51 protein-coding genes, 4 tRNA genes and 2 pseudogenes (2 of these 57 running past the window's edge) are annotated in these 56881 nt (G+C 63.0%); 18 read left to right on the forward strand and 39 right to left on the reverse strand.

Translation table 11 applies throughout. From position 1 onward, the window contains the following. Positions 1 to 922: the 3' portion of a Gfo/Idh/MocA family protein gene (locus LB572_RS12155; protein WP_224667862.1), read on the forward strand. Its footprint begins 8 nt before the window's first position; 922 of the gene's 930 nt are visible here — the last part of the coding sequence; its start codon lies off the left edge, out of view; its stop codon occupies positions 920 to 922. A gap of 35 nt (positions 923 to 957) precedes the next feature. Here LB572_RS12155 and LB572_RS12160 read toward each other — a convergent pair whose 3' ends face one another. The 16 genes and pseudogenes from LB572_RS12160 to tuf form a co-directional block, all read right to left on the reverse strand. Next, the gene (locus LB572_RS12160; RefSeq protein ID WP_140807972.1) at positions 958 to 1623 is read right to left on the reverse strand and encodes an O-methyltransferase; all 666 of its coding nucleotides are present in this window, start codon (positions 1621 to 1623) and stop codon (positions 958 to 960) included. A 79-nt stretch (positions 1624 to 1702) separates the two neighbouring features. Beyond that, positions 1703 to 5899, reverse strand: a complete 4197-nt coding sequence (gene rpoC, locus LB572_RS12165) for a DNA-directed RNA polymerase subunit beta' (RefSeq protein WP_224667863.1) — start codon at positions 5897 to 5899, stop codon at positions 1703 to 1705. Between the two features lie 134 nt (positions 5900 to 6033). Further along, entirely contained in the window at positions 6034 to 10170 is a 4137-nt protein-coding gene (rpoB, locus tag LB572_RS12170) for a DNA-directed RNA polymerase subunit beta (protein ID WP_224667864.1), read from the reverse strand. Between the two features lie 268 nt (positions 10171 to 10438). Continuing rightward, positions 10439 to 10819, reverse strand: a complete 381-nt coding sequence (gene rplL, locus LB572_RS12175) for a 50S ribosomal protein L7/L12 (protein ID WP_140678344.1) — start codon at positions 10817 to 10819, stop codon at positions 10439 to 10441. 54 nt (positions 10820 to 10873) lie between these two features. Next, the gene (gene rplJ, locus LB572_RS12180) at positions 10874 to 11392 is read right to left on the reverse strand and encodes a 50S ribosomal protein L10 (protein WP_140807966.1); all 519 of its coding nucleotides are present in this window, start codon (positions 11390 to 11392) and stop codon (positions 10874 to 10876) included. Positions 11393 to 11790: 398 nt separating this feature from the next. Then, the gene (gene rplA / locus LB572_RS12185; protein WP_095765523.1) at positions 11791 to 12489 is read right to left on the reverse strand and encodes a 50S ribosomal protein L1; all 699 of its coding nucleotides are present in this window, start codon (positions 12487 to 12489) and stop codon (positions 11791 to 11793) included. 4 nt (positions 12490 to 12493) lie between these two features. Continuing rightward, positions 12494 to 12922 (reverse strand): 50S ribosomal protein L11, encoded by a 429-nt coding sequence (rplK, locus tag LB572_RS12190; protein ID WP_042642146.1) that lies wholly within the window; start codon positions 12920 to 12922, stop codon positions 12494 to 12496. Between the two features lie 163 nt (positions 12923 to 13085). Beyond that, the gene (gene nusG, locus LB572_RS12195) at positions 13086 to 13613 is read right to left on the reverse strand and encodes a transcription termination/antitermination protein NusG (protein WP_224667865.1); all 528 of its coding nucleotides are present in this window, start codon (positions 13611 to 13613) and stop codon (positions 13086 to 13088) included. 26 nt (positions 13614 to 13639) lie between these two features. Beyond that, complete coding sequence (gene secE, locus LB572_RS12200) at positions 13640 to 13843, reverse strand: preprotein translocase subunit SecE (RefSeq protein WP_140807982.1); 204 nt, start codon at positions 13841 to 13843, stop codon at positions 13640 to 13642. 457 nt (positions 13844 to 14300) lie between these two features. Next, complete coding sequence (locus LB572_RS12205) at positions 14301 to 16634, reverse strand: autotransporter outer membrane beta-barrel domain-containing protein (protein ID WP_318014035.1); 2334 nt, start codon at positions 16632 to 16634, stop codon at positions 14301 to 14303. 3 nt (positions 16635 to 16637) lie between these two features. Beyond that, positions 16638 to 16712, reverse strand: a pseudogene (locus LB572_RS34705) (hypothetical protein); the annotation flags it as partial. 24 nt (positions 16713 to 16736) lie between these two features. After that, positions 16737 to 17150 (reverse strand): hypothetical protein, encoded by a 414-nt coding sequence (locus tag LB572_RS12215; protein ID WP_224667866.1) that lies wholly within the window; start codon positions 17148 to 17150, stop codon positions 16737 to 16739. A 597-nt stretch (positions 17151 to 17747) separates the two neighbouring features. Next, positions 17748 to 17823, reverse strand: a tRNA-Trp gene (locus LB572_RS12220). A 135-nt stretch (positions 17824 to 17958) separates the two neighbouring features. Beyond that, entirely contained in the window at positions 17959 to 18444 is a 486-nt protein-coding gene (locus LB572_RS12225) for a group II truncated hemoglobin (protein WP_140807960.1), read from the reverse strand. Between the two features lie 144 nt (positions 18445 to 18588). Beyond that, positions 18589 to 20181 carry a hypothetical protein gene (locus tag LB572_RS12230; RefSeq protein WP_224667867.1) on the reverse strand — a complete coding sequence of 531 codons (1593 nt, stop codon included), beginning with the start codon at positions 20179 to 20181 and terminating at the stop codon, positions 18589 to 18591. Positions 20182 to 20400: 219 nt separating this feature from the next. Next, a complete protein-coding gene (tuf, locus tag LB572_RS12235) occupies positions 20401 to 21576 on the reverse strand; it encodes an elongation factor Tu (protein WP_140646975.1) in 1176 nt (391 codons plus the stop codon). 227 nt (positions 21577 to 21803) lie between these two features. Here tuf and LB572_RS12240 point away from each other — a divergent pair, with 227 nt between their 5' ends. Next, positions 21804 to 22691, forward strand: coding sequence for a DMT family transporter (locus LB572_RS12240; protein ID WP_140802990.1), 888 nt, complete (start codon positions 21804 to 21806; stop codon positions 22689 to 22691). Between the two features lie 71 nt (positions 22692 to 22762). On the opposite strand, the gene LB572_RS12245 is transcribed toward LB572_RS12240, so the two are convergent. Next, a complete protein-coding gene (locus tag LB572_RS12245; RefSeq protein ID WP_140802989.1) occupies positions 22763 to 23020 on the reverse strand; it encodes a GlsB/YeaQ/YmgE family stress response membrane protein in 258 nt (85 codons plus the stop codon). 130 nt (positions 23021 to 23150) lie between these two features. Between LB572_RS12245 and LB572_RS12250 the strand changes: the two genes are divergently transcribed. Beyond that, a complete protein-coding gene (locus LB572_RS12250; protein ID WP_224667868.1) occupies positions 23151 to 23606 on the forward strand; it encodes a YidB family protein in 456 nt (151 codons plus the stop codon). Between the two features lie 74 nt (positions 23607 to 23680). Here the strand turns inward: LB572_RS12250 and LB572_RS12255 are convergent. Both LB572_RS12255 and LB572_RS12260 read right to left on the reverse strand, forming a co-directional pair. Next, positions 23681 to 23754, reverse strand: a tRNA-Gly gene (locus LB572_RS12255). 89 nt (positions 23755 to 23843) lie between these two features. Continuing rightward, positions 23844 to 23928, reverse strand: a tRNA-Tyr gene (locus tag LB572_RS12260). A 199-nt stretch (positions 23929 to 24127) separates the two neighbouring features. Here LB572_RS12260 and LB572_RS12265 point away from each other — a divergent pair. Beyond that, positions 24128 to 24988 carry a TrmH family RNA methyltransferase gene (locus tag LB572_RS12265; RefSeq protein ID WP_140802987.1) on the forward strand — a complete coding sequence of 287 codons (861 nt, stop codon included), beginning with the start codon at positions 24128 to 24130 and terminating at the stop codon, positions 24986 to 24988. A 117-nt stretch (positions 24989 to 25105) separates the two neighbouring features. On the opposite strand, the gene LB572_RS12270 is transcribed toward LB572_RS12265, so the two are convergent. From LB572_RS12270 to gcl, 3 genes are all read right to left on the reverse strand, one after another. After that, positions 25106 to 26023 carry a 2-hydroxy-3-oxopropionate reductase gene (locus LB572_RS12270; RefSeq protein ID WP_224667869.1) on the reverse strand — a complete coding sequence of 306 codons (918 nt, stop codon included), beginning with the start codon at positions 26021 to 26023 and terminating at the stop codon, positions 25106 to 25108. A gap of 106 nt (positions 26024 to 26129) precedes the next feature. Then, positions 26130 to 26927, reverse strand: coding sequence for a hydroxypyruvate isomerase (gene otnI, locus LB572_RS12275; protein WP_224667870.1), 798 nt, complete (start codon positions 26925 to 26927; stop codon positions 26130 to 26132). 24 nt (positions 26928 to 26951) lie between these two features. Next, on the reverse strand, positions 26952 to 28733 hold the full coding sequence (gene gcl, locus LB572_RS12280; RefSeq protein ID WP_224667871.1) for a glyoxylate carboligase: 1782 nt from the start codon (positions 28731 to 28733) through the stop codon (positions 26952 to 26954). Between the two features lie 203 nt (positions 28734 to 28936). Between gcl and bhcR the strand changes: the two are divergent. Further along, positions 28937 to 29772: pseudogene (gene bhcR / locus LB572_RS12285) on the forward strand (HTH-type transcriptional regulator BhcR). Here bhcR and LB572_RS12290 read toward each other — a convergent pair. Then, positions 29769 to 30128 carry a hypothetical protein gene (locus tag LB572_RS12290; protein WP_224667872.1) on the reverse strand — a complete coding sequence of 120 codons (360 nt, stop codon included), beginning with the start codon at positions 30126 to 30128 and terminating at the stop codon, positions 29769 to 29771. The pseudogene bhcR and the gene LB572_RS12290 overlap by 4 nt on opposite strands. Before the next feature lie 150 nt (positions 30129 to 30278). Here LB572_RS12290 and LB572_RS12295 point away from each other — a divergent pair, with 150 nt between their 5' ends. Next, positions 30279 to 30698, forward strand: coding sequence for a hypothetical protein (locus LB572_RS12295; RefSeq protein WP_224667873.1), 420 nt, complete (start codon positions 30279 to 30281; stop codon positions 30696 to 30698). Positions 30699 to 30807: 109 nt separating this feature from the next. Here the strand turns inward: LB572_RS12295 and LB572_RS12300 are convergent, their stop codons facing one another. The 3 genes from LB572_RS12300 to LB572_RS12310 all read right to left on the reverse strand — a co-directional run bounded on the left by LB572_RS12300 (position 30808) and on the right by LB572_RS12310 (position 31869). Then, positions 30808 to 31116 (reverse strand): BA14K family protein, encoded by a 309-nt coding sequence (locus LB572_RS12300; protein WP_224667874.1) that lies wholly within the window; start codon positions 31114 to 31116, stop codon positions 30808 to 30810. A gap of 191 nt (positions 31117 to 31307) precedes the next feature. Continuing rightward, positions 31308 to 31523, reverse strand: coding sequence for a hypothetical protein (locus tag LB572_RS12305; protein WP_224667875.1), 216 nt, complete (start codon positions 31521 to 31523; stop codon positions 31308 to 31310). A gap of 178 nt (positions 31524 to 31701) precedes the next feature. Continuing rightward, entirely contained in the window at positions 31702 to 31869 is a 168-nt protein-coding gene (locus tag LB572_RS12310) for a hypothetical protein (protein ID WP_140802978.1), read from the reverse strand. A gap of 279 nt (positions 31870 to 32148) precedes the next feature. On the opposite strand from LB572_RS12310, the gene LB572_RS12315 reads away from it, so the two are divergent. Continuing rightward, a tRNA-Thr gene (locus tag LB572_RS12315) sits at positions 32149 to 32224 on the forward strand. 85 nt (positions 32225 to 32309) lie between these two features. Here LB572_RS12315 and LB572_RS12320 read toward each other — a convergent pair. Further along, positions 32310 to 32489, reverse strand: coding sequence for a hypothetical protein (locus LB572_RS12320; protein ID WP_224667876.1), 180 nt, complete (start codon positions 32487 to 32489; stop codon positions 32310 to 32312). A 294-nt stretch (positions 32490 to 32783) separates the two neighbouring features. Between LB572_RS12320 and LB572_RS12325 the strand changes: the two genes are divergently transcribed. From LB572_RS12325 to LB572_RS12335, 3 genes are all read left to right on the forward strand, one after another. After that, positions 32784 to 33491, forward strand: a complete 708-nt coding sequence (locus tag LB572_RS12325) for a Crp/Fnr family transcriptional regulator (RefSeq protein ID WP_224667877.1) — start codon at positions 32784 to 32786, stop codon at positions 33489 to 33491. Between the two features lie 63 nt (positions 33492 to 33554). After that, positions 33555 to 33800: a hypothetical protein gene (locus LB572_RS12330; RefSeq protein ID WP_224667878.1), complete on the forward strand. Its 246-nt coding sequence runs from the start codon at positions 33555 to 33557 to the stop codon at positions 33798 to 33800. A gap of 9 nt (positions 33801 to 33809) precedes the next feature. Beyond that, positions 33810 to 34040: a hypothetical protein gene (locus LB572_RS12335; protein WP_140802975.1), complete on the forward strand. Its 231-nt coding sequence runs from the start codon at positions 33810 to 33812 to the stop codon at positions 34038 to 34040. Between the two features lie 270 nt (positions 34041 to 34310). Here LB572_RS12335 and LB572_RS12340 read toward each other — a convergent pair whose 3' ends face one another. After that, positions 34311 to 34925 carry a TetR/AcrR family transcriptional regulator gene (locus tag LB572_RS12340; RefSeq protein WP_224667879.1) on the reverse strand — a complete coding sequence of 205 codons (615 nt, stop codon included), beginning with the start codon at positions 34923 to 34925 and terminating at the stop codon, positions 34311 to 34313. A 93-nt stretch (positions 34926 to 35018) separates the two neighbouring features. Between LB572_RS12340 and LB572_RS12345 the strand changes: the two genes are divergently transcribed. The 7 genes from LB572_RS12345 to LB572_RS12375 all read left to right on the forward strand — a co-directional run bounded on the left by LB572_RS12345 (position 35019) and on the right by LB572_RS12375 (position 42673). After that, positions 35019 to 36101 (forward strand): spermidine/putrescine ABC transporter substrate-binding protein, encoded by a 1083-nt coding sequence (locus LB572_RS12345; protein ID WP_224667880.1) that lies wholly within the window; start codon positions 35019 to 35021, stop codon positions 36099 to 36101. A gap of 8 nt (positions 36102 to 36109) precedes the next feature. Then, a complete protein-coding gene (locus LB572_RS12350; RefSeq protein WP_140802972.1) occupies positions 36110 to 36955 on the forward strand; it encodes an ABC transporter permease in 846 nt (281 codons plus the stop codon). A gap of 2 nt (positions 36956 to 36957) precedes the next feature. Then, a complete protein-coding gene (locus tag LB572_RS12355) occupies positions 36958 to 37740 on the forward strand; it encodes an ABC transporter permease (RefSeq protein ID WP_224667881.1) in 783 nt (260 codons plus the stop codon). Beyond that, the gene (locus tag LB572_RS12360; protein WP_224667882.1) at positions 37737 to 38801 is read left to right on the forward strand and encodes an ABC transporter ATP-binding protein; all 1065 of its coding nucleotides are present in this window, start codon (positions 37737 to 37739) and stop codon (positions 38799 to 38801) included. The genes LB572_RS12355 and LB572_RS12360 overlap by 4 nt, the downstream gene beginning before the upstream one ends. Positions 38802 to 38804: 3 nt before the next feature. Beyond that, positions 38805 to 39563 carry an MBL fold metallo-hydrolase gene (locus tag LB572_RS12365; RefSeq protein ID WP_224667883.1) on the forward strand — a complete coding sequence of 253 codons (759 nt, stop codon included), beginning with the start codon at positions 38805 to 38807 and terminating at the stop codon, positions 39561 to 39563. A gap of 489 nt (positions 39564 to 40052) precedes the next feature. After that, on the forward strand, positions 40053 to 40826 hold the full coding sequence (locus LB572_RS12370) for an NAD kinase (protein ID WP_140808871.1): 774 nt from the start codon (positions 40053 to 40055) through the stop codon (positions 40824 to 40826). Between the two features lie 293 nt (positions 40827 to 41119). Next, positions 41120 to 42673 (forward strand): DEAD/DEAH box helicase, encoded by a 1554-nt coding sequence (locus LB572_RS12375; protein WP_224667884.1) that lies wholly within the window; start codon positions 41120 to 41122, stop codon positions 42671 to 42673. Positions 42674 to 42739: 66 nt separating this feature from the next. Here LB572_RS12375 and LB572_RS12380 read toward each other — a convergent pair whose 3' ends face one another. From LB572_RS12380 to LB572_RS12420, 9 genes are all read right to left on the reverse strand, one after another. Then, complete coding sequence (locus LB572_RS12380; protein WP_224667885.1) at positions 42740 to 43345, reverse strand: hypothetical protein; 606 nt, start codon at positions 43343 to 43345, stop codon at positions 42740 to 42742. A gap of 256 nt (positions 43346 to 43601) precedes the next feature. After that, the gene (locus LB572_RS12385) at positions 43602 to 44252 is read right to left on the reverse strand and encodes an OmpA family protein (protein WP_140808878.1); all 651 of its coding nucleotides are present in this window, start codon (positions 44250 to 44252) and stop codon (positions 43602 to 43604) included. A gap of 137 nt (positions 44253 to 44389) precedes the next feature. Further along, entirely contained in the window at positions 44390 to 44758 is a 369-nt protein-coding gene (locus tag LB572_RS12390) for a GFA family protein (RefSeq protein WP_140808894.1), read from the reverse strand. A 151-nt stretch (positions 44759 to 44909) separates the two neighbouring features. Continuing rightward, positions 44910 to 45287 (reverse strand): hypothetical protein, encoded by a 378-nt coding sequence (locus LB572_RS12395; protein ID WP_140808896.1) that lies wholly within the window; start codon positions 45285 to 45287, stop codon positions 44910 to 44912. Positions 45288 to 45581: 294 nt separating this feature from the next. After that, positions 45582 to 45986: a GFA family protein gene (locus tag LB572_RS12400; RefSeq protein ID WP_140808880.1), complete on the reverse strand. Its 405-nt coding sequence runs from the start codon at positions 45984 to 45986 to the stop codon at positions 45582 to 45584. 31 nt (positions 45987 to 46017) lie between these two features. Continuing rightward, positions 46018 to 47149, reverse strand: a protein-coding gene (gene prfB, locus LB572_RS12405) for a peptide chain release factor 2 (RefSeq protein WP_224667886.1) whose coding sequence is annotated in 2 segments (ribosomal slippage) — positions 46018 to 47082 and positions 47084 to 47149 — 1131 coding nt in all. Because the reading frame shifts where the segments join, the coding sequence is not laid out codon by codon here. Between the two features lie 183 nt (positions 47150 to 47332). Beyond that, complete coding sequence (locus LB572_RS12410) at positions 47333 to 49789, reverse strand: penicillin-binding protein 1A (RefSeq protein ID WP_224667887.1); 2457 nt, start codon at positions 49787 to 49789, stop codon at positions 47333 to 47335. Positions 49790 to 50019: 230 nt separating this feature from the next. Then, complete coding sequence (locus tag LB572_RS12415) at positions 50020 to 51276, reverse strand: N-acetylmuramoyl-L-alanine amidase (RefSeq protein WP_224667888.1); 1257 nt, start codon at positions 51274 to 51276, stop codon at positions 50020 to 50022. A 299-nt stretch (positions 51277 to 51575) separates the two neighbouring features. After that, positions 51576 to 51830 carry a hypothetical protein gene (locus LB572_RS12420; protein WP_140808890.1) on the reverse strand — a complete coding sequence of 85 codons (255 nt, stop codon included), beginning with the start codon at positions 51828 to 51830 and terminating at the stop codon, positions 51576 to 51578. 92 nt (positions 51831 to 51922) lie between these two features. Between LB572_RS12420 and LB572_RS12425 the strand changes: the two genes are divergently transcribed. Beyond that, complete coding sequence (locus LB572_RS12425) at positions 51923 to 54871, forward strand: ribonuclease E/G (protein ID WP_224667889.1); 2949 nt, start codon at positions 51923 to 51925, stop codon at positions 54869 to 54871. A gap of 86 nt (positions 54872 to 54957) precedes the next feature. On the opposite strand, the gene LB572_RS12430 is transcribed toward LB572_RS12425, so the two are convergent. Together LB572_RS12430 and LB572_RS12435 are read right to left on the reverse strand one after the other, a co-directional pair. Continuing rightward, positions 54958 to 55887, reverse strand: coding sequence for a glutaminase (locus LB572_RS12430; protein ID WP_224667890.1), 930 nt, complete (start codon positions 55885 to 55887; stop codon positions 54958 to 54960). A 5-nt stretch (positions 55888 to 55892) separates the two neighbouring features. Then, a protein-coding gene (locus LB572_RS12435; RefSeq protein WP_224667891.1) for a pyridoxal phosphate-dependent aminotransferase crosses the window boundary here: on the reverse strand, positions 55893 to 56881 show its 3' portion. It continues 160 nt past the right edge of the window; 989 of the gene's 1149 nt are visible here — the last part of the coding sequence; the start codon falls outside the window, past its right edge — the gene reads right to left on this strand; the stop codon is at positions 55893 to 55895.

Consider the following 56881-nt stretch of genomic DNA (forward strand, 5'->3'; position numbering starts at 1 on the left):
CAGTCCCATCAAGCTCGGCATCGTCGGTGTGGGAAAGATCGTCCGCGACCAGCACCTGCCGGCGGTCGCCAAGGACGGCAATTACCAGCTCGTCGCCGCGGCGAGCCGCCACGGCAAGGTTGACGGCATTGCGAACTACCCCACCATCGAAGCAATGCTTACGGCTGAACCCGGCCTCGAGGCGGTCTCGCTCTGCATGCCGCCGCAGTTCCGCTACGACGCCGCGCGCGCCGCGCTGGAAGCAAAGAAGCACGTGTTCCTCGAAAAGCCGCCGGGTGCGACGGTCAGCGAAGTCGAGCACCTCAAGAGGCTGGCCGACAAGAACGGCGTCTCGCTCTTTGCCAGCTGGCATTCGCGCTATGCGCCGGCGGTGGAAGCCGCGCGCAATTTCCTCGCTTCAGCCAAGCTGACCTCGGCCGCCATCAACTGGAAGGAGGACGTGCGCCGCTGGCACCCGAACCAGGAATGGATCTGGGAACCGGGCGGCTTCGGCGTGTTCGATCCAGGCATCAACGCGCTGTCGATCGCCACCCACATCCTGCCGCCGATGTTCATCACCTCGGCCGCGCTCGACTTTCCGGAGAATCGCGCGGCGCCCGTCGCGGCGCATGTCACCTTCCGCACGTCCAACGGCTTGCCCGTGACGATGGAGCTCGACTGGTTGCAGACGGGCCCTCAGAGCTGGGACATCCTGGCTGAAACCGACAAGGGCAAGATGGTGCTATCGGGCGGCGGCGCGAGGCTCGCCCTCGACGGCAAAGTCGTCCACGAGGAGCCGGAAGCCGAATATCCGATGCTTTACAAGCGCTTCGCCGAGATCGTTCGCGCCCGGGCTTCCGATGTCGACCTGGCTCCACTGCAGCATGTCGCCGACGCCTTCATGCTGGGCAAGCGCGACGTGGTCGAGGCGTTCTTCGACTGAGGCCAGCGGTAAAGCGTCGAGGCGAATAGGCACCCTCACTCGACGATCGCGATGGCAAATCCATCATAGCCCTTGGCGCCGACGGTCTGGATGGCAGTGCCGTCCAGCCGCTTCTCGCCGCCGATGAAGGAGAACGCGGCGCGAGCGCCTTCGACATTGGCGTCGCCGCTGTTCTTTTTCACGACCGCGCCGTCGCGAATGACGTTGTCGCAGACGATGACGGTGCCCGGGCGCGACAGCTTCATGGCCCAGGTCAGATAGTTCGGATTGTTCGGCTTGTCGGCGTCGATGAAGATCAGGTCGAACGTATGGGCATTCTCGTTCGCCAGCGCGGCGAGCGTCTGCAGCGCGGGACCGACCCGCAGGTCGATCTTATCGGAAACCCCTGCCCGCACGAAATTCGAGCGCGCGACCTTGGCGTGGTGCGGATCGAGCTCCAGCGTCACCACCTTGCCGTCCGCCGGCAACCCCCTTGCCATCCATATGGACGAGTAGCCGCCGAGCGTGCCGACCTCCAGCACGGTTTTCGCGCCGCGAATACGAACCAGCAGCGACAGCAGCTTGCCCTGCGCGGCCGACACGTCGATCGCCGGCAGCCCCTGGTCGCGGTTAGCCTTGAGCACCGCATCCAGCACGGGATCAGCTTCGAAAAGGGATGAGACGATATAGTCGTCGACAGCCGTCCAGGTCTTGCCGCTCATAGCTCTTCCTCGCTCATAAAGCCAAAATGCAAGAAGGGGCCGCGTAGGCCCCTTCTCTTCGTTTCTCATATCATGCCGCTTACTGCGCGGCGTTGACCATGTCGGTCAGCATCGGCTCGGCGACCTCGACACCCGAGGCCTTGCGACGCTCGTCGATGATGAGCTCGTCGCGTGAGGTGGCGATGCGCCGGATTTGGCTCATCGTGCCGCCGGTGCCGGCCGGGATCAGACGGCCGACGATGACGTTTTCCTTCAGGCCCTGCAGCATGTCGGTCTTGCCGGCAACCGCCGCTTCGGTCAGCACCCTGGTCGTCTCCTGGAAGGAGGCGGCCGAGATGAAGGACGGCGTCTGCAGCGAGGCCTTGGTGATGCCGAGCAGCACCGGCTGGCCTTCGGCCGGCTTCTTGCCGTCCTCGACCAAGCGCTCGTTGACCTCTTCCAGCTCGATCACGTCGACATGGTCGCCCGGGATGTAGGTCGAGTCGCCCTGAACGGTGATCTCGACCTTCTGCAGCATCTGGCGAACGATCACCTCGATGTGCTTGTCGTTGATCGACACGCCCTGCAGACGGTAGACCTCCTGGATTTCGTTGACGAGGTAGGAGGCGAGCGCCTCCACGCCCTTGATCGCCAGGATGTCGTGCGGCGCCGGATTGCCGTCGAGGATGTAGTCGCCCTTCTCGATGACGTCGCCGTCCTGGAGATGGAACGGCTTGCCCTTCGGGATCAGGTACTCCACCGGCTCGAGCGTCGAGTCATGCGGCTCGATGATGATGCGGCGCTTGTTCTTGTAGTCGCGGCCGAAGCGGATCGTGCCATCGATCTCGGCGATGATGGCGTGATCCTTCGGACGGCGAGCCTCGAACAGTTCCGCAACACGCGGCAGACCACCGGTGATGTCCTTGGTCTTGGCGCTTTCCATCGGGATACGCGCCAGCACGTCGCCAGGCTTCACATGGGCGCCCGGCTCGACCGAGAGGATGGCCTCGACCGAGAGCAGGAAGCGGGCATCGCCGCCCTTCGACAGCTTGCCGACCTTGCCCTTGGCGTCCTGGATGACGATCGCGGGCTTCAGGTCGCTGCCGCGCGGCGTCGAACGCCAGTCGATGACCTCACGCTTGGTGATGCCGGTCGACTCGTCGGCCGTCTCCTGAACGGAGATGCCGTCGACAAGATCCTCGAACGCCACCCTGCCCTCGATTTCGGTGAGGATCGGGCGGGTATAGGGATCCCACTCGGCGATACGCTGGCCGCGCTTCACCTTGTCGCCATCGTCCACGAAGATACGCGAACCATAGGCGACGCGGTGCGTGGCGCGCTCCTTGCCGGTCTCATCGAGGATGAGCACCGCCATGTTGCGGCCCATGACCATCTGCTGGCCTTCCGAGTTGCGCACCACGTTGCGGTTGCGGACCTGCACCTTGCCCTCATAGGAGGCTTCAAGGAACGAAGAGTCCACCACCTGCGCCGTGCCGCCCATGTGGAAGGTACGCATGGTGAGCTGGGTGCCCGGCTCGCCGATCGACTGCGCCGCGATGACGCCGACGGCCTCGCCCTGGTTGACGGGCGTACCGCGAGCCAGATCGCGTCCGTAGCAGACGGCGCATACGCCGATCCTGACCTCGCAGGTCAGCGCCGAGCGGATGCGGACCGACTGCACGCCGGCCTTTTCGATCTGCTCCACGTCGCGTTCGTCCATCAGCTTGCCGGCCTTGACCAGAAGGTCGCCCGACACTGGATGGTTGATGTCGTCGAGCGCGGTACGGCCCAGCACGCGCTGACCGACCGAAGCGACGACCTGACCGGCATCGACGATCGGCTGCATGGTGAGGCCCTTGTCGGTGCCGCAATCCACGGAGTTGACGATGCAGTCCTGCGCCACGTCGACGAGACGGCGGGTGAGGTAGCCCGAGTTCGCCGTCTTCAAGGCGGTATCGGCCAGACCCTTGCGGGCGCCGTGGGTCGAGTTGAAATACTCGAGCACGGTGAGACCTTCCTTGAAGTTCGAGATGATCGGCGTCTCGATGATTTCACCCGAGGGCTTCGCCATCAGGCCGCGCATGCCGGCAAGCTGACGCATCTGGGTGGGCGAACCGCGCGCACCCGAATGCGACATCATGTAGATCGAGTTCATCGGCTTCTGACGGCCGTTGTCCTCGAACTCCACCGCCTTGATGCGGGCCATCATCTCGTCGGCGACCTTTTCCGAGCACTTGGCCCAGGCGTCGACGACCTTGTTGTACTTCTCGCCCTGGGTGATGAGGCCGTCATTGTACTGCTGCTCGTACTCCTTGGCCAAAGCCTCGGTGTCGGACACCAGCTTGATCTTGGTGTCCGGGATCAGCATGTCGTCCTTGCCGAACGAAATGCCGGCACGGCAGGCATGGGCGAAGCCGAGCGCCATGATGCGATCGCAGAAGATGACCGTCTCTTTCTGACCGCAGTGGCGGTAGACGGTGTCGATCATCTTGGAGATGTTCTTCTTGGTCATCTCCTGGTTGGCGGTCTCATACGGCACGTTGACGTTCTTCGGCAGAAGCTCGCCGATGATCATGCGGCCAGGCGTGGTGTCGTAGATCTTCGACACGACGTTGCCTTCGGCGTCGACGGTGCGGAAGCGGCCCTTGATCTTGGCGTGCAGCGTCACGGCCTTGGTCTCCAGCGCATGCTGGAGCTCGCCCATGTCGGCAAACACCATGCCTTCGCCCGGCTCGTTCTGGTTGACGATCGAGAGATAGTAAAGACCGAGAACCATGTCCTGCGATGGGACGATGATCGGCGCGCCGGAGGCCGGGTGCAGGATGTTGTTGGTCGACATCATCAGCACGCGGGCTTCGAGCTGCGCTTCCAGCGACAGCGGCACGTGGACCGCCATCTGGTCGCCGTCGAAGTCGGCGTTGAAGGCGGTGCAGACCAGCGGATGCAGCTGGATCGCCTTGCCTTCGATCAGGATCGGCTCGAACGCCTGGATGCCGAGGCGGTGCAGCGTCGGCGCGCGGTTCAACAGCACCGGATGCTCGCGGATGACCTCGTCGAGGATATCCCAGACCTCCGGACGCTCCTTCTCGACCAGCTTCTTCGCCTGCTTGACGGTCGAGGAGAAACCCTTGGCGTCGAGGCGGGCGTAGATGAAGGGCTTGAAGAGCTCGAGCGCCATCTTCTTCGGCAGGCCGCACTGGTGCAGCTTCAGCTCCGGACCGGTCACGATGACCGAGCGGCCGGAATAGTCGACGCGCTTGCCGAGCAGGTTCTGGCGGAACCGGCCCTGCTTGCCCTTGAGCATGTCGGACAGCGACTTCAGCGGACGCTTGTTGGCGCCGGTGATGACGCGGCCGCGACGGCCGTTGTCGAACAGCGCGTCGACGGCTTCCTGCAGCATGCGCTTTTCGTTGCGCACGATGATGCCGGGTGCGCGCAACTCGATCAGCCGCTTCAGGCGGTTGTTGCGGTTGATGACGCGGCGATAGAGATCGTTGAGATCGGACGTGGCGAAGCGGCCGCCGTCCAGCGGGACCAGCGGACGCAGGTCCGGCGGGATCACCGGAACCACCTTCATGATCATCCACTCCGGACGGTTGCCGGATTCCATGAAGTTTTCGACGACCTTGAGCCGCTTCAGATACTTCTTCTGCTTCAGCTCGGAGGTGGTCGAAGCCAATTCCGAACGCAGGTCGCCGGCGATCTTCTCCAGATCCATGCCGGCAAGCAGGTCATGGATGGCCTCGGCGCCGATCATGGCGGTGAAGCTGTCCTCGCCATATTCGTCGACGGCAAGCATGTACTCTTCCTCGCTGAGAAGCTGGTTCTCCTTCAGCGCGGTGAGGCCCGGCTCGGTGACGATGTAGTTCTCGAAGTAGAGCACGCGCTCGATGTCCTTGAGCGTCATGTCGAGCAGCGTGCCGATGCGCGAGGGCAGCGACTTCAGGAACCAGATATGGGCGACGGGCGCGGCGAGCTCGATATGGCCCATGCGCTCGCGGCGAACGCGCGACAGCGTGACTTCGACGCCGCACTTTTCGCAGATGACACCCTTGTACTTCATGCGCTTGTACTTGCCGCACAGGCACTCATAGTCCTTGATCGGGCCAAAAATGCGCGCGCAGAACAGGCCGTCACGCTCCGGCTTGAAGGTGCGGTAGTTGATGGTCTCCGGCTTCTTGATCTCGCCGAACGACCAGGACAGAATCTTCTCTGGGCTGGCAAGCGAGATCCGGATGGAATCGAACACCTGCGCAGGCGCCTGCGGGTTGAAGAGATTCATGACCTCTTGGTTCATGCCGTTCTCCTTTTCGGGGTCCTCGATAACCCCTTGCATCGATCGCGGACGAAATGTCCGCAGAATGGCCGGTCGAACCGGCCGAAACGTTTGAAGGGCGCGCCGCGCCTAGAGCGCGGCGCGCACCATAGCCATTACTCGGCTGCGTCGGGCAGACGCGTCTGGGTCTCTTCGACCTGGGTGTTCTCCAGCTCGACATTGAGGCCGAGCGAGCGCATTTCCTTGACGAGAACGTTGAAGCTCTCCGGGATGCCCGCCTCGAACGTGTCGTCGCCGCGCACGATCGCCTCGTAGACCTTGGTGCGGCCGGCGACGTCATCCGACTTCACCGTCAGCATTTCCTGCAGCGTGTAGGCGGCGCCGTAGGCTTCGAGCGCCCAGACCTCCATTTCGCCGAAGCGCTGGCCGCCGAACTGCGCCTTGCCGCCCAGCGGCTGCTGGGTGACGAGCGAGTACGGACCGATCGAACGCGCGTGGATCTTGTCGTCCACCAGGTGATGCAGCTTGAGCATGTAGATATAGCCCATCGTCACCTTGCGATCGAACGGCTCGCCGGTGCGGCCGTCATAGAGCTGCGACTGACCGCTGGTGTGCAGGCCCGCCTGCTCCAGCATGGTATTGATGTCGGCCTCGTGCGCGCCGTCGAACACCGGTGTCGCGATGGAGACGCCGCGGCGCATCTGCTCGCTCAGGCGAACGATGCTCTCGTCGTCATACTCGCGGATCGGCTCGTTGCGGTCGTTGGCCGGCATGAAGCTTTCCAGCGTCTTGCGCAGCGGCTTGATGTCGCCGCCGCCCTTATACGCGTCGATCAGCTCGCCGATCTTCCGGCCCATGCCGGCGCAAGCCCAGCCCAGATGCGTTTCCAGGATCTGGCCGACATTCATGCGGCTCGGCACACCCAGCGGGTTGAGCACGATATCGGCATGCGTGCCGTCCTCGAGGAAAGGCATGTCCTCGACCGGAACGATGCGCGACACGACACCCTTGTTGCCGTGACGGCCGGCCATCTTGTCGCCCGGCTGCATCTTGCGCTTCACCGCCACGAAGACCTTGACCATCTTCATGACGCCCGGAGGCATTTCGTCGCCGCGCTGCACCTTCTCGACCTTGTCCATGAAGCGCTGCTCGAGCGCCTTTTTGGACTCGTCGTACTGGCCGCGCAGAGCCTCGAGCTCGCCCTGGAGCTTCTCGTTCTCGACGGCGAACTGCCACCACTGCGAACGCGGATACTCGTCGAGCGTGTCCTTCGACAGCTTCGAGCCCTTCTTGAAGCCCTTCGGTCCGGCAATCGCCTCCTTGGAGACCAGCATGTCGGAAAGACGCGCATAGACGTTGCGGTCGAGGATCGCCTGTTCGTCGTCGCGGTCCTTGGCCAGACGCTCGATCTCCTCGCGCTCGATCGCCATGGCGCGCTCGTCCTTCTCCACGCCGTGGCGGTTGAAGACGCGCACTTCGACGACCGTGCCGAAGGTGCCCGGAGGCATGCGCATGGAGGTGTCGCGGACGTCCGAGGCCTTTTCGCCGAAGATGGCGCGCAGAAGCTTCTCTTCCGGCGTCATCGGGCTTTCGCCCTTCGGCGTGATCTTACCGACCAGGATGTCGCCCGGCTGCACTTCCGCGCCGATATAGACGATACCGGCCTCGTCAAGGTTCTTCAGCGCCTCTTCCGAAACGTTCGGAATGTCGCGCGTGATTTCCTCCGGCCCGAGCTTGGTGTCGCGCGCCATGACCTCGAACTCCTCGATGTGGATCGAGGTGAAGACGTCGTCGGCCACGATGCGCTCGGAGAGCAGGATCGAGTCCTCGTAGTTGTAGCCGTTCCACGGCATGAACGCGACCAGCACGTTGCGGCCGAGCGCCAGATCGCCGAGCTCGGTCGACGGACCGTCGGCAATGATGTCGCCCTTGTTGACGCGGTCGCCCATGCGCACCAGCGGACGCTGGTTGATGCAGGTGTTCTGGTTCGAACGCTGGAACTTCATCAGCCGGTAGATGTCGACGCCCGACTTGCCGGGATCGAGATCTTCCGTGGCACGGATGACGATACGGGTCGCGTCGACCTGGTCGACCACGCCGCCGCGGCGGGCGCCGATGGCAGCGCCCGAGTCACGGGCGACGACCGGCTCCATGCCGGTGCCGACGAACGGCGCCTCGGCGCGCACCAGCGGCACGGCCTGACGCTGCATGTTCGAGCCCATCAGAGCGCGGTTGGCGTCGTCGTTCTCGAGGAACGGGATGAGCGCTGCCGCGACGGACACCATCTGCTTGGGCGAGACGTCCATCAGGTCGACGTTCTCGCGCGGCGCCATCATCACTTCGCCGGCGTTACGGCAAATGACGAACTCGTCGACGAAGCCGCCATTCTTGTCGAGCTCGGCGTTGGCCTGCGCGACATAGTGCTTGGCCTCTTCCATCGCCGACAGATAGACGACCTCGTTGGTCAGCTTGCCGCCCACGATCTTGCGATACGGGCTTTCGATGAAGCCGTACTTGTTGACGCGCGCGAAGGTGGCCAGCGAGTTGATCAGACCGATATTCGGGCCTTCCGGCGTCTCGATCGGGCAGATGCGGCCGTAATGCGTCGGGTGCACGTCGCGCACCTCGAAGCCGGCGCGCTCGCGGGTCAGACCGCCCGGTCCAAGCGCCGAGAGACGACGCTTGTGGGTGATCTCCGACAGCGGGTTGGTCTGATCCATGAACTGCGACAGCTGCGAGGAACCGAAGAACTCGCGCACGGCGGCGGCCGCCGGCTTGGCGTTGATCAGGTCCTGCGGCATGACCGTGTCGATCTCGATCGAGGACATGCGTTCCTTGATCGCGCGCTCCATGCGCAGCAGGCCGACGCGGTACTGGTTCTCCATGAGCTCGCCGACCGAACGCACGCGGCGGTTGCCGAGATTGTCGATGTCGTCGATCTCGCCCTTGCCGTCGCGCAGCTCGACCAGCGTCTTGACCACGGCCAGGATGTCTTCCTTGCGCAGCACGCGCACAGTGTCCTCGGCCTTGAGCTCGAGGCGCATGTTCATCTTGACGCGGCCGACGGCCGACAGGTCGTAGCGCTCGCTGTCGAAGAACAGCGAGTTGAACATGGCTTCGGCGGTCTCGAGCGTCGGCGGCTCGCCCGGGCGCATGACACGGTAGATGTCGAACAGTGCGTCCTGGCGGCTCTCGTTCTTGTCGACGTTGAGCGTGTTGCGGATATAGGCGCCGACATTGACGTGGTCGATGTCGAGGATCTGGATCTCGTTCTCGCCGGTGCCGAGCAGCACCTTCAGTGTCTTGTCGTCGATCTCGTCGCCGGCCTCGAGGAAGATCTCGCCGGTGGCGTAGTTGACGATGTCCTCGGCGAGATAGTTGCCGAGCAGATCCTCGTCGGTCGCCTTGATGGCCTTGAGACCCTTCTCGCCGAGCTGGCGGGCCTGGCGGGCGGTGATCTTCTTGCCTTGCTCGACGACGATTTCGCCGGTGTCGGCATCAACCAGGTCGCCGACGGCTTTCAGGCCGCGGAAGCGCTCGACGTTGAACGGAATGCGCCAGTGGTCGCCGGAGCGCTTGTAGGTGATCTTGTTGTAGAATGTCGACAGGATCTCTTCGCCGTCCATGCCGAGCGCCATCAACAGCGACGTCACCGGGATCTTGCGGCGACGGTCGATGCGGGCGTGCACTACGTCCTTGGAATCGAACTCGATGTCGAGCCACGAACCGCGATAGGGGATGACGCGCGCGGCAAACAGGAGCTTGCCCGACGAGTGCGACTTGCCCTTGTCATGGTCGAAGAAGACGCCCGGCGAGCGGTGCATCTGCGAGACGATGACGCGCTCGGTGCCGTTGACGATGAAGGTGCCGTTCGACGTCATGAGCGGCATGTCGCCCATATAGACGTCCTGCTCCTTGATGTCCTTGATCGACTTCGCGCCGGTATCCTCGTCGATATCGAACACGATGAGGCGCAGCGTCACCTTCAGCGGCGCGGCATAGGTCAGGTCGCGCTGACGGCACTCGTCAACGTCGAATTTCGGTGCCTCGAACTCATACTTCACGAACTCCAGCATCGAGGAGCCGGAAAAGTCGGAAATCGGGAAGACCGACTTGAAAACGGCCTGCAGCCCTTCGTCCGGACGACCGCCCTTGGGCTCGTCCACCATCAGGAACTGGTCATAAGATGCCTTCTGAACCTCGATGAGGTTCGGCATCTCCGCAACTTCCGGGATCTTTCCGAAGAACTTGCGTACGCGTCTGCGGCCATTGAAAGTCTGGGTCTGGGCCATCGTCGCTCCTTAGCTCTGAACTCGGGGCGAACCTCGCCGTGGTTCGCCTTGCATGCCGAGCCACCTGGGCGGCGGCTCTCTGTCTGTTCTCCGGCCTCCCTTGCCAATTGCTTGGCGGCGGCCGGCTGAAACGGGAGAAAACCCGTTTCCTGAGGGCCGGATCGCGGCCCTCAGGAAAGAGGTTCTCGTCTGTTCTCGCGCTACGCGTTCTCCCCTGCACGGCAAGGGAGTGGCGGACGGCGCGAGGCCGCCCGCCGCTTGATACGCCTTACTTCAGCTCGACCTTGGCGCCAGCTGCTTCCAGCTGAGCCTTGAACTTGTCGGCGTCGGCCTTGGAAACGGCTTCCTTGACCGGCTTCGGAGCCGCTTCGACCAGGTCCTTGGCTTCCTTGAGGCCAAGGCCGGTGATGGCGCGGACTTCCTTGATGACGTTGATCTTCTGGGCGCCGGCGTCGGCGAGAACGACGTCGAATTCCGTCTTCTCTTCAGCCGGAGCAGCGGCAGCGGCACCAGCGCCGCCAGCAGCGGCAACCGCCACCGGAGCAGCAGCCGAAACGCCCCACTTCTCTTCCAGGAGCTTCGACAGCTCAGCCGCCTCGAGGACGGTCAGCTTCGAAAGGTCGTCTACGATCTTTGCCAGATCAGCCATTGTTGTATTCCTTTACTTGGTTCGAACGTGTGTTGTTGACAGCGAGGAACGGCCTCATGCCGCCTCGTCCTTCCGGGCGTAAGCGCCGATGACACGCGCGACCGAAGCCGCGGGCGCATTGACGATCTGGGCGATCCGGGTTGCCGGCGTGGCGATCATGCCAACCAGCCTGGCGCGCAGCTCGTCGAGCGACGGAAGTGTGGCGAGAGCCTTCACACCGTCGGCGTTGAGCGAGGTCGAGCCCATCGCGCCGCCGAGAATGATCAACTTGTCATTCCCCTTGGCGAAATCGGACGTGACCTTCGGCGCCGCAACCGGATCCTCCGAATAAGCGACCAGCGTCTGTCCCTTGAACAGGTCGATGATCGATGCGGAGTCCGTGCCCTGAAGAGCGATCTTGGCGAGACGGTTCTTCGCGACTTTGACGGTGCCGCCGGCAGCGCGCATCTTCGACCGAAGGTCGTTCATTTGCGCCACGGTGATACCGGCGTAGTGGGCCACGACGACTGAACCCGCGTTCGAGAACGCATCATTCAGGCCCGTGACGAGTTCGCGCTTTTCCGCTCTGTCCACTGCCTATCTCCAGTTGACCCCTGCCTCATTTTCGAGGTCAGAAGTCGGGTTGCCTTTTGCCGGCCGGGCCATCCAAATCCTGGATCTCCCGAACGGCGCTCGAGGATCCTGCCCCCTTTTCGCCACACCCGACGGACTTACCGGCGGGCATGCTGACAAAAGGCAAACACGGTTCGAACCTTTCATTGGAGCTTTTGGCTCCTTTGTCGGGTCTTCACCCGTCTCATGCAGGCCCACATGAATTAAGGCTGTTGGGCCGCCTGCAATCTCGGACAGGATATCCGGAAGCCTTTCGGCTTCCGGGGTACCGGGCCGCCGACGGATCGGCGGTCCGGAATTCTTCTTTGCTGGAGCATGATCATGCTCCAACGACCGGCCCGAAGCCGGCCAGACGACAATTACGACGCGGCGAGCGTCGCGATATCGAGCTTGAGGCCGGGGCCCATCGTCGAGGTGACGGACACCTTCTTGACGTAGTTGCCCTTGGCGCCCGCGGGCTTGGCCTTGGTCACCGCATCGGCGAAGGCGCGGACATTCTCTTCCAGCGCCTTGACGTCGAACGAGACCTTGCCGACGCCGGCTTGGACGATTCCGGCCTTCTCGACGCGGAACTCGACGGCGCCGCCCTTCGAAGCCTTGACGGCCGCGGCCACATCGGTGGTCACGGTGCCGACCTTCGGGTTCGGCATCATGCCGCGCGGGCCGAGCACCTTACCCAGACGACCGACCAGCGGCATCATGTCCGGGGTGGCGATGCAGCGATCGAAATCGATCGTGCCCTTCTGGACGATGTCGACCAGGTCCTCGGCGCCGACGATATCGGCGCCGGCGGCCTTGGCTTCCTCGGCCTTGTCGCCCCGGGCGAACACGGCGACACGCACGGAGCGGCCGGTGCCGTTCGGCAGGTTGACCACGCCGCGGACCATCTGGTCGGCATGGCGCGGATCGACGCCGAGATTCATCGATATCTCGACGGTCTCGTCGAATTTCACCTTGGACCGATCCTTGAGCAGCTGCAGCGCCTCATTGAGGGCGTAAGCCTTGTTCGGATCGATGCCTTCGCGGCTCTTGGCAACACGCTTTGCAATCTTTGCCATGATCTCAGCCCACCACTTCCAGGCCCATCGAGCGGGCGGAGCCCTCGACCATGCGCATGGCCGCTTCGACGTCGTTTGCGTTCAGGTCCTTCATCTTCTGCTCGGCGATCGCGCGCACCTTGTCGCGGCTGATCGTGCCGACCTTGGTCTTGCCCGGCTCCTTGGAGCCCGACTTCAGGTTGGCTGCCTTCTTCAGGAAGTAGCTCACCGGCGGCGTCTTCATGACGAAGGTGAACGACTTGTCCTGGTAGTAGGTGATGACGACCGGGATCGGCGATCCCTTCTCGAGCTCCTGGGTCTGCGCGTTGAACGCCTTGCAGAATTCCATGATGTTGATGCCGCGCTGACCAAGCGCCGGGCCGATCGGGGGCGACGGCGTAGCCGAGCCCGCGGCAACCTGGAGCTTGAGCTGGCCTGCAACTTTCTTAGCCATCTCTATTCCTGCCTTTTCTCATGCCGGCCCCTTTAAGCGGAGAGCGCGGCGGTTGCAGTCTGGTGGTGCGGTTCCGACGGCCGGCTATGCCGCCTTCGCCTCCCACCCGTTCATGCGGCGCTTTTGGCAACCGCCCCGACGCCTCTCGGCGCGGGTGTACGGATCAGCCCTTTTCGACCTGTCCGAATTCCAGATCGACCGGCACGGCGCGCCCGAAGATCGAAACTTCCACCTTGAGGCGGGCACGCTCCTCGTCCACCTCCTGGACGACGCCGTTGAACGACGCGAACGGACCGTCCGAAACGCGGATCGCCTCGCCGATCTCGAAGGTGACCGACGGCTTCGGCCGCTCGACGCCTTCCTGGACCTGGCTCAGGATGCGCTGCGCCTCGGCCTCGGTTATCGGCACGGGCTTGGAGTCACCCAGGAAGCCGGTGACCTTCGGCGTGTTCTTGACCAGCGAGAACACGGCATCGGTCAGATTGGCCTTCAAGAGCACATAGCCCGGGAAGAACTTGCGCTCGGCATCGACCTTGCGACCGCGGCGGATCTCGACGACCTTCTCGGTCGGCACCACGATCTGCTCGATCTCGCCGGACAGGCCCTTCTGCTTGGCCTTGTTCTCGATATCCTCGGCGACCTTCTTCTCGAAGTTCGAATAGGCGTGGACGATATACCAGCGCGCAGTCATTTCACGACCTCTCCGTAATCGCCGAATTAATGCCCGAGGCCCAGAATCCACTCGATCGCATAGCCCATGGCTATGTCGGCGGTGAAGAAAAAGAGCATCGCGATGATCGCGAACACGAGCACCATCACCGTCGAGATCATGGTTTCACGCCGCGAAGGCCATGTCACCTTGGCCGTCTCCGCGCGAACCTGCTGCAGAAAGGTGAAGGGATTGGTGGTTTTCGAAGCCATGTGCCGCCTGTTTTCAAGACCCGTTGGCCGGGCCTCCTGGATGATCCCGCTGGCCGGGACGTGCCGCCTGGGCTCTGTGGGGCGCCGAATCAGCACCACCATTGCACCCACGCAAATCAGACGCGTAAAGCCGGCTTCCCAGCTCCACGCGTCGCGTGTCTGTTCCGTCTACATAAAACCGATTCTCAATCCACGCAAGTGGCAAGCGTCCGCTTTATGTTCTAACGCCGCCTCGGAACCATCCAGTCGTCCCGTCCCGGCTATACGGGGCTTATGCCCCAATTCACGCTATATGGCAAGCCACCCGCCAATATTCAACCGCGAAGGCTTCGATCGGCCACTTTCGGGAGATGGCACGGGCAGCAGGGCTCGAACCTACGACCTGCGGTTTTGGAGCCAGATTAGCCTTTGCCGCATCTCGTTGCGCCATGGCGACGATGAGATACCGCCCTTGCGGTCAGAATTGCGTTCGGAGACCGAAATTGGACTTGAGGATGTAGCTGTTGCCAAAATTACGGAACGGTGTGTTGCCGGAGAGCTCGCCATAGAAGGTGAGATCCTTGCGCCAGCTTACGCTCGCACCGAGGCCGAGTTCGCCCCACAGCCGGTCGTCGGCATTGATGATGGGTGTCCCCGCGACCAGAGTGCGCGTGCCATCGAGCCATTCATAGCTGACATTGGCGATTCCGTAGATGTGGCTGCGGCCACCTTCCCAGGCGCCCTGATGATCGAGCGCGACGCCCCAGCGCGTTTTCAGGCTGTCGTTCCTGCCGGCGGCCACGTCGGCACCCGACGGATCAACGAAGTGATCGAACCGCACATTGGAATAGACGATCTGGAATTGCGGCGTGATGCCAACGTGCTCGCCGAACAAAATCCGCTTGCCCGCTTCGATGCTGAACGCCTCGCCGCTGCCGCCATTGTCGTGGGTGAGCGAGCCGAGAAGTTCGGAATTGAGGTCGCTGCCATAGCGGTTGAGCTGCGCCTGACCATCGACATAGAAGCCCGTGACACCATACCAGGTCAAAGTCGCGCCAAGGCCGTAGCCGTCGGTCTTCAGTGTACCGTTGCCGAACGCCGAGTTGATCCGGCTGTTGGCCTCGCCATAGGAGACGTTGACGCCCGCCACCAGACGCCCGCTCGTGTCGCTATCGACAAGCACCCGATCGACACCCGCCTGTATCTTCCAGGTATCGATGTCCTGATCCAAACCAGTCGCCGACACCGCGGCACTGTTGAAGCGCCCGTGGATGCCTTCCGCTCGGCCCCAAATTCCATTGCCGTCGCCATTGGCGCCGGGGCCCCAGACACGGTTGCCGACACGTTGCTGCAGCGTCGGGAGAGTGTTGAGCGACTGCAGATTGGAGCCATAGGCCTCGTAAACCGGCACGCCGGGCTGATAGAGCGGCGCGCCGGGACCGCCCAGGGAGGAACGCAGATACCAGTCGCCATCCAAGGGAGTAGAGACGCCGCCCTGATAGAGGCGATAGGCATAAGCGCCGGCTATCACCGCCGGTGCGCCCTGGAAGACATAGTTGCTGTCGAGCACGAAAGCACCGTTGGACGCACCCGTCACGTCGACGATCTTGATGCCTTCCACCGTCGGCGCGCCAGGGCCGCCACGGTTGATGATGCTGACATGCGTAACGCCTGAAGTCGTGCCGTTGACCGCAAGGCGGCTGGTCTGCGAGCTGTCGTCGCCCAGAACGGTCGCGATTTCGAGGCGTCCGCCAGTGCTGACATAATCGCCCTGGGCGGTGAGCGTGCCCATGGCATTGCCATAGCCCGGCGCGACGACGCCAGTATTGACGACATTGCCCACGCCGCCCGTGCCGACGAGCCGTCCGCCGGTGTCGACCAGCATGTTGCCGCCCAGCACGCCGTTCACGGCCAGCGTGCCGGCCGACACGGTCGATGCGCCGGTAAAGCCGGAACTGTCCCCGGTCAGCGTCAGTTGACCGAGGCCGAGCTTGTTGAAGTTCGACGAACCGGAAAAATCCGTGCCGATGCCGATGTCGTGCCCGTTGGTATCGAACCAGGCTCCTCCGGCTGCCACACTCAGTGCAGTGAAGCCGTTCAGGAAATCGGCTTCATCCCGGTTCGCACGCAGAATGCCGCCGTTGAGGTCGAGTATAGCGGTGGCGCCGGCTCCATTGATCACGGAGCCGGTTTCGACAACGCCGCGTCCGGTGGCGTCGCCGTCGAGATGGAGCGTTCCAGTGGCTGTGCTGCCGTTGGCTATATGAACATCGGTACCGACGCTTACGAAGCCACCTTTTCCAACGGTCATCGTGCCGTCGCCATCGTAGCCGACATCGATGCGGTCGGTCGCGGTCAAGCTTGAGACGCTGCCCGTGCTGCTCGAGACATTGACAGTGCCCGTGCCGCCGTTCGTGTAGCCGATATAGACAGAGGCAGCGCCGCCTCCAGTTGCACTCGTGGCCACCGCGGCGCCGTCCGCGACGTTGAGTGTACCGCTGCCGGAGAAACCCACGTAAATATTGTTGGCGGCGTTCCAGGCCGAGGCATTGCCGTTGATGTCGCGACCCGAGACGGTGGCCGTGCCTTCGCTACCGCTCCCGTAGCCGATAGAAGCCTGTCCACTGTTCACCAGCCCGCCATCCAGGATGTCGAGCTTGTTGCCTATGCCGCCACTACCAACATAAATCTGGTTGGTAATGTTTAGGGTCGAGGCACGTTGGTCAATGTCGCGACCCGTGACCGCAACCATGCCAGTGCCGGTGCCATTGCCATCGCTATTGTTGCCGATGACGACCAATGCACTGTTCACGATCCCGCCATCCTGGATAGCGAGTGAGGCCTTGCCGTTGTCGCCGACATAAAGCGTGCCTGTATTGGTCCACGTCGAGGCGTGACCGCTACCGTCGTGGCCCTAGACAGTGACATCGCTTTGGGTGGCGGCCGCGACGCCGATATAACCGTCAGCATTGCTCACCTGGCCGCCATTTCCGATATTGAGCGTGCCGTTGCCATCCTGACCGACAACGAGGTCACCGTTATTGGTCCAGGTCGAGGCATTGCCGCCACCGTCGGTGCCCGAGACGGTGACCGTCCCTTGGGCACCATAGCCGATAAAGCCAGTGTCATTGGTGACCGCGCCGCCATTCTGGATGTCCAGCGTGCCTGTGGCGATATTACCGACAACGAGATCGGCCCCGACCGTCCAATCCGGCGTTTGAATGGTGCTTGCGTCCGGCGATAGATCACCGGTGCCTGACACCGACTGCGCGGACGCCGGCCGCATGCCGGCAATCGCGGTGACGAGTGTGATGATTGCCGTGGTCAAAAACAAGGATCGGCGGAAGCTGACCGTGTTGGCGCCGTCCTTTGCCGTGCATCTCATCCCCTGCGCCGCTCCCCGCCAAGCCCCGCTTCACCATAGAAGTGCGACGCACCCGGCAAAGCCCGAGTCAATGACCGCTCGAATCATTGCCATGCGCTGTATTCGAATAGATCAAGGTTACCTTTGGTTGTAAATTGAGCGGTCCTCTCCCCAAACGCATTCTCTCGCCTCAACTGCAGCGCGTACGTGCGGCAATGCTGCTCGATAGCCATCAAATACGGTCGAGCGGATTGGCGATCGCCGTGGCCGGCCCTCGTCATTCAGGTCGAAATGCCAATCCCCGGCCCAATCCTTGGCCTGGCAAGACTTCTTCCTTGATGGTGACCCGGCGGTTCTTGGCTTCGACATACCTCGAACAGGGCCAAATCGGGCTGTCGTTACGCCTATGGACGTGGACCTTGCCTTCGAGAATCGAATGTTCTTCCGCTATCGCCAGGCACTTCCTGCGCGCGTTCAAGTTTGTGCAAGAGATGTGTAAGGCGGCTTGAGGCGTCCTTGCCAAGCAAGACGATCTCTAAATGCCTGATTTCCCTTGGGAAATGGCACGGGCAGCAGGGCTCGAACCTACGACCTGCGGTTTTGGAGACCGCCGCTCTACCAACTGAGCTATGCCCGTGCATGCGCTTGTTCGGCGCAGGCGCTTCCTAAAAGCTTCCGGGCACTCTGTAAAGAGCACTGCGATGCCGTTTTGGAAGCTTTGCCAGAAATCTGAATTGCGGAGCTGCCGGCAATCGACCGCGCAGGCCCGCGCTTACGATTTTCCGGCCGGCGGCTTGTACGGTCCGCCCGGGACGCCCCAGCCCCAGGCCGGCATCGGCTCGGTCTCGGGATCGCAGGTTTCGCCGAGATTCGAATTCATCTTCGCCAGCCGCGATCCCCATTCGACATAGCCCATGAAGGCGGAGCGGAACTCGGGATCGTCGGGAAGGCCGATCTCGTCCGCCGCATCGGCGAGGAGATTGATCCAGCGACGGCGCTGTTCCTCGGTCAGGTGCTTGCCAAGGTGATGCATCACCATTTCGCGATGGCCGCCATGCTTCTCGCTGTAGGTCTTCGGGCCGCCGAAGACTTCGCCGATGAAGGCGGCGACATGCGCCGGGTGATCCGGCGACATGTGTCTGAACACCGGCCCCACGACCGGATCCGCCGCCACTTTGTCATAGAAGGTCCGGGTCAGCCGGTTCAGCGCCTCGCTGCCTCCGGCCCATTCGTACAAAGTCGGGATGTCCCTGCTCATCGCCGCTCCTCCACGTGCATACAGCCCGAGCAAGATAGGGGTAGCGCCCTGCCCTGCTCAACCTGCCTCGATGGCCAGGGCGCGCTATCTCCTTGTTTACGCAATTCCGGACGGAAAACCGTAACAACTTTTCCTGGAATTGCTCTACAGCTTCGCCGGCGCCTTCGCCTCGGCATCGGCGGCTGGAAGAACCCGGCAATTGTCGGGCCTGGGCGCGGATCTGCAAATTGTGGCGCCGGTCAGCGCGTCCGCCGATTGCGGCCCTGTCGTCAGTCCGAAATCCCGCACCTCGCTCTGGCTGAGCTCCCTATGGCTCGCATAGAGCACCGCCTGCATGGCCGCGAAAAGCGCTGGGCCGATTGCCATCTCGTCGAAATAGGCCTTGACCTTGTCGCCCATCCCCAGGGAGTGCAGGCTGACATGCGCGGTCGAGCCGACGAGGCGCCTGACGCCGCCCGCGATCATCACGACGCAGGCAGAGCCGCACTCGCCGCCAGCATCCACTGTAAGGCCGGTATGGAGGTCGTCCTTGGCCGAACAACCGACGGCGCCGGGATCACAATCGAGGAAATCCGTCCGAGCGACAGCCACGTCGAGCTTGCGCTCGCGGATAAGGCGCCCGGCGGCGAGCGCGGCCTGCACGTCGCCGCCGGGCGAATTGACGACCACCGGCAGCCTGCGCCCGCCGGCATCGTCAAGCAGCTGACGCAGTTTGCCGGGCGTAGCGGCGGCGACGACGCCTTCGGCCGAAATCCATTCCGGGCAGTCCGGATTGCAGAGCGGATTGCTGCCGCGAACCAGGGCGAAGCGCATTTCCTCGTCCCGGCTCTGCGAAGGCGCCACAGGTTGAGGAGAGGCCGGCTTGATCTCAACTGCCGCGACGGCGGCCGGGGCGCCGTTCGTGAGAACCTCGCGACAATTCTCCGGCGCCGGATGGCGCTGGCAGATGGTCCCTTCGGTCAGCAAGTCGAGCGAATCGAGGCTGGTGACGAGCTTCATCTCCAGCATGTCCTCGGGCTCGATCTGCCTGATGTCGCTGGCAGGCGTCGCCTTCATCACGCCGAGCACGCCCTGTTCGACGCCCATCTCCCTCAGATAGGCCGACAACCGCTTCTCGACCGCCTTGCTCATCTCATATGTCTTGTAGCTGCCCGCATTCTTGCGGCTGACAATCCTGGTGCTGATGATCTTCTTCTTGCCGTTCACGATCCGATAGGTCGTGCGGTAGAGCAGCTTCTCGCGCCGGTAGGTGGTGGTGATCTGGTGGACGCCGAGATAGGCCCATTCGCCGACGACGCGGCGGATGCCGCCGGCAAACATCAGCGGGCAGGCCGAATTGCACATCGAGCCACCGTCATGAGCTACACCGGAATAGGGCTGGCTCTTGCCGTCATTGTCCCGGCAATTCTTCATTCCCGGCGAACAGCCGGAAAATTCGGTGATGCCGACCGCGATATCGAGCTTGTTCTTGCGGACTATGCGGCCAAGCTGGAGCGAGGCATCGACATTGCCGCCAGGAGAATTGACGACGATCGGCAGTTGCCGCCCGCCGAGCGTCTTCAGGAGGCGTCTCAGCAGCGCCGGCGTGCCGGCGTCGATAGTGCCTTCGGCCGAAATCCATTCCGGACAGTTCGGCTCGCAACCCGGCGCGCTGGAGCGCACGACGACGAAGCGCATCGTCGGACCGTAATCCGGCGGGTCTTCCTTCGCGGTGGCGCCGAAAGCAGCCAGCGCCATGGCGGTGGCCAACCCCAGTCGGAGCAGTCCGCGCCAGCACCGCATGGTCTTTGAACGAAATGTGGAAACCACGTCTGGCAAGTCCCTCGGTACAACCCATACTAGTTGCGGTGACGGTGCTTGCAACAGAATTGAAGAGGCCGGCGCGATACTGTTTCCAAGCAAAAGGGCGGCCCGAAGACCGCCCTTTCCTTGTCGAACCGGCAAGTGCCGGGTCGATTATTCCTTGATGGTGACGACGATGCCGGCACCGACGGTGCGGCCGCCTTCACGGATGGCGAAGCGCAGCTTCTCTTCCATCGCGATCGGCACGATCAGCTCGACGTCGACGGTGATGTTGTCGCCGGGCATCACCATCTCGGTGCCGGCCGGCAGCGTCACGATGCCCGTCACGTCCGTCGTGCGGAAGTAGAACTGCGGACGGTAGTTGGTGAAGAACGGCGTGTGACGGCCGCCTTCGTCCTTGGTCAGGATGTAGGCTTCGGCCACGAACTTCTTGTGCGGCTTCACCGTGCCCGGCTTGGCCAAAACCTGGCCGCGCTCCACACCCTCACGGTCGACGCCGCGCAGCAGCGCGCCGATGTTGTCGCCGGCCTGACCCTGGTCGAGCAGCTTGCGGAACATCTCGACGCCCGTGCAGGTCGTCTTGGTGGTCGGACGGATGCCGACGATTTCCAACTCCTCGCCAACCTTGACGATGCCGCGCTCGACGCGGCCGGTCACGACCGTGCCGCGGCCCGAGATCGAGAACACGTCCTCGATCGGCATCAGGAACGGCTTGTCGAGCGGACGCACCGGCGTCGGGATGTAGGCGTCGACCTGAGCCATCAGCTCGCGGATGGCGTCCTCGCCGATGGTCTTGTTGGAATCTTCCAACGCAGCCAGCGCCGAGCCCTTGACGATCGGAATGTCGTCGCCGGGGAACTCGTTCTTCGACAGAAGCTCGCGAACCTCGAGCTCGACCAGCTCGAGCAGCTCGGCGTCGTCGACCTGGTCGACCTTGTTCAGGAACACCACGATCGAAGGCACGCCGACCTGGCGGGCAAGCAGGATGTGCTCGCGGGTCTGCGGCATCGGGCCGTCGGCGGCCGAAACAACCAGGATCGCGCCGTCCATCTGCGCCGCACCGGTGATCATGTTCTTCACATAGTCGGCGTGGCCGGGGCAGTCGACGTGAGCATAGTGACGGTTGGCCGTCTCATACTCGACATGCGCCGTCGAGATCGTGATGCCGCGCGCCTTCTCTTCGGGCGCCGCGTCGATCTGGTCATAGCGCTTGTATTCGCCAAAATACTTCGTGATCGCCGCCGTCAGCGACGTCTTGCCATGATCGACGTGACCGATCGTGCCAATGTTTACATGCGGCTTGGTGCGCTCGAATTTACCTTTTGCCATAGTCTCTTTCCTTGGACGGCCTTGACCTTCAGTTCAGTCGAATGCGGGGCGATTAGCGACAACGGCCGAAAAACACAAGTGCCTTGTGGCTGAGCGGATTCCCGCTCGACCCGGACCAACGGTCGATTTCAGGGGGATATGGCGGGGATATAGGGGTGCCGAGCGTAAAATCAAAGCCTCCGGGCTGGCCCATTGCCGCCGCGACGCCGCTCTGATTTGGTCGGCGGATGCAGTTCATTCCATCCAATATCCGTGGTCCGCTGTTCATGATCGTCTCGACGGGGGCCTACCTCGTCAACGACACGATGATGAAGCTAGCGACCACCGGGCTGCCGCCTTATGAAGTGCTCTTGCTGCGCGGTGCTGCCGCGATGCTGTGGGGTGTGCCGCTGCTTCTGATGCTGGGCTATGCCAGGCAGGTTCCGTTGCTCTTCGAGCGCAAGGTGCTGCGCCGCAACCTGTTCGAGCTCCTGGCGATCCTCTGCTATGTCGTCGCCTTGGCCAATATGCAGATCGCGGATTCCACCGCGCTCGGGCAGGTGACGCCGCTCATCGTGCTGGTCGGGTCCTCGATGCTGTTCGGCGAAAAGATCGGCGCCACGCGCATGGCGCTGATCGGCCTTGGCTTTGTCGGGGCGCTCATGGTGGCGCAGCCGACCATGCAGGGCATTTCGGTCTATGCGCTGCTGGCGCTCGGCAACGCCGCCTTCGCGGCGGTGCGCGACCTTGCCGGCCGCAAGGTGGGCGCCGAGGTGCCAGGCATGATCGTCGCCATCTCTGCGGTCGTGGTGGTGCTGGTCGGCTCAGGCGCGGCGCATCTTGTCTCCGAGCAATGGGTAATGCCCCAAGGCCACCACCTGCTGCTGATCGCCGGAGCGGGCCTGTTCCTGATCTTCGGCCATTTCTTCATCTTCATGGCCTACCGGGTCGGACCGACAAGCGCGGTCGCGCCCTTCTATTACTGCTTCACCGTCTGGGCGGTCATCTCGGGCCTGCTGGTCTTCGGGCAGTTTCCCAACGCGCTCGCCGTCTGCGGCATCCTTTTGGTGATGGCCAGCGGCCTGGCGATCGTCTCGCTAGACGAACGAAAGCGCCGGCTGGCGATGGTCGCCTGACGGCATAAATCCAGCGTAGGCCGACCCGAACGGGTCGACCCTAAGCCCCCCAGGTCCGGCTTTCTACGCTTCTAAAGCGTGCGCTTGCCGGAAATCTGGTGATAGGCCCACAGCACGACGACCGAGCCGATGACGGCAACGATCAGGCTCCAGATGTTGAGGCCGGTGACGCCCTGCGCGCCGAAGGCGCTGAAGATCACGCCGCCGACGATGGCGCCGACGATGCCGAGCACGATGTCCATGATCATGCCCTGGCCGGTCTTGTTGACGATCTTGCTGCCGATGAAGCCAGCGACGATGCCGAGAATGATCCAGCTGATGATGCCCATAATTCCCTCCAAATTTCCCCGCCGCCCCAATCATTTTCATATGATTGTCAAAAGCTCAAGACAGCTTGAAATTCCATTCGTTTGCGCCATGCTGGCGTCGGGTGGACTTGGCTGGATAAGGAGATCCATTATGGGCCTTTTCGACAACGCCGTTCCGGGCGGCAACATCACCAAACCCCTGATGATCGCGCTCGGCGCGCTTTTGGTCGGCAAGATGCTGAGCGGCAGGAGCGAGGAAGCGGCCGTGCCGCAAGCGCCGGCGCCGACGCCTGCGGGAACCGACGCGTCGGCCGATGGCGGCCTGCTCGGCGGCCTCGGCGGCCTGCTCGGCAAGCTGAAGGATGCTGGCCATGGCAACGTCGCCGACTCCTGGGTCGGCACCGGTCAGAACCAGCAGATCAACGCCAATGATCTCGGTTCGGCGCTCGGGCCAGCGGTGATCCGCGAGATCGCCCAGCGCACCGGCATGAATGAGCAGGAATTGCTGCAGCAGCTCTCTACGGCGCTGCCCGGCATCGTCGACAAGCTGACGCCGAACGGCCAGGTGCCGCAAAACCATCAGGTCGCTTCGGCCTTCAACAGCTAAGCGGCTGGATGAAACGGAATGCGCTGCGCGCCACGGCGCGCGGCGTTTTCTTTGGAGCGTGTGAGGAGGAAATCTGGAGCGGGTAGCGGGAATCGAACCCGCATATTCAGCTTGGAAGGCTGCTGCTCTACCACTGAGCTATACCCGCGCCTTACACTGAAGTACCGGATTCACCCGAAAAGCGCCATGCACTTTTCGGTCCGAGACTTGTTCGTTTCAGGGCTTCCGGGCCGGCAGTGGTGGAGAGGGTTGGATTCGAACCAACGTAGGCTAAGCCAACGGATTTACAGTCCGTCCCCTTTAACCACTCGGGCACCTCTCCAGTCTGCCGCCGGAGCCATGCAACGAGGCATTTTCGCCGATCCGGAGCCCGAGTAAGATCTTCTCCGAAATCAGCGAAGCGCCTTATGGCGGCAAGGCCGGTGGGTGTCAACCGGCGCGGCCAGGGTTTTTCGAGGATGTTCGGCATTCATTTCCCCAGCCCATATCCTTAGCCGGACGGGACGGCTATAGAAGCCGCCATGAGCGACGATAGAAGCAACAAGCCCGGCACGCGCAAGGACACCCACTACGCCAAACTGAGGCGCGCGCATCGCGACCAGAAGGCGGGCGGCGCGCCGGCGTTCCGGCCGCGCCAGCCTGTGCCCCCAGGCGAAGCGCCTGGCGACGGGCTGGTGCGGCTTTACGGCCTGCACACGGTGCGGGCCGCGCTCGACAATCCGCGGCGCAAGATCAGAAAAATGCTGGTGACCCGCAACGCCGCCGAACGTCTTTCAATCACCGATCTTGCCGCCCTGCCGTTCAAGACCGAGTTGGTCGAGCCGAAGGACATCGACAGGATCACCGGGTCGGATGCGGTGCATCAGGGCGTGCTGATCGAGGCCGAGCCGCTCAAGCCGAAGCGTCTCGACGCGCTTGGCGACACCAAGCTGGTGCTGGTGCTCGACCAGGTGACGGACCCGCACAATGTCGGCGCGATCCTGCGATCCGCGGTCGCCTTCGGCGCCGGCGCGCTGATCACGACGGCCCGCCACAGCCCGCAGGAATCGGGCGTGCTGGCGAAATCCGCCTCCGGCGCGCTTGAGCATATCGACCAGATCGAGGTGAAGAACCTCGCCGATGCGCTCGGACAATTGCACGAGGCCAGCTTCCAGACGATCGGGCTCGATTCGGAAGGCCCGGCCGAGCTTGAAAAGACCTTCGACGGTGAAAAAATCGCGCTCGTGCTGGGCGCGGAAGGTAAGGGCCTGCGTCAGAAAACCCGCGAGACGGTAACCGCGCTCGCCCGCCTCGACATGCCCGGCGCCATCCACTCGCTCAACGTGTCCAATGCGGCGGCGGTCAGTCTTTATGCTGCGCACGCATTCCTGAGGCGCGGCTGAGCACGGATCGACTTTGACCGACACGAAAAAACGGGCTCCCGCGGTAAAACGCAGGAACCCGTTCTCTGACAGGCAAAGAGCAGGCGGCGTGGGAACGTTGAGCCGCCCTCTCCTGACCTAAGCTGCCTTGCCTTTGGCTTCGGCTGCGGCGCCGCCGACTTCGAAATTCGCCATCCGCTCCAGCGCCCGAACCAGCGCCGAGTGATCCTCCTTCGCCCCACCATTGGCGGCGCAGGAATTGAACAGTTGCTGCGTCGTCGAGGTGTTGGGCAGCGAGACGCCGAGCGCCTTCGCCCCTTCCAGCGCCAGGTTGAGGTCCTTCTGGTGCAACTCGATGCGGAAGCCTGGAGCGAAGGTGCGCTTGATCATGCGCTCGCCATGCACTTCGAGGATGCGCGAGGCGGCGAGCCCGCCCATCAGCGCCTGCCTGACTTTGGCGGGATCGGCGCCCGCCTTCGAGGCGAAAACCAGCGCTTCGCCGACGGCTTCGATGGTCAATGCCACGACGATCTGGTTGGCGACCTTGGTGGTCTGGCCGACGCCGTTCGGCCCGACCAGCGTGATGTTCTTGCCCATCTTCTCGAACACCGGCTTCGCCCGCTCGAACGCCTTGTCCTCGCCGCCAACCATGATGGTGAGCGACGCCGCCTTGGCGCCGACCTCGCCACCCGACACCGGCGCGTCGAGATAGTCGCAACCGAGATCGTTGATTTTCTTGGCGAATTCCTTGGTGGCGATCGGCGAGATCGAGCTCATGTCGATGACAAGCTTGCCTTTGGACAGACCGGAGGCAACGCTGTTGTCGCCGAACAGCACGTCGGCGACCTGCGGGGTGTCCGGCACCATTGTGATAATGATGTGGGCGGCCTTGGCCACCGCGTTGTGGCCGGTGGCGATCTTCAGGCCCTTGGCGACGAGGTCGGCCGGCGGTTTTGAGCGATGATCGCTGGCGACGACCTTATAGCCGGCGTCGAGAAGATGTCCCGCCATTGGCGCGCCCATGATGCCGAGGCCGATGAAACCGATGGTTTCCATGTTGTTCTCCTGAACGTCTCGTTCGAATACATCGCAACGTGGGTGCTGCCCCTCATCCGCCTGCCGGCACCTTCTCCCCGTATAGTGACGGGGAGAAGGGAAGCGCCTAAGCCGCCGCGCTCCCCTGCCCGGCGAAGTCGCTGAACCAGCCGAGCCCGGCTTCCGTGCCGGCCTTCGGCTTGTATTCGGCGCCGATCCAGCCGGAATAGCCGAGGCGATCAATGTGATCATACAGGAAGGGATAGTTGATCTCGCCCGTCCCCGGCTCGTGACGGCCGGGATTGTCCGCAAGCTGGATATGCGCGATGCGGGGAAGGTTCGCTTCGATGGTACGGGCGAGATCCCCCTCCATGATCTGCATGTGGTAGATGTCGTACTGCAGGAACAGGTTCTTCGAGCCGATGCGGTCGATCAGCGCCAGGGCCTGATCGGAATAGTTCAGGAAGAAGCCCGGAATGTCGCGGGTGTTGATCGGCTCGATCAGCAGCCTGATCCCGGCCTGCTCCAGCTTCTCGGCCGCGAAGGCCAGGTTTTCGGCAAAGACGTTTTCCAACACGACGCGATCGGCGCCCTGCGGCGCGATGCCGGCAAGACAGTTGATCTGCTCGCAGCCCAGCGCATGGGCGTAGGTGATCGCCTTGGCGACGCCCTGGCGGAATTCCGGCACCCGGTCGGGCAGCACGGCAATGCCGCGCTCGCCCCTCGCCCAGTCGCCGGCCGGCAGGTTGAAGAGAACCTGGCTGAGGCCGTTCTTCTTCAGGCGCGCCGCGACGACGTCCGGCGCATGGTCGTAGGGGCCAATGTATTCGACGCCCTTGAAGCCCGCGCGGGCCGCGGCATCGAAGCGATCGAGGAAATCATGCTCGCCAAAGAGCATCGAAAGATTGGCTGAAAAACGCGGCATTCTTTTTCTCCTTCTCCGCTCGGCTTAATCCAACATCACTATAGCGGTAGGGGCATCCTCATGGTTCTCGGCAAGGTCCTCGAATTCGGTGATCTTGTCGATTTCCGTGCCCATGGAAATGTTGGTGACGCGCTCGAGGATGAATTCGAGGACGACTGGCACCTGGTGCTCCTTCATCAGCCGCTGCGCTTCCTTGAAGGCGCCGGCGAATTCCTCCGGCTTCTTCACGCGGACCGCCTTGCAGCCCATCGCCTCGGCAACCGCGACATGGTCGACGCCATAGCCCGCCTCCGGATCGCCGGCACGGTTGACGTTCTCGAAGGCGAGGCTCACCTCGTAATCCATCGAGAAGCCGCGCTGCGCCTGGCGGATCAGGCCGAGATAGGCGTTGTTCACGACGACATGGATGTAGGGCAGCTTGTGCTGCGCGCCGACGGCCAGCTCCTCGATCATGAACTGGAAGTCATAGTCGCCGGAGAGCGCGACGATATCCCGGTCCGGATCGGCGGCGCGCACGCCCAACGCCGCCGGCAGCGTCCAGCCGAGCGGGCCGGCCTGGCCGCAATTGATCCAGTTGCGCGGCTTGTAGACATGCAGGAACTGCGCGCCGGCAATCTGCGACAGGCCGATCGTGGTGACATAGGTGGTGTCGCGGGCAAACGCCTTGTTCATCTCCTCATAGACGCGCTGCGGCTTCAGCGGCACCTGCTCGAAATGCGTCTTGCGCTTCATGGTCTTCTTGCGCTGCTGGCATTCCTTCGCCCAGCCCGACCAGTCGCGCAGCTTGCCGGCAGTGCGCCATTCGGTGGCGACGTCGAGCAGGATCTTCAGCGCTGCGCCCGCATCCGAGACGAGGCCGAGATCCGGCGCGAAGACGCGGCCGATCTGCGTCGGCTCGATGTCGATATGGATGAATTTCTTGCCCTTGGTGTAGACGTCGACGGAACCGGTGTGGCGGTTGGCCCAGCGGTTGCCGATGCCGAAGACGAAGTCGGACGCCAGCATCGTCGCGTTGCCATAGCGGTGCGAGGTCTGCAGGCCGCACATGCCGGCCATCAAACGGTGGTCGTCGGGGATCGCGCCCCAGCCCATCAGCGTCGGGATGACCGGCACGCCGGTGACTTCGGCGAATTCGATCAAGAGATCCGAGGCATCGGCGTTGATGATGCCGCCGCCGGCGACGATCAGCGGCTTTTCCGCCTCGTTGAGCATCGCCAGCGCCTTCTCGGCTTGGGCGCGCGTGATTGCCGGCTTGAAGGGGGCGAGCGGCTCATAGGCGTCGATGTCGAACTCGATCTCTGCAAGCTGAACGTCCAGCGGCAGGTCGACCAGCACCGGTCCGGGGCGCGAGGAGCGCATCAGGTGGAACGCCTTCTGCAGCGCCATCGGCACCAGGTAGGGCTCCATGACGGTGACGGCCCACTTGGCGACGGGTGCCGCGATCGACGCGATGTCGACGGCCTGGAAATCCTCCTTGTTGAGGCGCGCGCGGGGGGCTTGGCCAGTTATGCACAAAATCGGAATGGAATCCGCCGAGGCCGAATAGAGACCGGTGATCATGTCGGTGCCGGCCGGACCGGAGGTGCCGATGCAGAGCCCGATATTGCCGGCCTTGGCCCTAGTATAGCCTTCGGCCATGTGCGAGGCGCCCTCGACATGGCGGGCAAGCACATGGCGGATGGTGCCCCTCGCCTTCAGCGCCGAATAGAGCGGATTGATCGCCGCGCCCGGCACGCCGAAGGCATTGGTGATGCCTTCCTTTTCGAGAACGAGAACCGCAGCGTCGACAGCGCGCATCCTTGCCATGACAAGCCTCCATTTCGTTGGTTGGCTTGAGAATGACAGCGCGTATTCGATTTTTCAATTTTTTCAGAATATTTTTTCATTTCTGGAAAACGCCTCCTTCTAACTGATTTTATTTTGTTTTTCGTTTTCCAGAAAACCCGCTTCGACAACTACTGAAAAACTTTTTCATTGCATCCGGCGTCAAATCGGCGAGAATGACGGGCATGGAAACCACGGAAAAACGCCAGCGCGGCCCGCCCCGCGCCGCCGGCCGCGCGCCTTCAATGGTCCATCCGAAGCGGCTTCGGTTCAGTCGCTCGACCGCGCGTTGCGGATCCTCGCGATCGTGGCCGAGGCGAGCGGCCTGTCGCTCAGCGAAATCGCGGCGCAAAGCGGTATTGCCGCCTCCACCGCCTATCGCATGCTGACGACGCTGGAGAACCACGGCATGGTCGAGTTCGATACGACCGACCAGCTCTGGTCGGTCGGCGTCGAGACCTATCGCATGGGCTCGGCTTTCCTGCGCCGGCGTAAGCTCGTCGACCGCGCCCGCATCGTCATGCAGGAATTGATGGAAAAGACCGGAGAGACCGCCAATCTCGGCGTCGCCGAGGACGATTGCGTGGTTTTCGTCAACCAGGTCGAGACGCACCAGGCGATCCGCGCCTTCTTTCGCCCAGGCACGCGCAGCCCCTTCCATGCCTCGGGTATCGGCAAAGCGGTGCTGGCGCATCTCGAGCCTGAACGGGTCGCCGCCATCCTGCGCAAGTCAGGCCTGCAGCGCTACACCGACAAGACGCTTTCCGACATCTCGGCGCTCGCCCATGACCTCGCGACCATCAAGCATCGCGGCTGGTCGGTGGACGACGAGGAGCGCCATCCCGGCATGCGCTGCGTGGCGGCAGCCATCTTCGACGAATATGGCGAGCCGATCGGCGGCGTTTCGGTGTCCGGCCCGACGGTGCGGGTCACACCTGAACGGCTGGCCGAGATCGGTCCGCTGGTGCGCGACGCCGCGGTCGAGGTGACGAAGATGATCGGCGGTGCGAAGGCATTCTAAGCGGCGCCCGGCAAAGCGCTCTTAGCCGCTATCTCGAAGAAATCGAGCAGGATCGCCAGCCCGACGCCGCAAGCGGTCAAGACCAGGCCGGCAATGAATATCCGGTTGGCGCGCGCATAGATGGGCCGCTGCAGCGATTTGGTGTCGAGCAGCATGGCCAGGGCCCGCATCTGCAGGGCGATGCCGACGAGGATCGGCACCACGGCGAACAGATGATAGGTCTGCCAGGGGATCGGGTTGGCGGCCCAATGGGTGATGAAACCCAGCGAAAACGCCAACAGGATGCCGACGGTGGTGACCGTGCCGTTGCGAAAAACCGGCTCGATCAGGTCTTCCTTGGGATCCCGCTCGTCCAAGCCACCCTCCCCTCGATTGGTGCCAGAAGCAGACTAGACGCTTGCAAAATCGCTGTACATCGTTGGTTGAGCCAGCCGACCCCACAGCCAGGTCGGACGCTAGACTTGCCCGTCTTGCCGTGCCGCTGGAATGCATGCGAAAGGGCAAGGATGCGGAAAACAATCTACCTCCTGTCGGCCGTTTCGCTTTGCGGATGCGTGGCGACGGCACCGGCGCCGCCCGTGCCCAGCAGCAACACCGGCGGTAATCAACGCGTCGATCCCATTCCGATTTCGCTGGCCCTGGAGGAGATCATCACCGCCGGCGTCCGCCAGCATCTGAGGAACCCGATCGCCGCAAAGTTCGGAACGATGCTCGCCGGAGAGCGCAGTTTGAACGGCCGCGACGAGACCGTCGTGTGCGGCTATGTCGACGACAAGGGCTCTCCCGGCGGCAACGAGCCTTTCATCGGCAAGATCCATCCCGATGCCGGAAACAGCTTCGAGCTCGTCGCGATAAACGACGCTTCGGTCAGCGGCGCCTGCCACATGGCGGGCTTGGCGTTGCCCGAGCTGAAGCCCAACTCCTAAAACGTTGTTCGCCAAAAAGATCAAATCAATCAGACGGATGCGTAGCGCTCGAACGCAAGAAAAGGGGCTGTGCGTAGCCCCTCTTTCCTGTCGTTGATCTTGCCCCCTCCTAGAGCCGGCAGTAGCGCGGGCCGTCATAGCTCATATAGGTGTCGGAGCGCTCGTCGTAGCTGGCGTAGCGGGCGTAGCAGCGGCGGACGTGGATCGAGTCGTAGCCGTCGTCCTCGACATAGACGGTGCGGGGCTGTTGGGCGAGCAGGCTGCCGAGCACGAAACCACCGACACCTGCCGCAATGCCGATGCCGAGCTCGCGGTGGTGATGATGGTCGTGGGCGGCCGAGGGCTGGACGGTGCCGGCGAGCGCGCCGGCGGCGACGGTGGTGGCGATGAGGCCGGAAACGATGGTGCGCTTGAACATGATGGATCTCCTTGGTTTCGGTGGAGAGGCGAACCATCCGCCTCTTGATCATGGGTCGCGGCGAGCCGCAAAAAGGTTCGAAGAATTTTCAGATTTTTTGACCGGCGATTTCCTCGCCCGCGGCGGCCGGTTAGCCCGGAACGAAAAAAGGGCGGCCCGAGGCCGCCCTTCGAAGAAAAATGGTCTTCTCGTCAGAGGAAGATGATCACCTTGCCGTGGTGGTGATGCTTGTAATGATGGTTGTGCCACCACCACCAAGGCTTGCCATGATGATTGTGGTGATGATGATGGCTGTGGTGGTGATGATGATGGTTGCCATGGGCCGAGGACGTCTGGACCGTGGCGGCCAGCGCGCCGGTGGCGACGAAGACGGCGACGACGCCGGACGTAAGGGTACGCTTCAGCATAATGATCTCCTGGATCCTTGATCGAGGCGACCATTCGCCTCTCGAGAGATCAGTCGTGGCGAAGCGGCAAAAGGTTCGAATATGAGCGAGTAGGGAGTAGCGAATAGTGAGTAGGGAAAGCACGGCGGACGCTGGACTCAAATCCCTATTCGCTCCTCGCTATTCCCTATTCGCTCCCTCACCCCATCCCCGTGACATGCCTCAGCCAGAAGGCCAGCACGACGAAGCCGACGAAGGTGGCGACGCCGGTCCAGTCGATATTGGCCTTCTTCAGGTCGCTGATGACCTTCACCAAGAGAAGCCAGGTCACGACGATGAGCGGCAGGATGATGACGAATCTGATCATGCGGCACCCCGTTCGATGCGATTGCACCCGAATGAGATGTAGGAAGCGGCACGCCGAATTTCAGGATGCCCCCTTGGTGACCGCGGCGGGTCCATTAGCAACCCAAAACGGAGTTTTGTCTTTACTGGCGCACGAAATATGCTACCGGAGCGCCATGCCCTTGTAGCTTAGCTGGTAGAGCAGCGGTTTTGTAATTCGTTGGATCAATCAGCTAAAATTCTGGAAAGCCTCATCATTTTCCAGAGAGGGAGTTTCAGGGGTATGCGTACGGGTAAATGTGCCGCCTTAGCTCAGCTGGTAGAGCAGTAGTTTTGTAAACTATTGGTCGGGGGTTCGAGTCCCTCAGGCGGCACCAACCTGTACTTCCTATCAGCCGTGACGCGTCCGTGCTCTTTTAAGGGAGATACCAGCGGGAAGGCACATGTTGGGGTAGCCGCCGATTAGTAGAGCGACTTTTTCAGCAAGAAAGCTTCGCGCCGCAGGGATGGCAGATTGCCCATGCCGATCAATTCGATTAGCTCGTGCGCTTGCGCGGCTGTGACACCAGCTTCCTTTACTAGCCAATCGACGTGATGGTCTCTGAGGGCCTTTGCGCGAAGTTCGCTGCTATCGTCGGCCATGGAGCGTGTCCCAACATGATGCAACGTGTTTGGAGCGATTTTGTTCCGCACGCCGATTAGTCGCCTAATATTCCAGGTCCCCGGCGTATCCACTCGTGTTCCGCATTGGCCAGAGGGGACAAAATATACTGCGCCTTGAGCGATGCGAAATCCGGCATGCAAAGTTGCAGGCAAGCGAGCCGTCGTTGCGAATGGGCCGTCCGAAGCCTATGCTTTCGATATCGGCCGCCAGACACGTACGGATGCAGCCGACAGTGAGAGGAAAGTGCTCTTGCCCGCAACGGGAGAAGAGCCATGCCTCAATCCACTTTTCGCAACCACGTACTGAAATCCATCGACCCTGATGATTTCGCCCTCTTGCAGCCGTCGATGCATCACGTCGAACTGGGCATCAAAGATCAGTTAGAGGTTCCCTATCAGCCGATAGAGCAGGTGTATTTTCCGGAGACGGGGATCGCTTCGGTAGTCGCTATCATGACCGGAGGGCGACAAAGCGAAGTCGGCATCATCGGCCACGATGGTATGACGGGTGTTACGGTCATTCTCGGCCAGCAGAGCTCCCCCAACGAGACCTATATTCAGATCGCTGGCCAGGGCTGGTCCCTGCCGGTTGAAAATCTTCGCGCGGCCCTCGCAAAAAGCCCGACCCTTGGCCGATCGTTGCTTCGATATGCCAACGCCTTCCTCATCCAGGCCTCCCGGACCGCGCTGGTCAACGGCCACTCGAAGATCGAGGAGCGACTGGCTCGGTGGCTGCTCATGGTCCACGATCGCTCTTCAGGAAGCAGGATTTACCTGACGCACGAATTTCTCGCGACCATGCTCGGTGCCCGGCGCCCTGGGGTCACTACTGCCCTCCAAATGCTTGAATATCGGGGGCTGATCCAGGCCAGGCGTGGTGAGATCACGATCGTCGATCGCAGCGGACTGATAAAGCTCACGCACGGCGCCTATGGCGAGGAGGAGCAACGGCATTTCAGCATTGTCCGAAATCGTACATAAGCTTGATGGCCGCTGAAAATGGGGTGTAAATTACGTTGGTTGGGGTTCAGGGAGGAACTCGCAATGACCAACGCTTTTCACGGCGTCACAGTTGAAAAGGCAACCGAGGCCTATGTCCTTTCCAGGGGTCGAGCGCGGTTCCTTTCCATCGCACAGGCAATCCGCGCCATCCGAACACTTATGCCTGCCTGCAGAACCAGCGACCACAAATTGGAAGGTATGCTGGCGGCGGCCTGCATCGTTCACGGCATTCCCGTGGCCTTCGACGCAACGATGGCCAAGGGCGAGGAAATGCGGCTCCATTCGTAGGGTCCGGAGATGCTCACGGTCACGCAGACAGCCACTTCGTCGGACGTTCGGCAGGCGGTTGTCCGCTACCTGCTCGATAGGGTCGACAATCCCAGCATTTCGATCGCCGACGCTGTCGATGCCATCAGAGAGATGTTCCCACTTTGCGAGTTGACGGATTGGCAGCTTGGCGATCACATTGCACGAGCCGCCATCGACGCGGGGTTTGTGGTTGAATTCGACGTGGGGCTCTCTGAATGAAGACGATGGCCGGCGCATATCTGGATCACCTTTTGGAGTGCCCCTTTTGCGGGACGATCCGCCTCCAGATTCCGGCCGATGCGCAGCCTTCAACGCCAATCAGATGTGCTGATTGCGGGCAATATCTCGGTACATGGGACGGACGATCTGCAGACCGATTTTGAGTCCCAGGTGGCAATGACGGAATATTCCGCCTCGACAAGCGGCGCATCCTGAAGCTCGATTAGCGCCCGCTCAAAACTTTGCATGCCGGGACCTTTCCTGAGGGCCTCACACCCCAATCGCCGTCACCAGCACCCTATTCTGACGTCGGATCGCCGCCCTCAGCTCCGGTATCTTCGCCTCGTCGCGCTTCACGAACTCGATGAACATCATGTTCATATTGTTGAAGATCAGCTCGCCCACCGCGGGCCCGTCTATGTCCGGTAGCACAAGGCCGACCTCCCGCAGGCGGGCGATCAGCGCGCTTATTTGCTCGGTCAGGTCGCGGTCGAGCGCCGTATAGGCCTGGCCGAAGGGGCTGTCGGGCAGTTGGGTCGAGATCGCCATCGCCTGCCGCCACATCTCCTTGCTCAGATAATTCAGCGAGTGCTCGATATAGATGCCGATCAGCGTATCCAGCGCGTCGCCGACATTGGCGGGCGGGTTGGCGACGATCCCTCGCCCGGCGTTCAGCACCTCGTTGACTTCCATCGAAACGATGGCGCCGAGGATATCGCCCTTGTTCTGGTAGTAATTGTAAATGGTGCCGATCGAGACTTCGGCTCGAGCGGCAATCGCCTCGATCTTGGCGCCTTCATAGCCGACCTCGCGGAAAAGCTCCGTCGCCGCATCGATGATGCGGCGGTGCCGGTCCGCCTTCTGCCGTTCGCGCAATCCGCTCATATCGGCCTCTCTGCCACAAAATCATAATTGACTCAATTTTAGAATTGGTTCAACTTTTCTTCCAACAAGCCAGCAAGGCAGGGAGAACACTCGATGACCGTCAATGCCCGGACTCCGCTTTCCAGCCTGAAGTCCCGTCTCGCAGCCGCTTGCGCAGCCGCCGCGCTCCTCATCGCGGCGGGCGGCGCTCAGGCTGCCGATCTCAATGCGCTGATCTGGTGCGATCATTCCGATCCGGCGCTGCTTCAGCCCTTCGAAGCGGCCAACAACGTCAAGGTCAACGTCAAGGAATTCGAAGGCACCGGCGCGGGGCTGGCCATCGTCGACCAGTCGCAGCCCGGCGACTGGGACGTGATGGTGATCGATAGCATCGACGTGCCGCGCGGCGTCGAGAAAGGCCTGTTCGAGCCGCTGCCCGAGGATAAATTGCCCTTCGCCGACCTCTTCCCGGAAGTGAAGATGGACAAGTCCACCATCGTCGACGGCAAGCGCTACGGCATCACCGAAAAGTTCGGTTACAACACGATCGGCTTCAACAAGACCAAGGTCGACCCGGCCGATATGGAGTCGCTGGCCTCGCTCACCAGCGACAAATACAAGGGCAAGGTCGCGATCTACGACTATTACCTGCCGGTGATCGGCATGGCGGCCTTGGCCATCGGCAAGAAGACCGCCGACCTCACCGAGGCCGACCTGCCGGCGCTGAAGGCCGAGCTCCTCAAGATGAAGGCCAATGCCAAGCTGGTTGGCGAGGTGACAGCCAGCCAGACGGCGCTGGCCACCGGCGAGGTCGACATGTTGGTTGGCGGCGGCGAATGGGTGACGGCCGGCCTTGCCAAGGAGAACCCGGCGCTCGACTTCTCGATCCCGAAGGAAGGCGCGGTGCTGTGGTCGCAGTCGCTCGCCATGTTCAAGGATTCCAAGAACAAGGACATGGCGCTGAAATTCATCCAGTACATACTGAGCCCCGAGGGCCAGGCGCGGCTTGCGACATCCTCCTGCTACTGGGGCATGCCGTCCAACACCAAGGCGGCGCTCACCGACGAGCAGAAGAAGATCCTGCGCTTCGACGAGCAGCCCGGCTTCCTCGCCCGCGCCCAGGCCTATCCGGCGCCGAACGCCGATCTCGACAAGAAGATGCAGGACATGTGGACCGAGATGCTGCAGGCGCAGTAAATCGGCCAATGAGTGTTTCTGGAGGCAATTCGCGTGCCCTGCCCTGGGCGCTGGTCACGCCGGCGCTGGCGTGGACGCTTCTGTTTTTCGTGCTGCCCTTCATCGCCATGGGGTTTTCCAGCCTCACGGCGCATGAAGGCGGCGGCTTCACTTTAGCCAACTACAGCCAGTTCTTCACCGATCCATCCTACTGGCGGGCGATGGTGAACTCGCTGGAGGTCACGGCGACCGTCACCGTGATCTCGATCCTGCTCGCCTATCCCTTTGCCTGGATCCTGGCGGAACAAGTGCCGGAACGCTGGCAGCGGCTGGCGCTGATGCTGGCCGTGCTGCCGTTCTGGACCTCCTATGTGGTGCGCTCCTATTCCTGGCTGCTGGTGCTGGCGCAGAACGGCGTCATCAACCGGGCGCTGACCGGCATCGGCCTGATCGGCGAGCCGCTGCAACTCGCCAACACGCGCTTCGCCACCGTCACCGGCTTCGTGCATTTCTTCGTCATGCTTTTGACGCTGACGATCTTCGCCAACCTCAAGCAGCTCAGCCCCAGCTACCGCAAGGCTGCCGCCGATCTCGGCGCAGGGCCGGTGCGGACCTTCCTGCATGTCGTCTTGCCGCTGACCCTGCCCGGCATCATGGTCGGCGCCTTCCTCACCTTCGTGCTTTGCATCGGCGACTACATCACGCCGCAAATCCTCGGCGGCAACAACGAGCTGCTCATGCCGCAGCTGGTGATGATGCAGATCGGCCGCCGCGGCGACTTCCCGCTGGCTTCCGCGCTGTCGATCATCCTGATGGCGGTCGTCACCATCGCCTATCTGGCCTGCGCGCGCTGGCTGAAGATCGAGCGGGCCTGACGATGCGCGCCGTCGTCCGCCTCGCCGCCTGGGTCTACGCGCTCGCCGTCTACGGCTTCATCTTCCTGCCGGTGGTCGTGCTGGTGCTGTTTTCGCTGCAGGCGACCTCGTTTCCGATCCCGCCCTTCACCGGCCCGTCGCTGCGCTGGTACCAGGCGGTGCTGTCCGATGCGCGGCTCACCTCGGCGCTGGTCAATTCGCTGCTGGTGGCGGTGCTTTCCTCGCTTGCCTCGGTCACGCTCGGCTTCCTCTCCGCCTGGGGCTTCGCGCGCTTCGTGCTGCCGGGCTCGGCCCTGCTGCGCGGACTGATCACGCTGCCGCTCACCGTCAGCTACCTGATCATCGGCATGGGGCTGCTGGTGCTGTTCAACTGGGCCGGCGTGCCGAAATCGCTTTTAGCCGCCGGCATCGGCCATGTCGTGATCAACCTGCCGCTCTGCTTCGCCATCATCTACAGCCAGATGGGCGACCACCAGATCAACATCGAGCGCGCCGCGCGCGACCTGGGCGCGGCCGAGTGGAAGGTGATGCTCATGATCACCGTGCCGGTCATGGCGCCGGCGATCTTCGCGGGCTTCTTCCTGTCGATGACCTTCTCCTGGGACGAGTTCGTCATCTCCTTCCTGCTTACCCGCTTCGAAACGACGCTGCCGGTGGAGATCTGGAACCTTTTACGCTCCGGCCTCAATCCCAAGACCAATGCCGTCGGCTCGCTGGTCTTTGCCGTCTCCATCGTCCTGGTGGTGTTTTTCGAACTGACGCTGTTGCGGAGAAAGCCGGCATGAGCGCGCCCCTGGTCGATATCCGCAACGTCTCGCACCGCTTCGGCCAGCTTGCGGTGCTGAAGAACGTCTCGCTCGCGATCGAGCCCGGCAGCTACACGATCCTGCTCGGACCGTCGGGCTCCGGCAAGACGACGCTGCTTTCGATCCTCGGCGGCTTCGTCGCGCCCAGCGAGGGCAAGGTGTTCATCCGTGGCGCGGACTGCACCGCCGTGCCGCCGGCCAAACGACCGACGACCACCGTGTTCCAGGATTATGCGCTGTTTCCGCATATGAGCGTCGGCGGCAATGTCGGCTTCGGGCTGCGCATGCAGGGCGTCGACGGCGCGACCCGGGCGGCGAAGGCGCGCGATGCGCTGGCCCTCGTCGGGCTGGCAGCCGCCTTCGACAAGAAGCCGCATCAGCTTTCCGGCGGCCAGCGGCAGCGAGTCGCGCTCGCCCGCGCGCTGGTCATCGAGCCGGCGGTGCTTCTGCTCGACGAACCGCTCGGCGCGCTGGATCTCAAGCTGCGCCGGCAGATGCAGGACGAGCTGAAGGCGATCCAGAAGCGCGTCGGCACCGCCTTCATCCATGTCACCCACGATCAGGAAGAAGCGATGGCGCTGGCCGACCATTGCGTGGTGATGAACGACGGCCGCATCGAGGACGAAGGCCCGCCCGAGCGGGTCTATGCGCGGCCGGCGACGCGTTTTTCCGCGACCTTCATGGGCGAGAGCACCATCCTTGCCGGCACCGTGACCGAAGCGAGGAACGGGATCGTCACGGCCTCGACGGCGGTAGGCTCGATATCACTGCCCGGCGCACCGCCTGCCGGCGCCACGGTTGCGCTCGCGATCCGACCCGAGCACCTTGTCCTCGGCGAAGCGAAGGGCGATGTCGCGCTGGGTACGGCCAAGATCGGCGATGTCGTCTTCCAGGGCAGCTTCAAACGCGTGCTGGCCGCCTCGTTGCTGGACCCGGCACTGCAATTCATCGCCAAGGCCCCCGCTTCGGCCACCGTCCAGGCAGGCGACACGACAGCGGTTTCATGCCAGGCTCAAGACATCATCCTGCTGGCGGACTGAGCCATGAGCATGCTTCCGGTCATCGAGGCCCCGGACTGGTACGAGACCATCCGCATGAGCGACGACGTCACGCTCATCCACGAGCCATGGATAAAACCGTTCTTCCGCTGCAACATCTGGCATGTGCGCGGCCGCGACCGCGATCTTTTGTTCGACACCGGCCTCGGCCATTTCAGCCTGAAACGTCATGTGCCGCTGGTGAGCGAGCGCACGCTTACCTGCGTCGCCAGCCACACGCATTTCGACCATATCGGCTGCCATCACGAGTTCCCGGACCGCTGCGTGCACAGCGCCGAGGCGGCAATCCTGGCCGATCCGCGCAACGAATGGACGGTCGCCGACCGTTACGCCAATGAGGAGATGTTCGACGGCGCGCCCGAAGGCTGGGACACGGCGCGCTACCGGATCCTGCCCGCGCCGGCCGGTCGGCTGCTCGAGCACGGCGACGTCGTCGATCTCGGCGACCGCGCCTTCGAGGTCATCCACACGCCTGGACATTCGCCAGGCGGCATCGCGCTTTACGAAAAGAAGACCGGCATCCTGCTGTCCGGCGACATCGTCTATGACGGGCCGCCGATCGACGACGTCTATCACTCCGATATCGAGGACTATGTCGCAACACTGCTTGCCATGCGCGGGCTCGACGTGTCGGTCGTGCATGGCGGCCATTTTCCGAGCTTCGGCAAGGTGCGCTACCGGCAGCTCATCGACGAGTATGTCACGGGCAAACGCAAGGCCGGCTGCCACTTGCAGGGCGGCTGAGCGAACAGGGAAGCGAAGCCTGGTCTTTGTTTTCCGCAATTCCGGACGGAAAACCGCTCACACTTTTCCTGGAATTGCTAAAGCGCCCTTTGCGGGCAAGGAGTTCCCGTGGCGTCACCGCAGCGGGAAGCCGTCGGCTGCGGCCGCTGGCTCATCTCTTCCGAATGACGCACCAGTTCAGCGAACATGAGCGCGAAACTTCCCATCATCAGGAAGACTATGATCAGACGCGTTACCGGCAATAGACAGGTCTCTCGACTGGCTAGCCCCCGCCAACCCATCTCCTGTCGGCTAACATGATCGATCCGGCTTTACGAGTGTTTAAGCTTCGCCTTAACCATAGCAGCCATCACATTCGTGTCGCGGCTGTCACGAAGCGCGATTGCCGGGTGTGACCCGCCGGCCAGCGCAGCGCCCTTCACAGATATGGCCGGCGCATGCTACGCCGTCGCCGGCGCGGCCCCCGCAGACGGTCGCCCTCCGGGAGCCATGAGCAAAGCCGCCAGCCGTTTCGCCTTCGTCTCTTCCGATACCGACGACGCCCGCGCCGCGCTGGAAAGCCTGTCCGCGCGCTACGGGCAGGTGCCTGTCGCGGACGCCGAGATCATCATTGCGCTTGGCGGCGACGGCTTTCTTCTGCAGACGCTGCGCGAGACGATGAGCACGGGCAAGAAGGTCTACGGCATGAACCGTGGCACCATCGGCTTCCTGATGAACGAGTATCGCGCCGGCGGGCTCGAGGAACGCATCGCGGCCGCGGTCGCCGAGACGATCCGCCCACTGGAAATGGTCGCCGTGACGCATGACGGCGAAACCATTTCGGCGCCGGCCATCAACGAGGTGGCGCTGTGGCGCCAGTCCTACCAGACGGCGAAGATCCGCATCACCGTCGACGGCCAGGTACGGCTGGAGGAGCTGAATTGCGACGGCGTGATGATCGCGACGCCCGCCGGTTCCACCGCCTACAATCTGTCCGCGCATGGGCCGATCCTGCCGCTCGATGCGCCGCTTTTGGCGCTGACGCCGGTCAGTCCGTTCCGCCCGCGCCGCTGGCGCGGCGCGTTGCTGTCCAACAAGGCGACCATACGCTTCGACATCCTGGAAGCCGAAAAGCGTCCGGTGAATGCCGCGGCCGATCATACCGAGGTCAAGGCCGTAGCCTCCGTCACCGTGCGGGAATCGCCGACGGCAACGGCAACCTTGCTGTTCGATCCGAACCATTCATGGAACGAACGTATCCTTGCCGAGCAGTTCCGCTACTGAGCCGGCGCAACGATACTGTTTCGATCAATGCATGTGGCCCAAAAGCGCGCAGCGGTTTTGGAACACGACATGCATCAAGCAAAGATTTAAAGCGCGTAGCCTGATTCCGTTTCGACGCGACGCGCTTTAAGCATCGCGATTAAGGTTACGTCTTCACAATCTCTGTATTTCGGTCCGTTTCTGTTGACAAATCGAGGGCTTGCGCCTAACTGCAACACCGATCTTGCAGGCGCGCGGCGCCTGCCGCGGCTGCTGTGCCGCGCTTTTCCCAACCAACCAAAGACAACAAACACTTGTCCTCAGACACCACGATCGCTCAAGAAGCGTTGACATTCTCAGACCTCGGCCTGTCGCCGAAGGTGCTCTCCGCAGTCACCGATGCCGGCTACACCAAGCCGACGCCGATCCAGGCCGGCGCCATCCCGCATGCGCTGCTCGGCAAGGACGTGCTGGGCATCGCCCAGACCGGCACCGGCAAGACCGCTTCCTTCGTGCTGCCGATGCTGACGCGCCTTGAAAAAGGCCGGGCGCGAGCCCGCATGCCGCGCACGCTGATCCTCGAACCGACTCGCGAGCTTGCCGCGCAGGTCGAGGAAAACTTCGTCAAATACGGCAAGAACCACAAGCTCAACATCGCGCTCTTGATCGGCGGCGTCTCCTTCGACGAGCAGGACAAGAAGCTCGAGCGCGGCGCCGATGTGCTGATCGCGACGCCCGGCCGCCTGCTCGACCACCGCGAGCGCGGCAAGCTGCTGCTCAACGGTGTCGAGATCCTCGTCATCGACGAGGCCGACCGCATGCTCGACATGGGCTTCATACCCGATATCGAGCGCATCTGCGAGATGATCCCGTTCACACGCCAGACGCTGTTCTTCTCGGCAACGATGCCGCCGGAGATCACCAAGCTCACCGAGAAATTCCTGCATGCGCCGGTGCGCGTCGAGGTCTCCAAGGCCGCCTCCACCGCGACCAGCATCACGCAGCGCCTGGTGAAGTCCGGCAACAAGCCCTGGGACAAGCGCGAGACGCTGCGCAATCTGATCAAGGCCGAAGACGCCGAGCTGAAGAACGCCATCATCTTCTGCAACCGAAAGGTCGAAGTGTCGGAGCTGTTCCGCTCGCTGTTGAAGCATGATTTCGACGCGGGTGCCCTGCATGGCGACATGGACCAGCGAGCCCGCATGCAGATGCTCGCCAATTTCCGTGACGGCAAGCTGCGCTACCTCGTTGCGTCGGACGTCGCCGCGCGCGGTCTCGACATTCCCGATGTCAGCCACGTCTTCAACTACGACGTGCCGATCCATGCCGAGGACTATGTCCACCGCATCGGCCGCACCGGCCGGGCCGGACGCGCCGGCAAGTCGTTCACCATCGCGACGCGCTCCGACACCAAATATGTCGACGCCATCGAGAGGCTGATCGGCACCAAGATCGAATGGCATGACGGCGACCTGTCGACCGTGACCGAAAGCGAAGGCGAGGAGCAGCCGCGCCGTGGCCGTGGCGCGCCGCGTCGCGCCGGCCGCAAGGACGAGGACCGCAAGGACGAGCGCAAAGAACGTGGCGAGCGCAAGAAGGACCGTCACGCCAAGCGCGACGAGACGCCCGATGCCGCGGGCGACGAGCAGCCTGTCGCCGAAGTGGCCGACATCGCCGAACGCCGCGCCCGCAAGGACGCGATTCGTTCCGAGAACGAGCGCAAGGGCCCGGGCAACCGTCACGAGCAGCGCGGCGACGCCCGTCCGCAGCGCGAACGCCCCGGCCGCCACCGTCAGGAAGAAGACGATGCGACCGTCGGCTTCGGCGACGACGTGCCGGCCTTCATGCGGATCGTCGCGAAGGTCTGAAGCCGCTCGTACAGACAGAATGAAAACGGCCCCGAACGGGGCCGTTTCCTTTCGTAGCGCCCTGCCCTACATCGGCCCAGGCATCATCTTGGTCGGCTTCTCCAGCATCGGGAAATCGGCCTTGCTGCATGTCACCTTCGGGTTGGTCGGGGTGAACATGCCGTTCGGATTGTCCCTGAACAGCCAGGCATGCAGGTCGTAGTGGACGAACTCCCTCGGGATGAGCGGGTAGTGTCCTTCCATCGGCCCCATGAATTTCTGGCCGAACAGCGTTGGAGCTTCCTTCACGTCCGGCGTCAGCGGCACCAGCCATTCCACGCCGACCAGCTTCAGGCCTTTCCTGGTCGGCTCGTAGATCAGGACATTGGGCTTCATCGGGTCGAGCGGCTTGCCGATGCTCGGGACGTTGACGAAATGGATGCCCATTGCGCCTTTCGGATAATACATCGCGCCGGCTATCTTCTCGCCGGCGTAATGGACGCAGCCGACGGTCGACAAATAGAGGTCGCGCACGGCGGCCGTGTAGTCTTCATATTTGGCGAGAGACTTCTTCAAGGCTTCGATGTCGGCCTTGCTGTCCTCGGCCTGGGCCGCGGCGGAACCGAGCCATGTGCCGATGAGACCTGCCAAAGCGAGGACGCCGCAGCGCCCGAGACGAGCTGTTCTTGTCATGCATTCCTCCCAGATTCCCTTGATCTGGCCGTGCAAGACCGGGGCGGTAGATGCTGATTGCGCGGCCGGTTGACCGCCCCATCCCCTCTGGAACAGCAGGATAGTAGTCCTTTCCCCGGCTCTGGAAAAGTATCAATTAGAACAAGCTAATGGCCTAAGACTTTCGACCCATCTTTGGGCAACGCCAAAACAAAAAACGGCCCTGTACAGGGCCGTTTTGCGTCGCGGGAAATGCGCCCCTTCGGGCGGCTTTCTCTCAGGTGAGCGGCGACAACTGGATTTCGACGCGCCGGTTCTGCTCGCGGCCCTGGGCCGTCGCATTGGATGCGATCGGGCGCGTCTTGCCGAAGCCAGTGACGGCGAAGCGGCGCTGATCGACGCCCTGGCCGGACAGGTAGTTGGCCACGGCGAGCGCGCGGCGCTGCGACAGGTCGAAATTGTGCTGGTCGCCGCCGGTCGAATCGGTGTGACCGAACACGTCCACCGTGGTCTGGCGGAACTTCTTCAGCACCAGCGCGACCGAATTCAGCACCGGATAGAAGCCCGGCTTCACCGCGTCCTGGTCGACGTTGAAGGTGATGTCGGATGGCATGTTGAGGATGATCTGGTCGCCGCTGCGCGTGACGCTGACGCCAGTGCCCTGCAACTGGCGGCGCAGCTCGGCCTCGTTCTGGTCCATCGTCGCGCCGATCGCGCCGCCGGCGAGCGCGCCGATACCGGCGCCGATCAACGCGTTGCGGCGGTCGTTGCCGCCGGCGAGCAGGCCGAGGCTAGCGCCTGCCAGCGCGCCAAGCCCGGCACCGGCCGCCGTATTGGAGATCTTCTGGTCGCCGGTATACGGATCGGTGGTAGTGCAGGCGCTCACCAGTACAGCCGTCGCCACGGCGACGAGCACAGTCTTCTTCATGAGATTGGTCCCTCTCCAACTCGCGGCCTTTGCGGCCGCGCCAAATCAGCCCTTCCGCAGCCTTGTAGCATGAAATGCGGCGAAAAACGGAACGGGAATGCGGCCGGCAAAGCTCGGCGGCCGTTCCCGCTTCGCGTCTACCACAAATTCTTGCCGTCGATGACCACCACCTCGACCTTGTCCAAGTCGAAATCGTCCAACAGGCGCGAATTGACGCTGATCTTCGGGTTGTCGAAGTCCGGCTTTCCGGTCGACCAATCGGGTGTTTCCGTGAAGGTGCCGCAGCCGCACGTGGCGCAGAAACCGTGCTTCACGGTCTTCGAGCCCCAGCGATAGAAGGAGACGTTCTCCGGCGGGCTTGTGAGCTTGAATTGCGACGGCACATAGTAGGCCCATAGCGACCCGCGCTTCGAGCAAAACGAGCATGTGCATTGCGTCACCGTCTGCGGCGCCTCGGCAACCTCGAAGGTTGTCGCCTTGCAGTGGCAGCTTCCCTTGATGGTCATGAACTCACCTCTCCCATTGCCTGCCGCCACGCCGGATTCCCCTGGCAGCAGGGCAACATAAAGAAGCGATCCTGACAACTGCCTGTCAGCAGCGTCGAGATATGCTGGCGCGCTCGAAGCCCTCCCGCGCCTCACGTTTGGCTCGCCAGGTCTAGTAAGAGGGTGGCGGCACGAACAGGCAGATGGTCTTGCCGGCATCGAGCCCGGCCTGATGCGCGCACCAGTGGTATTCGCCGTCGGGCGAATTCTTGATCCGCTTGTCGCTATAGGCCACCACCTCGCCCGTGCCCTTTATGACATAGCCTTCGGGCCGCTCGCTGATCGACGACTGCGGCACCTCCTTGCAATCGAAGTTGGCACAGCAGGCAAAGGGGTATTTCCAGCCCTGCGGCATAGCCGCCGTGGGTTGGGCGTCGTGCGCGACGGCCGGCGGCGCCAGCACCGAGATGGCTCCAATTGCGAAGAGAGAGAACAAAAGTCGGCCAGCCGGTCGAACGGCTTGGGCCGATCTTGATATGGCAGCAGACATCGAAACGTTCCTTTCGAGCATCAAGCGTTTTCGCTTGCCCGTTCCCGGAACGTGTCTTCCCAGTGGCCGGATCGTCGGTCGCAGATATGCCGCATCCGGCCATAAATGCTTTTAACCCCAACTCGAAAGCTGGGCTGATTCCTCGACTGGCGCAAGCAACCGCTTGCAACGGCGATGCAGCGATTGACGCCAGCCTCTGCCATCCAGAATCGTGCGCCGGCTTGGTTAATGACCGGTTAGCCGCACGGTGCCGGTGCCCGACAACGGGATTGGGCTCAAGCTGGTTCCAGACGTTCAGCCGGGAACATGCCCATCATACTGTGGCAGGTCGTCGGTGATCGTGAACCACTTCGCCTTCGATCCGACAAAGATGTGCGCGGTCGGCCGTATGGTCGGATCGTCGACCAGCGTGCCCATGGCGACATGCACATAGGCGCCGTCGCGGACCAACGAATAGAGCAGCGAGCCGCATCGCCCGCAATGCGCGTCGTGGCCGTTCTCGTCGCCGAAGATCAGCAGTTCGCCCTCGCCCGCGGTGAGATGGAACTTGTCGCGCTCGATGCCGGCGAAGGGCTTGAACGGTGCACCCGTCGTGCGCCGGCAGTTCGAGCAATGGCAGTTCGCCGCGTAAGAGAACTCGTCCGCCACCTCGTAGCGGGCGGAGCCGCAGAAGCATTTTCCGGTAAGTTTGCGCGTCACCGGCTCTTCCTCCCCTACAGCGCCGGAAATCCTAGTCGAGGTCCGCCACCGCTTCGCCGGCGCCGCCTTCGATGCGATGCGACAGCGAGGCTTCCATGAACTCGTCGAGATCCCCGTCGAGCACGCTCGACGGGGAGGTGCTCTCAACGCCGGTGCGCAGATCCTTCACCAGCTGATAGGGCTGCAGCACATAGGAGCGGATCTGGTGGCCCCAGCCAATGTCGCTCTTCGATGCCTCGGTGGCGTTGGCGACCGCCTCACGCTTCTTCAGCTCTTCCTCGTAAAGCCGCGAGCGCAGCATTTCCCAAGCCTTGGCGCGATTCTTGTGCTGCGAGCGTTCGGCCTGGCAGGCGACCGCGATGCCGGTCGCGAGATGGGTGATGCGCACGGCGGAGTCGGTGGTGTTGACGTGCTGACCGCCCGAACCCGAGGAGCGATAGGTGTCGATGCGGACATCGGATTCCGAAACGTCGATCTCAATCTTGTCGTCGACGACAGGATAGACCCAGATACTGGAGAACGACGTGTGGCGGCGCGCATTGCTGTCATAGGGCGAAATACGCACCAGGCGGTGGACGCCCGATTCCGTCTTCAGCCACCCATAGGCGTTGTGGCCCTTGATCAGCACGGTAGCCGACTTGATGCCGGCCTCTTCACCGTCATGGACTTCCAGCACCTCGACCTTGAAGCGGCGGCGCTCGGCCCAGCGCGTATACATGCGCAACAGCATCGAGGCCCAGTCCTGGCTCTCGGTGCCGCCGGCGCCGGCGTGGACTTCGAGGTAGGTGTCGTTGGCGTCGGCTTCGCCCGAGAGCAGCGTTTCGACCTGGCGGGCTTTGGCTTCGCCCTGCATCGAGCGCAGCGCTGCCTCAGCTTCGGCGATGATGCCGTCGTCGCCCTCTTCCTCGCCGAGCTCGATCAGGCCGATATTGTCTTCCAGCGCCTGGGTAATTCCCTTGACCGCGGCGATGCCGTCCTCGAGCTCCTGGCGCTCCCGCATCAGCTTCTGCGCTTCGGTCGGATCGTTCCAGAGGCTGGAATCCTCGGCGCGCGAATTCAGGTACTCAAGCCGCTTTACAGCCTGATCCCAGTCAAAGATGCCTCCTCAGCAGGGTTATCGCCTGCCTGATCTCGTCGACAATGTTGAGCGTTTCCGCGCGCATGGCTCTTCGTTCGGTCCTGTTCTTTTCGGTCTTTTCGGAATAGGCGCGATACATAGGCACGGCATCGCCGACTGTAAAGCGAAATGGGCCGGCTCAACCGTGCCCCCGAAAAGTGGAAACCTGTTTTCGGAAAAGGTCACGGTCCAGGAACAAGTCGCCGGCCGATTTCGAGAATTCAGGAGATCAATAGAGGCCGCCGCCGCCGTCCTGGATGGCCTGGTTGGCCTGCGGCGACAGCGCTCCGCCGGAACCGTTCGAGCCATCCGCGCCCATGCCGATCACCCAGTAGCTGTCGGCCGGTCCGGTCCCGGGCTTGAACGCCTCGATGATGGTGTTCGGATCGCCTTCGGCGGCGCGCATGCCGGTCTTGCGGTTGATGGCGATCAGCTTCATCCCCTCCGGAACCTGGAAGTCGGTGTTCGGCTTGCCGTCGAGCGCCACACGCATGAAATCCTTGAAGATCGGGGCCGCCAGGCCGCCGCCGGTGGCGCCATGGCCAAGGCCGCGCGGCGTGTCGTAGCCCATATAGAGGCCGACGACGAGGTTCGGGGTGAAGCCGATGAACCAGGCGTCCTTCTCGTCATTGGTCGTGCCGGTCTTGCCGGCGATGTGGCGGCCGAGCTCGCCGATGGTGGCACCGGTGCCGCGCTGCACGACGCCTTCCATCATCGAGGTGATCTGGTAGGCGGTCATGGGGTCGAGCACCTGCTCGGAATTGTCGACCAGTTCCGGCTCGGACTGGTTCTTCCATTCGGTGGCGTTGCAGCCTTCGCAGCCGCGCTCGTCCTGCTTGAACACCGTCTTGCCGTAGCGGTCCTGGATCCGGTCGATCAGCGAAGGTTTGATCGATTTGCCGCCATTGGCCATGATCGAATAGGCCGAGACCATGCGCATGACCGTGGTTTCGCCCGAGCCCAGCGCCATCGGCAGATAGGGCGCCAGGTGATCGTAGACGCCGAAGCGTTCGGCATATTCGACGACGAGCTTCATGCCCATGTCGTTGGCGAGCCGCACCGTCATCAGGTTGCGCGACTTCTCGATGCCGGACCGCAGCGTGGCCGGGCCCGCGACCGTGCCGTCATAGTTCTTCGGTGTCCAGGTCGTGTTGCCGCTCTGGATGGTGATCGGGCCGTCCATGATCACCGACGCCGGCGTGTAGCCGTTATCGAGCGCCGCCGAATAGACGATCGGCTTGAACGAGGAGCCGGGCTGACGCATCGCCTGCGTGGCGCGGTTGAACTCCGACTGCGCGTAGGAGAAGCCGCCGACCATGGCGAGCACGCGGCCGGTGTGCGGATCCATGGCGACGAGGCCGCCCTCCACCTCAGGCACCTGGCGCAGCATGTAGGTGTTGTCGGAGCCGTCGTTCTTCTGCACGAAGACGACGTCGCCCGGCTCCAGCACTTCAGCCGGAGACTTCGCTCTCACCGACTTGCCGTTGACGAAGTGGCGCATGGCGAAGCCCATGTCGTCCTTGCTGACGGTGCCCTCGACGCGTTCCTTGACGAGATCGCCGGAGATCTGCCGCGTTGGCTGGATACCGACGGTCAGGCCGGAGGCAGAGCTGTCCAGCACGACGGCCAGCGTCCATTCCGGCACGTCTTCAAGGCCCTTCACATTGCCGAGCGGCACGCCCCAGTCGCCAGAGACGTCAATATGGGTGACCGGACCGCGATAGCCGCGCAGCATGTCGTATTTGAGCAGGCCGTTCTGCATCGCCTTGCGCGCGATAAGCTGGATCTTCGGATCGAGCGTGGTGCGCACCGACAGGCCGCCCTCGTAGAGGGCATTCTCGCCATAGCGCGAGATGATCTGGCGGCGGACCTCCTCGGTGAAGTACTCGCCGGCGAACAGGTAGGAGCCGTTGCGGCGCGGCGTCACGCCGAGCGGCTCGGCCTTGGCCTTGTCGCCTTCCTCGCGCGTGACGTAGCCGTTCTCGACCATCTGATCGATGACCCAGTTGCGGCGCTCCAGCGCACGGTCGGCATGCTTGAAGGGATGATAGTTGTTAGGGCCTTTCGGCAACGAGGCGAGATAGGCGGCTTCCGCGACGGTGAGTTCGTTCACCGACTTGTCGAAATAGGTGAGCGCCGCGCCCGCGACGCCGTAGGCACCGAAGCCGAGGAATATCTCGTTGAGATAGAGCTCGAGGATGCGGTCCTTCGAATAGGCCTGCTCGATGCGGAAGGCCAGGATCATCTCCTTGATCTTGCGCTCATAGGTCTGATCCGAGGTGAGCAGGAAGTTCTTCGCCACCTGCTGCGTGATCGTCGAGGCGCCGACCTGCCGCCGACCGGAACCGAAATTCTGCAAGTTGACGATGACGGCGCGGCCGAGACCGGTGATGTCGATGCCGGGGTGGCTGTAGAAATTCTTGTCCTCGGCCGAGAGGAAAGCGGCCTTGACGCGGTCCGGGATCGCCTGAATCGGCAGATAGAGGCGCCGCTCGCGCGCATATTCGGCCATCAGCGAGCCGTCCGAGGCGTGAATGCGCGTCGTCACCGGCGGCTCGTACTTGGCCAGCACCTCGTAGTCGGGCAGGTCCTTCGTCAGATGGCTGATATAGATGGCAAGGCCGGCCGCCACCAGCAGCGCCAGCGTCGTGCCGATGCCAAAGAAATAGCCGATGAGACGAATCATGCCCGCTCCAGTCCGAGGTTCGGGAATTTCCTAAACGAAGCCGACAGTCGCGCAAGCTTCCCGAGGCGGTCCCAATCCGCAATCAAAAAACCCATGTCGCGACCATGTGGACAAAATACGGCAGCGCGAAATTTGAGGACTCGGTTGCCGGATAATAACGCCGGGTGTTGTCGTCATGCAACGCTGCTTGTGGTTGTAGACGTCCGGCGGTTGTGGTCGGGCGCGGCGGGTCAGCCGCCCGTCGCGGTTCCGGCCTTGGCGGCGGCAAACAGGGCAACCGCGTTGGCTATGCTTTGCGCAGCCTTGCCGCGCCAATCGGCATTGAGCAGCTGCGCCTCGTCCTTGATGTTGGAAAGATAACCGAGCTCCACCAGAACGGACGGCACGTCGGGGGCCTTGAGCACCCTGAAGCCGGCCGAGCGCTGCGGATTGTTGATCAAGCCGACGCTGGTCGACAACTGGCCGACCAGCGTATGGGCGAAGCTCATCGAGAAACCATGGGTTTCGCGGCGGATAAGGTCGATCAGGATGTCGGTGACTTCCTTGTTGTCGTCCTCGATCTTCATTCCGGCGAACTGGTCGGAGAGGTTCTCGCGATCGGCAAGCGCCTGGGCTTCGGGATCGGAGGCCTTGTCCGAGAGCGTGTACACCGTGGCGCCGCGAAGACCTTTGACGGCGATCGTATCCGCATGAATGGAGATCAAGAGATCGGCCTCGTGCTGGCGCGCGATGCGCACGCGTTCGTCCAGCGCCAGGTACACGTCGTTGTCGCGCGTCATGTAGATATCGTATTTGCCGACAGCGGCCAGCTTGTCGCGCAGTTCCTTGGCAAAGGCGAGCGTGACGTCCTTCTCGACCGTGCCGGCGGAGCTTTCGGCGCCGCCATCGACGCCGCCATGACCCGGGTCGATAACCACCGTGAAGCGATGGCCGGGCGCCGAGATCGGTCCGGTGCCGACCCGCTCGCCCTTTTCGGTGGAAACCGTCGAACCGGTCGTCAGCGACTGGTTGGCGAGGGCTTCGTCGAACTCCCGCTCGGAAGCGGCCGACATATCGATGGCGATGCGGTAGCCGCTGCCATCGTCGTTCTTGAGCACGTCGAGCTTGTCGACGGCGAAAGGCCCCTTGCCGGTGAGGATCAGGCGCGAACCATGTCCCTGATCGCCGTAGCGAACGGCCCGGACCAGACCGCGCGGCTTCACATCCTTGGCGCCGAGAGCGAATCGCGTGCGCGGCAGATCGACGACCAGGCGATCGGGGCCGCGCAGCAGGAACCATTTGACGTCCGGCTCGCGGTCGAAGTTCACGACGATGCGCATCTTGGTGGCGTCGCCAGCCATCTTGTAGCCGGTCGCGCCAAGCAGGGTGTCGGCGTGCGCGGCGGCAAAGCAGGACAACAGGACGGTCAGCAGCAAGGCGGCGCAGGCCAGGCGCAGGAAAAGCGCAGCGGCCCTACCCCTCTTGTCTGCGGCGCCCGCCGGTCCCATCTCTTACTTGCCGCTCCCGGTTTGACGCATTTGCGCCCGGCCTGCTCGCCGAATGCCTGTCAGGCCACCAACTCGATTAACGATTGGTATTCAGAGAAGGTTAACCAAGCCTTTCATGGGCGCGACGAAAGGCACCTTCCCCTGCGGAAGCGCTTTTTGCCGGCATCCGAAATCGGGGTTGCCTTCCATCCCGCCAAATCATAAAAGCGACGTTGGATCACTGCAATCCTGGAACCGCTCGCCTCAGCAGTTTCCTGCCAAAGGTCGGATGCAAAGGCGGCTCCGTTATCCTTCCGGGCTCAGGTGGTCGCGACGATTTTCGCAGGCGTGCTCCCGTGGCGGGGGAATCGCTTGCGTGAGGAAAACGGCCGGGTTTGCCCCGCGCCGGCTCTTCGTGAGCAAACAAGCTGGTCCGGCTCAGCCGGGCTTTGGTTCAAAAGGTTCTGCTGGGTGCCGATGGCTTCAAGCGCAATCATGGAAAGGTCCGCATCAAACCGCGCCATATTGGCTGCGGGCGGCACCGCCATTGCGCTCAAGCGGCGGCCGGCGGACATTCAATTATCCGGCATGCACACAGATACAGGCGCACAGCGGCGGGCACTGCCACGCCAGCTGCGGCCGTCGGCTGCCGGCAGGAAACAAAATAATGCCCAACAAAATGCTAATAGACGCCTCCCACCCGGAGGAAACACGCGTTGTCGTCGTTCGCGGTAACCGCATCGAAGAATTCGACTTTGAATCCCAGGACAAGAAGCAGCTCAAAGGAAACATTTATCTCGCCCGCGTAACTCGCGTCGAACCTTCCCTCCAGGCAGCCTTTGTCGAGTATGGCGGCAACCGTCACGGTTTTCTCGCCTTCAGCGAAATTCATCCCGATTATTACCAGATCCCGGTCGCCGACCGTCAGGCCCTGCTGCGCGCCGAGGCGCAGGAGGCCGAGGACGAAGACGACGAGGAGGCCGAGAACGGCGAAGAGCAGCAGGCGCGCGATCGCGGCGGCCGACGCAACCGGCGTCGTGGCGGCAAGAGCCGTGACCGCGGCGAGCACAAGCACGACGCTGCTTTCCCGGAAAGCGGGGAAAGCCTGGCTGAGGCCATAGCGACCAACGAAACCGCTGCCGAGGCAGCGGAGGGCGAGGATACCGCCGGCGAGCCCGCCGATGCCCAAGCGGAAAATGCCGAAACGATCTCCGAGGCCGTCGAGGTCGCGTCGGAAACGTCTGAAGAGACTGGCGGCGACGCCGCAGCTGCCGACGACGAGGATGGCAAGCTGTCCGAAGGCGGGCCCACCTCGATCGCCGCAAGCGTCGAAGCCGACGTGATTTCCGAGTCGGTTCCGCAAACGGATCAGCCCGAGCAGACTGGCCCCGAGCAGGTTGGCGAAGCCACCGCCAGCGACAACGATCGCGGCATGCTGGAGGATGTCTCGTCCTCGCATTCGGACGAGCACGAGGTCGAATCGGTCGGCGCCGAAGATGCGCTCGAGGAGATCCGCAGCCGCCGCAAGCCGGTGCGCCGCCAGTACAAAATCCAGGAAGTCATCAAGCGTCGCCAGATCCTCCTGGTGCAGGTGGTCAAGGAAGAGCGCGGCAACAAGGGCGCTGCGCTCACCACGTACCTCTCGCTTGCCGGCCGCTATTCGGTGCTGATGCCGAACACGGCGCGCGGCGGCGGCATCTCGCGCAAGATCACCAACGCGCAGGACCGCAAGCGCCTGAAGGAGGTCGTGGCCGACCTCGAAGTGCCGCAAGGCATGGGCGTCATCCTGCGCACCGCCGGCGAAAGCCGCACCAAGGCCGAGATCAAGCGCGACTACGAATACCTGATGCGGCTTTGGGAAAACGTCCGCAACCTGACGCTGCAATCGTCGGCCCCTGCCCTGGTCTATGAGGAAGGCAGCCTTATCAAGCGTTCGGTGCGCGACCTCTACAACAAGGATATCGACGAAATCCTGGTCTCCGGCGAGGACGGCTACCGCGAGGCCAAGGACTTCATGCGCATGCTGATGCCGAGCCACGCCAAGGTGGTTCAGCCGTTCCGCGATACCACGCCGATCTTCGTGCGCAACGGCATCGAGGCGCAGCTCGACCGCATGCTGCAGCCGCAGGTGACGCTGAAGAGCGGCGGCTATATCATCATCAACCAGACCGAGGCGCTGGTTTCGATCGACGTCAACTCCGGCCGCTCCACCAAGGAGCATTCGATCGAGGAAACGGCGCTCCACACCAATCTGGAAGCGGCCGAGGAAGTCGCGCGCCAGTTGAGGCTGCGCGACCTTGCCGGCCTCATCGTCATCGACTTCATCGATATGGAGGAGAACCGCAACAACCGCTCCGTCGAGAAGCGGCTGAAGGATCACCTCAAGAACGACCGCGCGCGTATCCAGGTCGGCCGCATCTCGCATTTCGGCCTGATGGAAATGTCGCGCCAGCGCATCCGCGCCAGCGTGCTGGAATCGACCATGAAGCCCTGCCCGCATTGCGGCGGCACCGGCCATGTGCGCTCCGATTCCTCCGTGGCGCTGATGGTGGTGCGGGCGATCGAGGAATTCCTGCTCAAGGATTCGCGCAGCCACATCATCGTGCGCACGCCGGCCGTGACCGCGCTCTACGTGCTCAACCACAAGCGCGCCAACCTAGTGGAACTCGAAGCCCGATTCGGCCTGACCATCACGATCGAGGCCGACGAGACGCTCGGCACCCAGCACTATGCGATCTTCCGTGGCGCCGTTGCCGAAAAGCCGGAAGGCTTTGTCGAGGTGCGCAGCCTGCCGGCCTATGTCGAGCCGGAGGAGCCCGAGGACGAGATCGTCGTCGAGGAAGAGGAAGATGAGGTTTCGACGCGGGCCGAGCAGCCGCGCCACCCGCAGCAGCAGGGTCAGCACCAGCAGCGGCCCGAGGACGGCGAAGGCCGTGATCGCAAGCGTCGCAAGCGCCGGCGGCGGCGCGGCGGCAGGGATCGCGACCGCGAGCACAGTGACGATGCCGCGGCAGCACCGACCGAGGCTGGCGAAACCGACGCCGATGCAACAGATGCAACGGAAGAAGCCGCTCAGGAAGTGACCGCCGACAGCGAAGCCGTGGCGGCTGCCGAGGACAGTTCAGCCAAGAAGCGGCGGCGCGGCAAGCGCGGCGGCAAGCGCAATCGCCATGACGACGAGGCTTCAGAGGCAGTTGCCGGCGGCGTCGGGGAAGATGCCGCTGAAGGTGAAGACGCCGCTGGCGAGCCCGTGGTAGCAGCCGAGCCCGAGCAGCCTACCGCTCCCGCGGCGGCCAATGACGATGCCGAGGCGGTCGAGAAGCCGAAGAAGCCCCGCCGCTCCAGAGCAAAAAAGGTGGCCGAGGAAGCGGTGGCCGAGACGGTGTCCGAACCCGTGGCGGAAGCCCAGGTCGCGCGCGTGGCAGTCGAGCCCGAGCCGGAGGCCGCCGCTGCGGCCGAGGCGGAGCCTGCCGCCAGCGCGCATCCGACGCGGCGCAAGCCGCAGTCGGTCGACGCGCCGGTTGTTCCCGTCGTATCCTCGAAAGTGTCCGACGAGGCCAAGACCGAGGAGAAGCCGAAGCGCGCCGGCTGGTGGCAGCGCAAGGGTTTTTTCTAAACCTTTCAGATCGTTAGATTGATCTCCTGAGAAATCCCGCGCCGCGTTCGGCGCGGGATTTTCGTTTTCGCGCAGGACGCCTTGCTTCAAGGCGCGAAGATCGACCAGTTCATCATCCGGGCGAGCTTCTCCAGCGCGATGGAGCCGAGCTTGGAGTTGCCGTTTTCGTTGAGGCCGGGCGACCAGACGGCCAGCGACGCCACTCCGGGCACGATGCCTAAAATGCCGCCGCCGACACCGCTTTTGCCGGGGATGCCGACGCGGAAGGCGAAATCGCCGGAGCCGTCATAGTGGCCGCAGGTCAGCATCAGCGCGCCGATGCGGCGCGCCCGCTCGGCCGACACGACCGAATGCCCGGTCGCCGGATTCCTGCCGCCATTGGCCAGGAACCGGCCAGCCATGGCCAACTGGCGGCAGCTCATGGCGATTGCGCAGTGGTGGAAGTAGACACCCAGCGCCAGTTCCGGGGCATGATGGAGATTGCCGAAGGATTTCATGTAGTTGGCCAGGGCGAAATTGCGATACCCGGTGGCCCGCTCGGATGCCGCCACGTCGCGGTCGATGATGATCGTCTCATCGTCGGCGAGGAACTGGATGAAGCGCAGGATTTCGCCGATCGCCTCGCGCGGCTGATGGCCGGCGAGCAGGACGTCGGAGACGACGATGGCGCCGGCATTGATGAACGGATTGCGGGGAATGCCGTTCTCATGCTCGAGCTGGACGATCGAGTTGAACGGATTGCCGGAGGGCTCGCGGCCGACGCGTTGCCAGAGCGCATCGCCGACCTTGCCCAGCGCCAGCGTGAGCGTGAAGACTTTCGAGACGCTCTGGATCGAAAAGGGCTGGTCGGCGTCGCCGGCAAGGATGACGCGGCCATCATTGGTCACGGCGGCGATGCCGAATTTCTTCGGATCGACCTTGCCGAGTTGCGGGATGTAGGTCGCCACGTCGCCGCGATCGGTGCGTTCCGCCATTTCGGCGGCCACTTCCGCCAATGCTTGGCCAAGTTCCGGCATGGCTTCTATTTCAGCCAGCGTTCGATGCGCGCCAGCGCCTCGACCATGTCGTCATGGCTGCCGGCGTAGGAAAAGCGCATGGTGCGGTGGCCCTGCAGCGGGTCGAAATCGCGACCAGGCGTGGCCGCGACATGCGCCTCGGCCAGCATCTTGCGGGCAAAGGCCATGCTGTCATTGGTGTGGCGGGTGACATCGCAGAAAGCATAGAAGGCGCCGTCCATCGGGGCTGCGAGCGCAAAGCCGAGTTCCGGCAGACGCTTCATCAGGAGGTCGCGGTTCCAGGCATAGCGCGCCTTCACCTTTTCCAACTCCTCCGTCGCCTTGAAGGCCTCGATCGCGGCGACCTGCGACAGTTCCGGCGGCGAGATATAGAGGCTTTGAGCGACACGCTCGACCGGCCGCACCAGTTCTTCCGGCAACACCATCCAGCCGATGCGCCAGCCGGTCATGCAATAATATTTCGAGAAGGAGTTGATCACGGTCACGCTGGCGCCATGCGCCAGCGCAGTGACGTCGGGCGCCGCATAGGCCAGCCGGTGATAGATCTCGTCCGAGATGACGGCGATGCCGAGCTCTTCGGCCGTCTTGACCAGCGCAGCGAGCTCGTCCGCCGGAATGACCGCGCCGGTCGGATTGGCGGGGCTGGCGAACAGCACGCCCTTCAGCGGCTTCTCGCGATGCGCGGCCTTCAGATGCTCGGCGTGCAGATAGGCATCCGCGCCGAGCTCGATCTCGACGATCTCGATGCCGAGCGCGGCCATGATGTTGCGGTAGGCCGGATAGCCGGGCGCGGCGATGGCGACGCGGTCGCCCGGATCGAACATGGCCAGGAAAGCGAGGTTGAAGGCGGCTGACGAACCGGTCGTGACGGCAACGCGCGCCGGCGTGACGTCGATCCCGTAATGCTCGCCATAATGCGCCGCGATCGCCTTGCGCAGATCGGCAAGGCCCAAGGCGTCGGTGTAACCGATGCGGCCATGCCGCAGAGCCGCGC

Source organism: Mesorhizobium sp. BH1-1-5 (genome assembly GCF_020165615.1).
Taxonomy (GTDB): Bacteria; Pseudomonadota; Alphaproteobacteria; order Rhizobiales; family Rhizobiaceae; genus Mesorhizobium.

Coding starts and splice junctions, on each gene's coding strand:
- LB572_RS12250 (WP_224667868.1), top strand. CDS start 23,151: ATGGGCCTTTTCGACAACGCCGTTCCGGGCGGCAACATCACCAAACCC.
- rplK (WP_042642146.1), bottom strand. CDS start 12,922: ATGGCTAAGAAAGTTGCAGGCCAGCTCAAGCTCCAGGTTGCCGCGGGC.
- LB572_RS12240 (WP_140802990.1), top strand. CDS start 21,804: ATGCAGTTCATTCCATCCAATATCCGTGGTCCGCTGTTCATGATCGTC.
- LB572_RS12360 (WP_224667882.1), top strand. CDS start 37,737: ATGAGCGCGCCCCTGGTCGATATCCGCAACGTCTCGCACCGCTTCGGC.
- LB572_RS12395 (WP_140808896.1), bottom strand. CDS start 45,287: ATGTCTGCTGCCATATCAAGATCGGCCCAAGCCGTTCGACCGGCTGGC.
- otnI (WP_224667870.1), bottom strand. CDS start 26,927: ATGCCGCGTTTTTCAGCCAATCTTTCGATGCTCTTTGGCGAGCATGAT.
- LB572_RS12425 (WP_224667889.1), top strand. CDS start 51,923: ATGCCCAACAAAATGCTAATAGACGCCTCCCACCCGGAGGAAACACGC.
- LB572_RS12340 (WP_224667879.1), bottom strand. CDS start 34,925: ATGAGCGGATTGCGCGAACGGCAGAAGGCGGACCGGCACCGCCGCATC.
- LB572_RS12430 (WP_224667890.1), bottom strand. CDS start 55,887: ATGCCGGAACTTGGCCAAGCATTGGCGGAAGTGGCCGCCGAAATGGCG.
- rpoB (WP_224667864.1), bottom strand. CDS start 10,170: ATGGCCCAGACCCAGACTTTCAATGGCCGCAGACGCGTACGCAAGTTC.
- LB572_RS12335 (WP_140802975.1), top strand. CDS start 33,810: ATGCTCACGGTCACGCAGACAGCCACTTCGTCGGACGTTCGGCAGGCG.
- rplL (WP_140678344.1), bottom strand. CDS start 10,819: ATGGCTGATCTGGCAAAGATCGTAGACGACCTTTCGAAGCTGACCGTC.
- LB572_RS12160 (WP_140807972.1), bottom strand. CDS start 1,623: ATGAGCGGCAAGACCTGGACGGCTGTCGACGACTATATCGTCTCATCC.
- LB572_RS12410 (WP_224667887.1), bottom strand. CDS start 49,789: ATGATTCGTCTCATCGGCTATTTCTTTGGCATCGGCACGACGCTGGCG.
- LB572_RS12325 (WP_224667877.1), top strand. CDS start 32,784: ATGCCTCAATCCACTTTTCGCAACCACGTACTGAAATCCATCGACCCT.
- tuf (WP_140646975.1), bottom strand. CDS start 21,576: ATGGCAAAAGGTAAATTCGAGCGCACCAAGCCGCATGTAAACATTGGC.
- LB572_RS12300 (WP_224667874.1), bottom strand. CDS start 31,116: ATGTTCAAGCGCACCATCGTTTCCGGCCTCATCGCCACCACCGTCGCC.
- secE (WP_140807982.1), bottom strand. CDS start 13,843: ATGGCTTCGAAAACCACCAATCCCTTCACCTTTCTGCAGCAGGTTCGC.
- LB572_RS12365 (WP_224667883.1), top strand. CDS start 38,805: ATGAGCATGCTTCCGGTCATCGAGGCCCCGGACTGGTACGAGACCATC.
- LB572_RS12350 (WP_140802972.1), top strand. CDS start 36,110: ATGAGTGTTTCTGGAGGCAATTCGCGTGCCCTGCCCTGGGCGCTGGTC.
- LB572_RS12330 (WP_224667878.1), top strand. CDS start 33,555: ATGACCAACGCTTTTCACGGCGTCACAGTTGAAAAGGCAACCGAGGCC.
- LB572_RS12390 (WP_140808894.1), bottom strand. CDS start 44,758: ATGACCATCAAGGGAAGCTGCCACTGCAAGGCGACAACCTTCGAGGTT.
- LB572_RS12265 (WP_140802987.1), top strand. CDS start 24,128: ATGAGCGACGATAGAAGCAACAAGCCCGGCACGCGCAAGGACACCCAC.
- LB572_RS12320 (WP_224667876.1), bottom strand. CDS start 32,489: ATGGCCGACGATAGCAGCGAACTTCGCGCAAAGGCCCTCAGAGACCAT.
- LB572_RS12310 (WP_140802978.1), bottom strand. CDS start 31,869: ATGATCAGATTCGTCATCATCCTGCCGCTCATCGTCGTGACCTGGCTT.
- LB572_RS12355 (WP_224667881.1), top strand. CDS start 36,958: ATGCGCGCCGTCGTCCGCCTCGCCGCCTGGGTCTACGCGCTCGCCGTC.
- LB572_RS12245 (WP_140802989.1), bottom strand. CDS start 23,020: ATGGGCATCATCAGCTGGATCATTCTCGGCATCGTCGCTGGCTTCATC.
- LB572_RS12295 (WP_224667873.1), top strand. CDS start 30,279: ATGCGGAAAACAATCTACCTCCTGTCGGCCGTTTCGCTTTGCGGATGC.
- gcl (WP_224667871.1), bottom strand. CDS start 28,733: ATGGCAAGGATGCGCGCTGTCGACGCTGCGGTTCTCGTTCTCGAAAAG.
- LB572_RS12270 (WP_224667869.1), bottom strand. CDS start 26,023: ATGGAAACCATCGGTTTCATCGGCCTCGGCATCATGGGCGCGCCAATG.
- LB572_RS12415 (WP_224667888.1), bottom strand. CDS start 51,276: ATGGGACCGGCGGGCGCCGCAGACAAGAGGGGTAGGGCCGCTGCGCTT.
- LB572_RS12420 (WP_140808890.1), bottom strand. CDS start 51,830: ATGTCCGCCGGCCGCCGCTTGAGCGCAATGGCGGTGCCGCCCGCAGCC.
- LB572_RS12380 (WP_224667885.1), bottom strand. CDS start 43,345: ATGACAAGAACAGCTCGTCTCGGGCGCTGCGGCGTCCTCGCTTTGGCA.
- nusG (WP_224667865.1), bottom strand. CDS start 13,613: ATGACTGCGCGCTGGTATATCGTCCACGCCTATTCGAACTTCGAGAAG.
- LB572_RS12370 (WP_140808871.1), top strand. CDS start 40,053: ATGAGCAAAGCCGCCAGCCGTTTCGCCTTCGTCTCTTCCGATACCGAC.
- LB572_RS12305 (WP_224667875.1), bottom strand. CDS start 31,523: ATGCTGAAGCGTACCCTTACGTCCGGCGTCGTCGCCGTCTTCGTCGCC.
- LB572_RS12385 (WP_140808878.1), bottom strand. CDS start 44,252: ATGAAGAAGACTGTGCTCGTCGCCGTGGCGACGGCTGTACTGGTGAGC.
- rplA (WP_095765523.1), bottom strand. CDS start 12,489: ATGGCAAAGATTGCAAAGCGTGTTGCCAAGAGCCGCGAAGGCATCGAT.
- rpoC (WP_224667863.1), bottom strand. CDS start 5,899: ATGAACCAAGAGGTCATGAATCTCTTCAACCCGCAGGCGCCTGCGCAG.
- LB572_RS12345 (WP_224667880.1), top strand. CDS start 35,019: ATGACCGTCAATGCCCGGACTCCGCTTTCCAGCCTGAAGTCCCGTCTC.
- LB572_RS12225 (WP_140807960.1), bottom strand. CDS start 18,444: ATGAGCAGGGACATCCCGACTTTGTACGAATGGGCCGGAGGCAGCGAG.
- LB572_RS12230 (WP_224667867.1), bottom strand. CDS start 20,181: ATGGCGCTGGCTGCTTTCGGCGCCACCGCGAAGGAAGACCCGCCGGAT.